General features: G+C 68.2%; 60 protein-coding genes and 3 pseudogenes (1 of these 63 only partly in view). 42 read left to right on the top strand and 21 right to left on the bottom strand.

What is annotated here, in order from left to right; translation table 11 throughout:
* A protein-coding gene (locus NS2_RS09510) for an amidase (protein WP_033087052.1) crosses the window boundary here: on the bottom strand, positions 1-508 show its 5' end (the start). 911 nt of this gene lie to the left of the window's left edge; the window shows 508 of its 1419 coding nt (coding positions 1-508); the start codon lies at positions 506-508; the stop codon falls past the left edge of the window.
* Positions 509-767: 259 nt separating this feature from the next.
* Between NS2_RS09510 and NS2_RS09505 the strand changes: the two genes are divergently transcribed.
* Together NS2_RS09505 and NS2_RS09500 are read left to right on the top strand one after the other, a co-directional pair.
* Positions 768-1175, top strand: a complete 408-nt coding sequence (locus NS2_RS09505) for a hypothetical protein (protein WP_033087053.1) — start codon at positions 768-770, stop codon at positions 1173-1175.
* Positions 1176-1375: 200 nt separating this feature from the next.
* Positions 1376-2407 carry an alpha/beta hydrolase gene (locus NS2_RS09500; protein ID WP_033087054.1) on the top strand — a complete coding sequence of 344 codons (1032 nt, stop codon included), beginning with the start codon at positions 1376-1378 and terminating at the stop codon, positions 2405-2407.
* A 39-nt stretch (positions 2408-2446) separates the two neighbouring features.
* On the opposite strand, the gene NS2_RS09495 is transcribed toward NS2_RS09500, so the two are convergent.
* Positions 2447-2971: a PadR family transcriptional regulator gene (locus NS2_RS09495; RefSeq protein ID WP_033087097.1), complete on the bottom strand. Its 525-nt coding sequence runs from the start codon at positions 2969-2971 to the stop codon at positions 2447-2449.
* Positions 2972-3085: 114 nt separating this feature from the next.
* On the opposite strand from NS2_RS09495, the gene NS2_RS09490 reads away from it, so the two are divergent.
* Positions 3086-4384, top strand: a complete 1299-nt coding sequence (locus NS2_RS09490) for a carotenoid oxygenase family protein (RefSeq protein ID WP_033087055.1) — start codon at positions 3086-3088, stop codon at positions 4382-4384.
* 152 nt (positions 4385-4536) lie between these two features.
* Complete coding sequence (locus tag NS2_RS09485; RefSeq protein ID WP_106852350.1) at positions 4537-4881, top strand: hypothetical protein; 345 nt, start codon at positions 4537-4539, stop codon at positions 4879-4881.
* 16 nt (positions 4882-4897) lie between these two features.
* On the opposite strand, the gene ftsH is transcribed toward NS2_RS09485, so the two are convergent.
* Positions 4898-6787: an ATP-dependent zinc metalloprotease FtsH gene (ftsH, locus tag NS2_RS09480; protein WP_045437631.1), complete on the bottom strand. Its 1890-nt coding sequence runs from the start codon at positions 6785-6787 to the stop codon at positions 4898-4900.
* Between the two features lie 222 nt (positions 6788-7009).
* Between ftsH and NS2_RS09475 the strand changes: the two genes are divergently transcribed.
* The 3 genes from NS2_RS09475 (at position 7010) to NS2_RS09465 (ending at position 10227) form a co-directional block, all read left to right on the top strand.
* Entirely contained in the window at positions 7010-7879 is an 870-nt protein-coding gene (locus NS2_RS09475; RefSeq protein WP_033087057.1) for a slipin family protein, read from the top strand.
* Between the two features lie 179 nt (positions 7880-8058).
* On the top strand, positions 8059-9690 hold the full coding sequence (locus NS2_RS09470; RefSeq protein WP_147207129.1) for an ABC-F family ATP-binding cassette domain-containing protein: 1632 nt from the start codon (positions 8059-8061) through the stop codon (positions 9688-9690).
* A 291-nt stretch (positions 9691-9981) separates the two neighbouring features.
* The gene (locus NS2_RS09465) at positions 9982-10227 is read left to right on the top strand and encodes a helix-turn-helix domain-containing protein (protein ID WP_033087059.1); all 246 of its coding nucleotides are present in this window, start codon (positions 9982-9984) and stop codon (positions 10225-10227) included.
* Between the two features lie 100 nt (positions 10228-10327).
* Here the strand turns inward: NS2_RS09465 and NS2_RS09460 are convergent, their stop codons facing one another.
* The 4 genes from NS2_RS09460 to NS2_RS09445 form a co-directional block, all read right to left on the bottom strand.
* Positions 10328-11287 (bottom strand): MvdC/MvdD family ATP grasp protein, encoded by a 960-nt coding sequence (locus tag NS2_RS09460; RefSeq protein ID WP_033087060.1) that lies wholly within the window; start codon positions 11285-11287, stop codon positions 10328-10330.
* Between the two features lie 10 nt (positions 11288-11297).
* Complete coding sequence (locus tag NS2_RS09455; protein ID WP_033087061.1) at positions 11298-11756, bottom strand: hypothetical protein; 459 nt, start codon at positions 11754-11756, stop codon at positions 11298-11300.
* 192 nt (positions 11757-11948) lie between these two features.
* Positions 11949-12365 carry an acyl-CoA thioesterase gene (locus NS2_RS09450; RefSeq protein ID WP_033087099.1) on the bottom strand — a complete coding sequence of 139 codons (417 nt, stop codon included), beginning with the start codon at positions 12363-12365 and terminating at the stop codon, positions 11949-11951.
* 304 nt (positions 12366-12669) lie between these two features.
* Positions 12670-13167, bottom strand: coding sequence for a cupin domain-containing protein (locus NS2_RS09445; RefSeq protein WP_033087062.1), 498 nt, complete (start codon positions 13165-13167; stop codon positions 12670-12672).
* A 70-nt stretch (positions 13168-13237) separates the two neighbouring features.
* Here NS2_RS09445 and NS2_RS09440 point away from each other — a divergent pair, with 70 nt between their 5' ends.
* Together NS2_RS09440 and NS2_RS37315 are read left to right on the top strand one after the other, a co-directional pair.
* Positions 13238-13744 carry a MarR family winged helix-turn-helix transcriptional regulator gene (locus NS2_RS09440; protein ID WP_033087100.1) on the top strand — a complete coding sequence of 169 codons (507 nt, stop codon included), beginning with the start codon at positions 13238-13240 and terminating at the stop codon, positions 13742-13744.
* 26 nt (positions 13745-13770) lie between these two features.
* Positions 13771-14406: pseudogene (locus NS2_RS37315) on the top strand (DUF4291 domain-containing protein).
* A gap of 58 nt (positions 14407-14464) precedes the next feature.
* Here NS2_RS37315 and aroQ read toward each other — a convergent pair.
* Positions 14465-15052 (bottom strand): gamma subclass chorismate mutase AroQ, encoded by a 588-nt coding sequence (aroQ, locus tag NS2_RS09430; RefSeq protein WP_071811850.1) that lies wholly within the window; start codon positions 15050-15052, stop codon positions 14465-14467.
* Positions 15053-15418: 366 nt separating this feature from the next.
* Between aroQ and NS2_RS09425 the strand changes: the two genes are divergently transcribed.
* A complete protein-coding gene (locus NS2_RS09425; RefSeq protein ID WP_033087063.1) occupies positions 15419-15880 on the top strand; it encodes a 6,7-dimethyl-8-ribityllumazine synthase in 462 nt (153 codons plus the stop codon).
* A 64-nt stretch (positions 15881-15944) separates the two neighbouring features.
* Here NS2_RS09425 and NS2_RS09420 read toward each other — a convergent pair whose 3' ends face one another.
* The gene (locus NS2_RS09420; protein WP_033087064.1) at positions 15945-16511 is read right to left on the bottom strand and encodes a TetR/AcrR family transcriptional regulator; all 567 of its coding nucleotides are present in this window, start codon (positions 16509-16511) and stop codon (positions 15945-15947) included.
* Positions 16512-16710: 199 nt separating this feature from the next.
* Positions 16711-19503: an aconitate hydratase gene (locus NS2_RS09415; RefSeq protein WP_276528769.1), complete on the bottom strand. Its 2793-nt coding sequence runs from the start codon at positions 19501-19503 to the stop codon at positions 16711-16713.
* Between the two features lie 179 nt (positions 19504-19682).
* Between NS2_RS09415 and NS2_RS09410 the strand changes: the two genes are divergently transcribed.
* The 7 genes and pseudogenes from NS2_RS09410 to NS2_RS37305 form a co-directional block, all read left to right on the top strand.
* A complete protein-coding gene (locus tag NS2_RS09410; RefSeq protein ID WP_033087065.1) occupies positions 19683-20228 on the top strand; it encodes an Rv1476 family membrane protein in 546 nt (181 codons plus the stop codon).
* 331 nt (positions 20229-20559) lie between these two features.
* On the top strand, positions 20560-21975 hold the full coding sequence (locus NS2_RS09405; protein WP_033087103.1) for an NlpC/P60 family protein: 1416 nt from the start codon (positions 20560-20562) through the stop codon (positions 21973-21975).
* A gap of 68 nt (positions 21976-22043) precedes the next feature.
* Positions 22044-22421 carry an ArsR/SmtB family transcription factor gene (locus NS2_RS09400; protein WP_033087066.1) on the top strand — a complete coding sequence of 126 codons (378 nt, stop codon included), beginning with the start codon at positions 22044-22046 and terminating at the stop codon, positions 22419-22421.
* Positions 22418-23158 carry an aquaporin gene (locus NS2_RS09395; RefSeq protein WP_033087067.1) on the top strand — a complete coding sequence of 247 codons (741 nt, stop codon included), beginning with the start codon at positions 22418-22420 and terminating at the stop codon, positions 23156-23158. Before NS2_RS09400 ends, NS2_RS09395 begins: the two co-directional genes overlap by 4 nt.
* A gap of 16 nt (positions 23159-23174) precedes the next feature.
* Positions 23175-23585: an arsenate reductase ArsC gene (locus tag NS2_RS09390; protein ID WP_033087068.1), complete on the top strand. Its 411-nt coding sequence runs from the start codon at positions 23175-23177 to the stop codon at positions 23583-23585.
* 15 nt (positions 23586-23600) lie between these two features.
* Positions 23601-23699 carry an arsenic metallochaperone ArsD family protein gene (locus NS2_RS37310; protein WP_081985795.1) on the top strand — a complete coding sequence of 33 codons (99 nt, stop codon included), beginning with the start codon at positions 23601-23603 and terminating at the stop codon, positions 23697-23699.
* Between the two features lie 27 nt (positions 23700-23726).
* A pseudogene (locus NS2_RS37305) lies at positions 23727-24162 on the top strand (hypothetical protein); the annotation flags it as partial.
* A 62-nt stretch (positions 24163-24224) separates the two neighbouring features.
* Here the strand turns inward: NS2_RS37305 and NS2_RS09375 are convergent.
* Positions 24225-24767 carry a DinB family protein gene (locus NS2_RS09375; protein ID WP_033087070.1) on the bottom strand — a complete coding sequence of 181 codons (543 nt, stop codon included), beginning with the start codon at positions 24765-24767 and terminating at the stop codon, positions 24225-24227.
* 53 nt (positions 24768-24820) lie between these two features.
* Between NS2_RS09375 and NS2_RS09370 the strand changes: the two are divergent.
* The 6 genes and pseudogenes from NS2_RS09370 to NS2_RS09345 all read left to right on the top strand — a co-directional run.
* Positions 24821-24967, top strand: a pseudogene (locus tag NS2_RS09370) (ArsR family transcriptional regulator); the annotation flags it as partial.
* 23 nt (positions 24968-24990) lie between these two features.
* A complete protein-coding gene (locus tag NS2_RS09365; protein ID WP_045437638.1) occupies positions 24991-25986 on the top strand; it encodes a TauD/TfdA family dioxygenase in 996 nt (331 codons plus the stop codon).
* The gene (locus NS2_RS09360) at positions 25961-26212 is read left to right on the top strand and encodes a hypothetical protein (protein ID WP_143161313.1); all 252 of its coding nucleotides are present in this window, start codon (positions 25961-25963) and stop codon (positions 26210-26212) included. Before NS2_RS09365 ends, NS2_RS09360 begins: the two co-directional genes overlap by 26 nt.
* A gap of 97 nt (positions 26213-26309) precedes the next feature.
* Entirely contained in the window at positions 26310-27221 is a 912-nt protein-coding gene (locus NS2_RS09355) for a universal stress protein (RefSeq protein WP_033087073.1), read from the top strand.
* A gap of 104 nt (positions 27222-27325) precedes the next feature.
* The gene (locus NS2_RS09350; RefSeq protein ID WP_230464463.1) at positions 27326-28210 is read left to right on the top strand and encodes an ABC transporter ATP-binding protein; all 885 of its coding nucleotides are present in this window, start codon (positions 27326-27328) and stop codon (positions 28208-28210) included.
* Entirely contained in the window at positions 28210-29004 is a 795-nt protein-coding gene (locus NS2_RS09345; RefSeq protein WP_033087075.1) for an ABC transporter permease, read from the top strand. Before NS2_RS09350 ends, NS2_RS09345 begins: the two co-directional genes overlap by 1 nt.
* A gap of 34 nt (positions 29005-29038) precedes the next feature.
* Here the strand turns inward: NS2_RS09345 and NS2_RS09340 are convergent, their stop codons facing one another.
* The 3 genes from NS2_RS09340 to NS2_RS09330 are packed head-to-tail and all read right to left on the bottom strand — an operon-like array spanning position 29039 to position 32335.
* On the bottom strand, positions 29039-30379 hold the full coding sequence (locus NS2_RS09340) for an amidase family protein (RefSeq protein WP_033087076.1): 1341 nt from the start codon (positions 30377-30379) through the stop codon (positions 29039-29041).
* Positions 30380-30437: 58 nt separating this feature from the next.
* On the bottom strand, positions 30438-31964 hold the full coding sequence (locus tag NS2_RS09335) for an HD domain-containing phosphohydrolase (protein WP_033087077.1): 1527 nt from the start codon (positions 31962-31964) through the stop codon (positions 30438-30440).
* A gap of 44 nt (positions 31965-32008) precedes the next feature.
* On the bottom strand, positions 32009-32335 hold the full coding sequence (locus NS2_RS09330) for a winged helix-turn-helix transcriptional regulator (RefSeq protein WP_045437623.1): 327 nt from the start codon (positions 32333-32335) through the stop codon (positions 32009-32011).
* A 109-nt stretch (positions 32336-32444) separates the two neighbouring features.
* On the opposite strand from NS2_RS09330, the gene NS2_RS09325 reads away from it, so the two are divergent.
* Positions 32445-33314 (top strand): alpha/beta hydrolase, encoded by an 870-nt coding sequence (locus tag NS2_RS09325; RefSeq protein WP_033087078.1) that lies wholly within the window; start codon positions 32445-32447, stop codon positions 33312-33314.
* 20 nt (positions 33315-33334) lie between these two features.
* Positions 33335-34345, top strand: a complete 1011-nt coding sequence (locus tag NS2_RS09320; protein WP_071344207.1) for a YncE family protein — start codon at positions 33335-33337, stop codon at positions 34343-34345.
* Positions 34346-34350: 5 nt separating this feature from the next.
* Here the strand turns inward: NS2_RS09320 and NS2_RS37300 are convergent, their stop codons facing one another.
* Positions 34351-35151 carry a malate:quinone oxidoreductase gene (locus NS2_RS37300; RefSeq protein ID WP_370737323.1) on the bottom strand — a complete coding sequence of 267 codons (801 nt, stop codon included), beginning with the start codon at positions 35149-35151 and terminating at the stop codon, positions 34351-34353.
* A gap of 133 nt (positions 35152-35284) precedes the next feature.
* On the opposite strand from NS2_RS37300, the gene NS2_RS37295 reads away from it, so the two are divergent.
* Positions 35285-36103, top strand: a complete 819-nt coding sequence (locus NS2_RS37295; RefSeq protein ID WP_231992899.1) for a LysR family transcriptional regulator — start codon at positions 35285-35287, stop codon at positions 36101-36103.
* Here NS2_RS37295 and NS2_RS09305 read toward each other — a convergent pair whose 3' ends face one another.
* The 3 genes from NS2_RS09305 to tnpA form a co-directional block, all read right to left on the bottom strand.
* Complete coding sequence (locus tag NS2_RS09305) at positions 36104-37462, bottom strand: FAD-binding oxidoreductase (RefSeq protein ID WP_033087080.1); 1359 nt, start codon at positions 37460-37462, stop codon at positions 36104-36106.
* The gene (locus NS2_RS09300) at positions 37462-37926 is read right to left on the bottom strand and encodes an NUDIX hydrolase (RefSeq protein ID WP_158660815.1); all 465 of its coding nucleotides are present in this window, start codon (positions 37924-37926) and stop codon (positions 37462-37464) included. Before NS2_RS09300 ends, NS2_RS09305 begins: the two co-directional genes overlap by 1 nt.
* 361 nt (positions 37927-38287) lie before the next feature.
* Positions 38288-38707, bottom strand: a complete 420-nt coding sequence (tnpA, locus tag NS2_RS09295; protein ID WP_033087081.1) for an IS200/IS605 family transposase — start codon at positions 38705-38707, stop codon at positions 38288-38290.
* A 24-nt stretch (positions 38708-38731) separates the two neighbouring features.
* Here tnpA and NS2_RS09290 point away from each other — a divergent pair, with 24 nt between their 5' ends.
* The 9 genes from NS2_RS09290 to NS2_RS09250 all read left to right on the top strand — a co-directional run bounded on the left by NS2_RS09290 (position 38732) and on the right by NS2_RS09250 (position 47397).
* The gene (locus NS2_RS09290; protein ID WP_071811851.1) at positions 38732-40042 is read left to right on the top strand and encodes an RNA-guided endonuclease InsQ/TnpB family protein; all 1311 of its coding nucleotides are present in this window, start codon (positions 38732-38734) and stop codon (positions 40040-40042) included.
* A gap of 258 nt (positions 40043-40300) precedes the next feature.
* Positions 40301-41518 carry an AAA family ATPase gene (locus NS2_RS09285; RefSeq protein WP_052086221.1) on the top strand — a complete coding sequence of 406 codons (1218 nt, stop codon included), beginning with the start codon at positions 40301-40303 and terminating at the stop codon, positions 41516-41518.
* Between the two features lie 24 nt (positions 41519-41542).
* A complete protein-coding gene (locus NS2_RS09280; protein WP_096490589.1) occupies positions 41543-42517 on the top strand; it encodes a DUF58 domain-containing protein in 975 nt (324 codons plus the stop codon).
* A gap of 11 nt (positions 42518-42528) precedes the next feature.
* Positions 42529-43539, top strand: coding sequence for a VWA domain-containing protein (locus NS2_RS09275; RefSeq protein WP_033087111.1), 1011 nt, complete (start codon positions 42529-42531; stop codon positions 43537-43539).
* Between the two features lie 49 nt (positions 43540-43588).
* Positions 43589-44308: a 3-oxoacyl-ACP reductase FabG1 gene (fabG1, locus tag NS2_RS09270; RefSeq protein WP_033087082.1), complete on the top strand. Its 720-nt coding sequence runs from the start codon at positions 43589-43591 to the stop codon at positions 44306-44308.
* A 72-nt stretch (positions 44309-44380) separates the two neighbouring features.
* Complete coding sequence (gene inhA, locus NS2_RS09265; RefSeq protein ID WP_033087083.1) at positions 44381-45220, top strand: NADH-dependent enoyl-ACP reductase InhA; 840 nt, start codon at positions 44381-44383, stop codon at positions 45218-45220.
* A gap of 115 nt (positions 45221-45335) precedes the next feature.
* A complete protein-coding gene (locus NS2_RS09260) occupies positions 45336-46343 on the top strand; it encodes a ferrochelatase (protein WP_230464464.1) in 1008 nt (335 codons plus the stop codon).
* A gap of 10 nt (positions 46344-46353) precedes the next feature.
* The gene (locus NS2_RS09255) at positions 46354-46578 is read left to right on the top strand and encodes a hypothetical protein (RefSeq protein WP_033087085.1); all 225 of its coding nucleotides are present in this window, start codon (positions 46354-46356) and stop codon (positions 46576-46578) included.
* An 84-nt stretch (positions 46579-46662) separates the two neighbouring features.
* Positions 46663-47397 (top strand): DUF3824 domain-containing protein, encoded by a 735-nt coding sequence (locus NS2_RS09250; RefSeq protein WP_033087086.1) that lies wholly within the window; start codon positions 46663-46665, stop codon positions 47395-47397.
* A gap of 7 nt (positions 47398-47404) precedes the next feature.
* Here the strand turns inward: NS2_RS09250 and NS2_RS09245 are convergent, their stop codons facing one another.
* Positions 47405-48097 (bottom strand): DUF1345 domain-containing protein, encoded by a 693-nt coding sequence (locus tag NS2_RS09245; RefSeq protein WP_033087087.1) that lies wholly within the window; start codon positions 48095-48097, stop codon positions 47405-47407.
* 158 nt (positions 48098-48255) lie between these two features.
* Here NS2_RS09245 and msrB point away from each other — a divergent pair, with 158 nt between their 5' ends.
* From msrB to NS2_RS09230, 3 genes are all read left to right on the top strand, one after another.
* Positions 48256-48711, top strand: a complete 456-nt coding sequence (gene msrB, locus NS2_RS09240) for a peptide-methionine (R)-S-oxide reductase MsrB (RefSeq protein WP_033087088.1) — start codon at positions 48256-48258, stop codon at positions 48709-48711.
* Positions 48708-49238, top strand: coding sequence for a peptide-methionine (S)-S-oxide reductase MsrA (msrA, locus tag NS2_RS09235; RefSeq protein WP_071811853.1), 531 nt, complete (start codon positions 48708-48710; stop codon positions 49236-49238). The genes msrB and msrA overlap by 4 nt, the downstream gene beginning before the upstream one ends.
* Before the next feature lie 92 nt (positions 49239-49330).
* Entirely contained in the window at positions 49331-49957 is a 627-nt protein-coding gene (locus NS2_RS09230; protein WP_033087089.1) for a class I SAM-dependent methyltransferase, read from the top strand.
* A gap of 9 nt (positions 49958-49966) precedes the next feature.
* Here the strand turns inward: NS2_RS09230 and NS2_RS09225 are convergent, their stop codons facing one another.
* A complete protein-coding gene (locus NS2_RS09225; RefSeq protein ID WP_033087090.1) occupies positions 49967-51109 on the bottom strand; it encodes an acyl-CoA dehydrogenase family protein in 1143 nt (380 codons plus the stop codon).
* Positions 51110-51176: 67 nt separating this feature from the next.
* Here NS2_RS09225 and NS2_RS09220 point away from each other — a divergent pair, with 67 nt between their 5' ends.
* A complete protein-coding gene (locus NS2_RS09220; protein WP_036549251.1) occupies positions 51177-51773 on the top strand; it encodes a TetR family transcriptional regulator in 597 nt (198 codons plus the stop codon).
* Positions 51774-51877: 104 nt separating this feature from the next.
* Entirely contained in the window at positions 51878-53377 is a 1500-nt protein-coding gene (locus NS2_RS09215; RefSeq protein ID WP_033087091.1) for an FAD-binding oxidoreductase, read from the top strand.
* 4 nt (positions 53378-53381) lie between these two features.
* Here NS2_RS09215 and NS2_RS09210 read toward each other — a convergent pair whose 3' ends face one another.
* The gene (locus NS2_RS09210; RefSeq protein WP_033087092.1) at positions 53382-54152 is read right to left on the bottom strand and encodes a S1 family peptidase; all 771 of its coding nucleotides are present in this window, start codon (positions 54150-54152) and stop codon (positions 53382-53384) included.
* A 72-nt stretch (positions 54153-54224) separates the two neighbouring features.
* On the opposite strand from NS2_RS09210, the gene NS2_RS09205 reads away from it, so the two are divergent.
* Together NS2_RS09205 and NS2_RS09200 are read left to right on the top strand one after the other, a co-directional pair.
* Complete coding sequence (locus NS2_RS09205; RefSeq protein WP_033087114.1) at positions 54225-54740, top strand: pyridoxamine 5'-phosphate oxidase family protein; 516 nt, start codon at positions 54225-54227, stop codon at positions 54738-54740.
* 103 nt (positions 54741-54843) lie between these two features.
* Positions 54844-55575, top strand: a complete 732-nt coding sequence (locus tag NS2_RS09200; RefSeq protein ID WP_033087093.1) for a helix-turn-helix transcriptional regulator — start codon at positions 54844-54846, stop codon at positions 55573-55575.
* The last annotated feature ends 75 nt before the right edge of the window (positions 55576-55650 follow it).

Here is a 55650-nt window from a genome sequence, read left to right as displayed (position 1 = left end):
GCTGCATGCCGCAGGCCAGCGCGGCCGCCGCGCCACCGCTGCTGCCGCCCGCCGACTTGCCCAGGTCGTACGGATTGCGCGTGGCCCCGAAGACCGGGTTGACCGTGTGCGAGCCCGCCGCGAACTCCGGCACATTGGTCTTGCCCAGGGTGATGACCCCGGCCGCCTTCAGCCGTTCGATCACCAGCTCGTCGCGCTCGGGGACGTTGTCGGCCAGCAGCGGGCTGCCGTAGGTGGTGCGGATTCCGGCGGTGTCGTGGGTGTCCTTGTGCGCCATCGGAATCCCGTGCAGGGGTCCGGGCTCCGCCCCGGCCGCGAGCCTCCGGTCCGCGGCGCGGGCGGCGGCCAGTGCCTGCTCGGCCACCAGCGTGACAATGGCGTTGACCTTGGGATTCAGTCGGTCGATCCGGTCCAGGTGGGCGCGCACCACCTCCACCGCGGACAGGTCTCCCGCGCGCAGCCACCCGGCCAGCTCCCGCGCCGAGGCATAACAGAGATCGGAATCCACAGGCGCTCCTCATCATTCGGACGCGGATCCATCGTCCTCCGTCACGCCTGCCGCCGCGAGCGCAATCGCCGGGCCGACACTCGCAATCGCCCGGGCGACGAGCGTGATCACCGGGGGCACGGGACTCGCCGCGCGGTGCGGTGGTCCCGCCGGACCCGGTCCGGGGCTGGACCATGGAGGGCAGCGGTGTGATCGGGGCCGCGTGTCTTTCTCGGTGTGTCCAGTGATTCACGACCGAAGCCCAGGAGGAGCGAAACCCATGGTCAGCATTCGATTACCGCGGCGCGCGACGGGCGTCGCCGCGATCTTCACGGTGGTGAGCGCGGCGGGGTTGCTCACCGCCGCACCGGCCTCGGCGGCCAATACGATCACCGTCGATTCGGCGGGACCCGCGGCCGTCGGCATCGACTACACCTGCGAGTCCGGCGCGGGCGTCGCCGGTATCGACGCCATGGTGGGCGATCCGAACGCCGAAGGCCCCGCCGCCACCGGCAGTCAGACCGCCGTCACCTGCGACGGTTCCCAGCACACCGCGACCATCGCGCTCACCGCCGTCGCGGGTCAACCGCCGCTGGCTTCGGGGGCGCCGGTGCAGGTCCGGGTCGCCCTGGTCGACAAGTCCGAGACCGTGGTCGCGGGCACCGCGAAGCTGCTCACGCTGAGCTGAACCCCGCCGTGCGCAAGCTGTTCGCTGTCCGACGGCATTCGGAAACCTCCCGTTAGAAGCCGGGTGCCAGACTGCCGCCGCGCCCGGCCGACAGCCGGCCGGGCCGCGGACGGCGGATGCCGCCCGACGATCAGCCGCCCGGGTCGTGTCACGGGCGGCACAGCAGAACCAGGACCCCGAACGTGCGATACCGCTCGATCATGTGCAGCGTGGCAGTACTGCCGGCGGCCGCACTCGTCGCCCTGTCCGCGACACCGTTCGACCTGCCCGCGGCCGCCGAACCAGATGTGATCACGTCCGGTTCGGCGACTTCGTTTGCCGCACCGGATGGTTCGGCCATTGTCGCGACCCGGGCCGTCGACGCGCGCCACCTCGAACTGACCGTCCACTCCGCCGCCATGAATATCGACTTTCCCGTCGAGGTGCAGCGCCCCGCCGACACCTCGGTCCCGCGCCCGGTCCTGTACCTGCTCAGCGGCGGCAGCGGCGGCAAGGGCGCGGCCTCCTGGGAACACCGCACCAACGCCTTCGACTTCCTGGCCGACAAGGACGTGAATGTGGTGCAGCCGATCGGCGGCGCGGCCTCCTACTACGCCGACTGGCGCACCCCGGACCCGCGGCTGGGCCTGGTGAAATGGACGACCTACCTGACCCGGGAGCTGCCGCCGCTCATCGACGCCGCGCTCGGGGCCAGCGGGGTGAACGGCCTTGTGGGCGTGTCGATGTCGGGGACCTCGGTGCTGCAATTGCCGATCGCCGCGCCGGGTCTGTACCGCTCGGTCGCGGCCTACAGCGGATGCGCGCGCATCGCCGATCCGATCGGTCAGGCGTTCGTGCGGATCACCGTCGGCTTCGGCGGCGGCGACGCGGGCAATATGTACGGTGCGCCCGCCGACCCGCAGTGGGCGGCCAACGATCCGTATCTGCACGCGGACGCGCTGCGCGGCCTGGACCTCTACCTGTCCAGCGGCAACGGCATGCCCGGCCCGCACGACGACGCCGGTGATCGCCACTTCGCCGGATCCACCGACAATCTCGCGAACCAGATCCTGGTGGGCGGCATCCTCGAGGCGGCCGTGGACCAGTGCACCCGCGAAATGGCTTCCCGCCTGGACGAACTCGGCATTCCGGTCACGGTCGCGCTGCATCCCTATGGCACCCACTCCTGGGGCTACTGGGACGACGAATTGCCCGCGTCGTGGCCCGTGCTGGCCCACGGACTCGGCGTGTAGCCGCCGTAGCGCGGTCGCGAGCGGCCCTGTGCCGGGCGGCTATTCGTCCTCGGGCGGCAATTGCTCGAGGGCCCAGCGCGCCCACTCCCGGTTCGTGGCGGTGATGCGTTCGCCGTATTCCAGTGCGATGCGGCCGTATCGGGACAGGTCGCTGTCGTTCCAGTCGATCGCCCGCTCGAGTTCGCGCAACTCCTCGTGCGCCTGATCGGAGCGCTCTTCCATGCCCGCGAGATAGGCGTGGGCCTGTTCACGGGGGATGACCCCGAGGAAGAAGATCCGCAGCAGCGCCTCGTTGCGCACCGCCTGCTTGGGCTCGGTGGTGGTCAGCCAGGTCCGCAGGTCGTCGAGGCCGGTATCGGTGAGCGTGTATTCCTTACGGCCGCGCGGCCCTTCGTCGCTGACCTCGATGAGCCCGGCATCGGCGAGCTTGGTGAGCTCGGTGTAGATCTGGCTCTGCGTGGCCGGCCAGACATTGGCCAGCGAGTGCTTGAAGGTCCGCAGCAGGTCGTACCCGCTGGCGGGACCATCGGACAGCAGTCCGAGCAGGGCGTACCGGAGACTCATGGCGACCACCCTACCTTCCAGTATTGACATGTCGTGACTGGAGGCTCAACCTTGGACATGTCAGAACTGGAATGTCATGTGCTTGACCGTCTCCACGTTGTTAGGGAATCGACCATGACCGTGCCGCACCTCACCGGCAATTACGCCCCCGGCACCGAGGAAGTCACCGCATCCGAATTGCCCTGCACCGGAACGATTCCCGAGGAGTTGACCGGTTGGTATCTGCGCAACGGCCCGAACCCGCACGCCGCGGCCTCCTCGCACTGGTTCCTCGGTGACGGAATGGTGCACGGGGTGCGGCTCGAGGGCGGGCGCGCGGTCGCGTACCGCAACCGCTGGGTGCGCACCACCACCTTCACCGACGGCACGCGCGGATTCGACGAGCACGGCAACCGGGATTACACGGCGGGCGTGGCCAATACCCACGTCATCCGCCACGCGGGGCGCACCCTCGCGCTGGTGGAATCCTCGTTCCCCTACGAATTGACCTGCGACCTGGACACTCTGGGCCCGCACGACTTCGACGGCAAGCTCACCACCGCCATGACGGCCCACCCGAAGACCTGCCCCACGACCGGCGAGCTGCACTTCTTCGGCTACAACTTCACCGAGCCGTACCTGACCTACCATCGCGCCGACGCCGCGGGCAATCTCGAACTCAGCCGCCCGATCGACGTCCCCGCCGCCACCATGCACCACGACTTCGCCCTCACCGCGAACCACGTCGTATTCATGGACCTCCCGGTGCTTTTCGACCTCCGCACCGCGATGACCGGCGGCGCCATGCCCTTCCGCTGGAGCGACACCTACCAGGCCCGCCTCGGCCTGCTGCGCCGCGACGACCCGCACGGCACGGTCCGCTGGTTCCCCATCGACCCCTGCTACATCTTCCACACCCTCAACGCCCACGACGAGGACGACCGAGTCGTGCTGCACGCCATGCGCTATCCGAGCATGTGGCGCAACGGCTCCCAGGGTTTCGACGAGGGCGCGACCCTGTGGCGCTGGACCCTCGACCTCACCACCGGTACCGTCCGCGAGGACCAGCTCGACGACCGCATCGCCGAATTCCCCCGCATCGACGACCGCCTGGCGGGCCTGGACTCCCGCTTCGGCCACGCCACCGTCTCCGAGGGCGGCGGCGCGCTGCTGCGCTACGACCTGCACACCGGCGCGAGCACCGCCCACGAGTTCGCTCCCGGCCGCATCCCGAACGAGGCGTCCTTCGCCCCCGCCGACGAAACCCCCGGCGGCACAGGCTACCTCATGTCCTACGTCTATGACGCCGCCACCGACCGCAGCGACCTGGCCATCCTCGACGTCTCCGACCTGGCATCGCCCGCACTCGCCACCATCCACCTACCCCGCCGCGTCCCCTTCGGCTTCCACGGCAACTGGCTCCCCGACGCCTGACCATTACTCGACGAATTCCGGCGCGTCGGCGGCCGGGCGACGGGAGGTGACTTTCGTCAATGCGGGGGTGGCCGGATTCCACTGTCCGCGAGCCCACCGGCGGCGCAGACTCGATTCATCCGAGCGGATTCGTCGCGAGGGAGAAGTGGGCCATGGTCCTGGTCATTGCGCTGGCCGTCGCGAGCGCGGTCCTGGTGGAAATCATGTGGTGGCGGGTCGTGGAACGGCCGCGCAAGCGGCGAGCCCGAGCGGGCGCCGAACGCCGAGCGGACCCGCGCGCCGTCGCCGCCGACCGGTTCGGGCCCCCGGATGAGGTCCGGGTGCCGCCCGAACTGACACCCGAGTGGGCCGATCGCACCCAGGTCTGGGCGGCCCTGACGATCGAGAACGCGCTGCTGGCCGATCGGGTGGCCGGGCGGCTCGACCGCCGGTCCTACCGTGAGCGCATGGTCGAGCTGGCGTGGCGGTGTGAACCCGCGCGCGGCGACCGCTGCTGAGCGCGTGCCGCGGGCACTAGTGTTTCCGGTCGGCCGCCGCATCCCCGACCAGCGCGTAAACGTCCGCGCCGTCGACGGTTTCGCGGTCCAGCAGCAGTTCGACCAGCTTTTGCAGGGCATCCCGGTGCGCCTGTAGCAGATCCACGGCCCGATGCTCGGCCTCGCGCAGCAGCCGGGCGACATCGGTGTCGATGGCGGCCTGGGTGGCCTCGGCGAACGGACGGCTCGACAGTTCCGATCCGCCGCCGCCCAGGAAGACCGAGCCGCCCCGCGGATAGCCGACCGGGCCCAGCGCCTTGGAAAGACCGAACTCGCGAACCATTTTGGTGGCCAGCTCGGTGGCCTGGGCCAGATCATTGGCCGCCCCGGTGGAGCCCTGGCCGAACACGACCAACTCCGCGGCCCGCCCGCCGAGCCGGACCGCCAGGGTGTCGGTGAGATAGTCCTGGCCGTAGAGGTGATGCTCGACCAGCGGCAGCTGTTCGGTGGTGCCGAGCGTCTGCCCGGCGGGCAGGATGGTGACCTTGGCGACCGGATCGGCGTGCGCGGACAGCGCGGCGACCAGGGCATGCCCGCTCTCGTGCACCGCCACCGCGTGCTTCTCCTCGGGCAGCAGCACATTCGAGCCTTCGCGGCGGCCGAGCAGGATGCGGTCGCGGGCGGACTCGAAGTCCGCCGCCCGGATCACCTCGCGGTCGTCGCGAACCGCGCAGATGGCGGCCTCGTTGGCGAGGTTGGCCAGATCCGCCCCGGAGAACCCGGGCGTGCCGCGTGCGATCACCTGCATGTCGACATCCGGGTCGAGATGCTTGCCGCGGCAGTGCACCGCCAGAATCGAGGCGCGTTCGTCGAGGGTGGGCAGCGGAATGGTGACCTGCCGGTCGAACCGTCCCGGCCGCAGCAGCGCCGGGTCCAGCACCTCGGGCCGATTGGTGGCAGCCAGCACCACGATGCCCACGGCCGGGTCGAATCCGTCCATCTCCGAGAGCAATTGGTTGAGGGTCTGCTCGCGTTCGTCATTGGCCACCAGCTGCGACGACCCGCCGCGGCGCGAGCCGATGGCGTCGATCTCGTCGACGAACACGATCGCCGGGGCGCGTTTGCGGGCCTCGGCGAACAGATCCCGTACCCGGGCCGCGCCGACACCGACGAACATCTCCACGAAACTCGACCCGGCCACCGACAGGAACGGGACATCGGCCTGCCCGGCGACCGCGCGCGCGAACAGGGTCTTGCCGGTGCCCGGCGGCCCGATCATCAGCACCCCGCGGGGCGCGACCGCACCCGCGCGGCGATACCGTTCGGGCGCGCGCAGGAAATCGATCACCTCGCTGATCTCGCTCTTGGCCCCGGTGTAGCCGGCGACGTCGTCGAACGTGGTACTCGGGCGCTCGGTGTCGAACACCTTCGCCTTGGACTTGCCCACCCCCATCGCGCCGCCCAACTGGCTCGCCGCGCCGCGGCCCATGCGCTGAAACCACCACAGCATCAACACGATCGGCCCGACGATCAACGCCAAGGTCAGCAACTGCGACCACCCCGAGGTGGTCGGCGGCGGCGACGCCGTGACGGCCACGCCCGCCTTCTCCAGCCGCTCCAGCAGCGCCGCACCGGCCTGCGCGGGAATGACGGTCTTGTAGTCGTGTCCATTGGTCAGCGCACCCGAGGCCTGGCCCGAGGACTCGATCGTGATCGTCTTGACCTGGTGTGCGTCGACATCGGAGAGGAACTCGCTGTAGCCGATGCTGGTCGAGGCGGACTCTGGCGTGCGCATCAGGATCGACACCAGCAGCAGCGCCACCAGCGCGGCGAACGGAATCAGCCAGATCCGCCATCCCGGGCGCTGCTGGGGTGGGGTCGCCGCCCCCCGGTTGCCCGACGGTGGTGTGCTGGCCCGTCTGCTCATCGTCTCCCGCCGTTTCCCGCGTCGTGTCACTGCCGAACATCCACCCTGTCCCGGCGGGGACCCGGCAGCTAGAGACAACTGTCGCCGGACCGGGGTCCGAAGTCCCTCGCACGGCGCGCGGTGGACCGGTCCTCTCGTCCCGAGCGCCTGCCGACCAACGCCGCTCGCGGGCGGGACCAAAGACCGCATCGGCGGCGGTCCGCGCGGCGGATCGTGAACCCCATGAACACACTTGCTGTCGTCGTCATCGTGGTCGCGGTCGTACTGGTGGTACTGGCCGGGCTGTCGATCCGAGTGGTCTTCCAGTACCAGCGGGGCGTGCTGTTCCGGCTGGGGCGGGTGGTCTCGGTGCGTGAGCCGGGGCTGAACTTCATCATTCCGGTCATCGATGATCTGAAGCGGGTCTCGATGCGCATCGTGACCATGCCGATCCAGTCCCAGGGCATCATCACCCGCGACAACGTGAGCGTGGATATCTCGGCGGTCGCCTACTTCCGGGTCGTCGACGCGCAGAAGTCGGTCGTCGTCATCGAGAACGTCTACGCCGCAATCGATCAGATCGCCCAGACCACGCTGCGCAAGGTGGTCGGCCAGCACACCCTCGACCAGACCCTGTCCGAGACCGACGCCATCAACGCCGATATCCGCACCATCCTCGACACCACCACCCTGGAATGGGGCGTCGAGGTCACCCTGGTGGAACTCAAGGACATCCAGCTGCCCGACGGCATGAAGCGGGCGATGGCCCGCCAGGCCGAGGCCGAACGCGAGAAGCGCGCGAAAATCATTGCCGCCGAAGGCGAATCGCTGGCCGCCGCGGCCCTCGGCGACGCCTCCGACACCATGATGGCCCACCCGCTGGCCCTGCAACTACGCAACCTGCAAACCCTGGTGGAACTGGGCGTGGACAAGAACACCACCGTCGTCTTCCCGGCCCCGCTGATGAGCGCCATCAGCGACATCGGCGGCTTCTTCGCCCGCGAGGCCGCCGCCGTCTCGACCACCACCCAACCGGCGGCCACACCGATCCACGCCCCCGCCGATATCCGCAACGGAATCCCCCTCACCGGCGCGATCGACGCCACAGCGTGAATCCGCAGCATCGGCCGAAGCTGGGCAAATCCGGGATGCGGGCCGGTCGTGGCCCACATCCCACGCCCTGACCTCGGGGTCTGCCGGACTTGCAGTAAAATCGGTGGTTCTTGTGCGTTCATGCGACGCACAATCGCTCAGTTACTGATCAGCCACCTGCTGCACCCGAGGAGACGCTTGTGATCACCGCGACCGACCTGGAGGTCCGGGCCGGAGTCCGCACCCTGCTGACGGCGCCGGGGTCGGCGCTGCGGGTGCAGTCCGGTGACCGGATCGGGCTGGTGGGCCGCAATGGCGCGGGCAAGACCACGACGCTGCGGATTCTGGCCGGTGAGGGGGAACCTTACGCGGGCAAGGTCATCCGTTCGGGTGAATTGGGTTATCTGCCGCAGGATCCGAAGGAGGGCAACCTCGACATCCTCGCCAAGGATCGGGTGCTCTCGGCGCGCGGGCTCGACACGCTGCTGCGCGAGATGGAGAAGCAGCAGGCGCTGATGGCCGAGGTCGCCGATGAGAACGAGCGCGACAAGGCCATTCGCAAGTACGGGCGGCTCGAGGAGCGGTTCTCGGCGCTGGGCGGCTATGTGGCCGAGAGCGAGGCCGCGCGGATCTGCAACAGCCTGGCCCTGCCCGATCGGGTGCTGAACCAGCAGCTGCGCACCCTCTCCGGTGGTCAGCGCCGCCGAATCGAGTTGGCGCGCATCCTGTTCAGCGCCTCCGACGGCAGCGGCGGCAAGTCCGACACCACCCTGCTGCTCGACGAGCCCACCAACCACCTCGACGCGGACTCCATCAACTGGCTGCGCGGGTTCCTGCAGAGCCACGACGGCGGGCTCATCGTCATCTCCCACGATGTGGAGCTGCTGGGCGACGTGGTCAACAAGGTGTGGTTCCTGGACGCGGTGCGCGGCGAGGCCGACATCTACAACATGGGCTGGAAGAAGTACCTCGACGCCCGCGCCACCGACGAGCAGCGCCGGGTGCGCGAGCGCGCCAATGCCGAGAAGAAGGCCTCCGCGCTCAAGCAGCAGGCCGCCAAGCTCGGCGCCAAGGCCACCAAAGCCGCTGCGGCACACCAGATGGTCAAGCGCGCCGAGCGCATGCTGGCCGAGGCCGACGACATCCGCGTGGCCGACAAGGTGGCGCGCATCAAGTTCCCCGAGCCCGCGCCCTGCGGCAAGACGCCGCTGATGGCCACCAATCTGACCAAGCTCTACGGGTCGCTCGAGATCTTCACCGGCGTGAACCTGGCCATCGACAAGGGCAGCCGGGTGGTGATCCTGGGCCTCAACGGTGCCGGTAAGACCACCATGCTGCGCCTGCTGGCCGGGGTGGAGACCCTGACCGCCGGGCAGATCGACCCGGGCCGCGGCCTGAAGATCGGCTACTTCGCCCAGGAACACGACACCCTCGACGACCAGGCGACGGTGTGGGAGAACATCCGCCACGCCGCCCCCGACGCGGGCGAGCAGGACCTGCGCGGTCTGCTCGGCGCGTTCATGTTCTCCGGCCCGCAGCTCGAACAGCCCGCGGGCACGCTCTCCGGCGGTGAGAAGACCCGTCTGGCCCTGGCCGGTCTGGTGTCCTCGGCCGCGAACGTGCTGTTGCTCGACGAGCCCACCAACAACCTCGACCCGGTCTCGCGCGAACAGGTGCTCGACGCCCTGCGCAGTTACGCGGGCGCGGTCGTGCTGGTCACCCACGACCCGGGCGCGGCCGAGGCGCTCAACCCGGAGCGGGTCATCATGTTGCCCGACGGCACCGAGGACCACTGGTCGCAGGACTACCTGGAACTCATTCAGCTGGCGTGAGATTCGTCCTCCCCCAGGGGAGCTGATCGCACCGCGTGTCAAACCCGAAGCGCTGGAGCGGGATCGGAACCGAGGACTCGGTTCGTGACCGCTGCCAGCGCTTTCGTGTCCGGTCCGGAGTCTCGACCCGGCCCCGGCAGCCCGCTCGGGACCGTCGGATCGGGCCGCCGAATCCCCCTCGCCGTACCCGATTCGCGAAAGTCGGTGATTCACATCACACCGTTTCGTTGATCACAGGCAGCGGAGTCTCTAACCTGGAATGAGGCGCCCACGGCGACTCGGAGGATAGCCATGAGTGACAGGCCCGCACAGGGTAAGGCCGTATTGGGTAAAGGCACGCGCGTCACCGGGAAATCCCGCGATCGCCTGCAATCCCAGCTCAAGAAGCAGTACGAGGCCGGAGCGAGTATCCGGTCGCTGGCCCGGGAGACCGGCAGGTCGTACGGCTTCATCCACAACGTGCTCGTGGAGTCGCATGTGCAACTCCGCAGCCGGGGTGGCGCGAACCGCCGCAAGGCCGCCAAGGCCGGCAAGTAGCGTCGCTTCCCGTCCGGGGGAGTGGATTGCGGGGTCTCGACCGGCGAAAGCCGGTCGACGACTTGCGATTTCGTACTGCTCGCGGTGACGCGCGGCCCTGCTACGGGATCACGGTCCCGTCGCCGAGTACCAGCAGGTTTGCGAGGCTCTGGAAGATCGGCAGACCGGTCTTGATTTCGAGATAGGCGAACTGCCCCTGGGGGTTCACCTCCAGGAAGTAGAACTCGCCGTCGAGGCCGACGCGCAGATCGAGCACGCCGAAAGCCAGACCCAGCGCGCCCATGAGGGTGGTGAGCGACTTGCTCACCGAGGCGGGCAGGCGATCGGCGGTGAAGGCCACCGAGGTGTCCAGCCGCGAATCCACCCGTCCCACACCGGCTTGCGAGTCGATGCGCACCACCCACTCGATGCCGTCCACCCAGACGATGCGCAGATCGCTCTCGGCGTGGATGTAGTCCTGGAAGATGGTGGGGGAGTTGCGGATCGTGGAGAGCCGGTCGAAATCGGCGGGGGCGAAGAGCCGGGTCTCGGTGAATGCTCCGCGGCCGGTGCCGATGCGCTTGTAAACCACTGGCCCGGGCCGGGATTGGATGAACGCCACGGCTTCGTCGGGATCATTGGTGACCAGGGTCTCGGGCACCGCGAAACCGGCCCGGTAGGCGGTCTCCAGCTGCACGATCTTGCGCCCGGCGGTGCGGTCGGCTCCCGGGTCGTTGACCCACAGGGCTGGAACCGACCACAGCAGCCCCTGTAGGAAGCCGTCGCATTCGGCGCGGCGGTAGATGTCGTCCTCTTCGGTCAGACCGGCCGGTACCGCGCAGGGGTGCGGGCGCCGCCACCACACCGAGGTGACATCTTCGAGGCCGAAGACGTGGGACAGGCTGCGGTAGGAGCCCTCCATGCCCAGCCGGAAAGTGCCGTTCTCGCGCGGGAAGTCGCGCATGTCGAGGCGAATCGGGTTGTGCCCGTGATATTTCCGCAGTGTGGCGGCGAGGGCGTCGCCGTGGAGGTCCTCGGCCTCGGTGACGATGAGCACCGAACCCATGGTGCGGGCGGACATACGCGCCCCGTCAGTCCAGGCTGTCGCAGGCGATGCCGTCGTCGCTGCCGTGGTGCGACCGGGTCTGGCAGCAGGTCATGGTGGCCCCGCCGACCCCGGTAGCAGTGGTGAGATCCAGCCCGCGAGCCCAGATTTCGGTGAGCCTGCCCAGTTCGTCGTCACCGCGGGCGGGACTGTGGTCCGGCGCCAGGGTGAGCGGGCGATCGGTGAGCTCCACGCGGCGGCGCTGCGTGAAATCGGCGGTGGCGCCGGACCGCACGCGCACCAGCACCGGGCGGCCCTCACAGCTGCCCGCGGCCGCGGCGTCCCACCGGGTGATGTCGAGAACATCGGTGCGGTGGAAGGTCCAGGTGCCGTCGCCGACCCGCACGCTGATACTTCGCTCGGTGGCTGCGACAAGATAGCCGGGTAGCGGTGGCGAGGTGCTCGCGAGGGCTGTCGATCCGGTTCGGTGCAGGGCACCGGTCATGCTGAACTCCGATCTGCTCGGGATTTGCTGCGGGGCCGAGCGTGACCTGAATCATATCCCGCGCCGCACCGGAATCGGTCCGCAACGAAAGATTTCAGCTACCCCGGCAAACTCCGCCGGGGTTTCGGAAACTGCTCCCGCCGAAAGATTTTCGCTGATAAAACGAGGCGGGGGCGGTTGGGTGACCGTTGTTCAGAGACCCAGCAGGTCCGGCGATTCGGCAATGGCACGCAGCGCCGCACCGGGATCCGCAATCAGTTTGCGGGCCCGGAGATCGAGAATGCCGGAGACGACATCGATCTGCGCCGACACCGTCCCGTCCAGTTTCAGCAGCTGCTGGTGCATTTTGAAGATCTTGCCCCCGGTCCACTCGAACTCGCAGGTCACGGTGATCTCGTCACCGAGATGCAGTTCCCGCTGGTACTTGATGGTCTGCTCCAGCACCACCGGCCCGATGCCCGCCGCCACCAGCTTCTCGCCCGGCAGGCCGCCCGCCCGCAGCAATTCCCACCGCGCGTGCTCGGCGTACTGCAGATAGACCGCTTGATTCAGATGCCCGTTGATATCGAGCTCGTAGCCGCGAACGGTGATGGGGACGGAGAAGGCCATGAAACTGCCAACCCGTCCGGCGCGGGGGATCATTCCGCATTTTCAGTGGTCTGCGGCACACCGGCCCGCGACTGCGGGGCTATCGGCGGGTCCAGGGCCGCGTGGTTGTCCGCGTGTCCGGTTGCCATGCCACCCTCGAGCCCGTGCCCAGCGGACGGCGAGACGATGCCCCCCGGGGTGAGATCGGCGGGGTGGGGTGCGCGGTTCTGGTGGGACGGCGCACGCGCGGGGGCGAAGGCGCAATCGGCGGTGAGCCAGCTCTTCGCCCCCGGGTCGCCTGATATTGCGGGTGTGTGCAGCCCGCTCAGGCGCGATTGGCGTTGCGCTCGGCCCACCACCGCGGCGCTTCGATGAAGTGATTGTCGTAGTCCTGCTGTGCCGCATCGAATTCGGCGGGTGTGGTCCGGCCGGTGGCCAGGCGCTCCAGGAACCGGAAGTAGCCGTGGCGTTCGACGCCGGGCATGAGGGCGATGAGGATGCGGGCCGGGCTGTCCGGGGCCGCGCCGAAGGCGTGCGGCATGAACTTGGGGACCACGATGGTCCCGCCCGCGCCGACGGTGACGATCTTCTCCCCGGCCATGACCTGCAGTTCGCCGTCGGCGACATAGAACAGCTCATCGGAGAGGGTGTGGTAGTGCGGGGTCGCGCCGTCCGCGCCGCGGGCCATGGTGACCTCGACGGTGCTGACCGAGCCGCCCGCCTCGTTGGAGTCGATGAGCAGCCGCACCGACACCGGGTCGCCGCCGATGATCTCGGCGTCCTGCGGCTGGCGGATCGCGGCGGTGCGGGTGGTGGTGTTCATGACTACTCCAAACTATTCGCTACTTGATAATTCGCTACCGAACTATATGGCATCGAATAGAGTGCTGTCCATGGGTGACGCGAAGATCGATCCGGTGGACCGGATCCGGGAGCAGTGGCAGCGCGAGCGGCCGGACCTGAACGGCGAGGCCATGGCCATTCTCGGCCGCCTCGGCAGGCTCACGATGGTGGCGACCGAACGGATCGAATCCGTCTTCACCGCACACGGTTTGCAGCGCGGCGAGTTCGATGTCCTGGCGGCGCTGCGCCGTTCGGGCGACCCCTACGAGCTCAACCCCTCGCACCTGGCCGACACCCTGATGATGTCCCGGGCGGGCATGACCGGCCGCCTGGACCGCCTCGAGAAAGCGGGCCTGGTCCGCCGCATGGCCGACGCGGGCGACCGCCGCGCCGTCAAGGTCGCCCTCACCGACCGCGGCCTGCACCTCATCGACATCGTCGTCACCGCCCACTTCGAGAACGAAACCCGCATCCTCTCCGCGCTTTCCGAGCAGGACCGCGCCCACCTCGACCGCATCGCCCGCCTGCTGCTGGCAGACCTCGAGCAGGCGGACTGACGGCGCGCGAACGCCGAAAATGGTTGGTGGCCGGGCCCGCCCGCGGGCTAACGTCCCGCGGTGTGACAGGGAAATTCGAGATCAGGGCAGATTATGACCGCGACACCATCGTGGTCTATCAGGCGTACGCACCCGCGATCGCCGAGGCGGCGGTGGCGGCACAGCGCTTCGTCCCGCCCTTCTCGACCAACCGGATGACCTGGATCAAGCCGTCGTTCCGCTGGCTCATGCAACGCAGCGGCTGGGGCCGCAAATCCGGCCAGGAGCGCATTCTCGCGGTGCGCATCACCCGCGCGGGCTGAAAGGAGGCCCTCGCCGACGCGGTCCTCACCAGCCCCGAACGCCGCGTCTATGCCGGAAACGAACAGTGGCGCAGCCTGTTCGCCCACGCGGTCGTGCACGTCCAATGGGACCCGGAGTACTCGCTGCGCGGAGCGAAACTCGACCACCGCAGCATTCAGGTGGGTCTGTCGCGACACATCATCGACCGCTATGTCGACGACTGGACCGTGGAAATCCGCGACCTCACGCCCAAGGTTCACGCCATGTCCGCGCATCTGCGGAGCGGGCACGCCGACCGCGCTCGCGCGCTGCTGCCGCCGGAGCGGCCGTATCCCCTCGGTGCCGACCTCGCGAAAAGGATCGGCGCCGTCGCGGGTTGACGGCCCGGGCCGAGCACGTGGTGTCGCCGCGCGGACGGCCCGGGCCATTGCTCGTGTCTCAGGACTCACACAGCGGAATCGAGGCCCGCACCAACGCCGCCTGGTGCAGCGGATCGCCGTGCCGCGTTCCGGTCGCCGCCAGTACGCTGCGCGTCAGCCGCACGGGGCAGGACGGGTCCGCCAATTCGGCCTGTTTGCTTGCCAATTCGTCGATGATCTCGCCGTTGACCCGGTCGATCACCGGGCGCACCGCGGCGAGTTCCATGCTGGGCGCGGGTGCGGGAACGCCGTGCTCCCACTGCGTCACCAGGCCGCGCTGCACGATCTTGTTGGCCTCGATCTGCCCTTCGAAGATCTGCCGCACCCAGGGGGCGGGCAGTCCGTGCTGGGCGCCCAGCCGGGTCATCGCGTCATAGATCGTGGCCTCGCGGGCGGGGTCGTCGATGACGGGGCGGTCGCCGTCGCGTTCGGCGGTGGCCCATTTCGCCGCGGCGACGGTGTCGGCGGTGTCGAGGCGTTCGGCCAGCAGCGTGACCAGCCGGTCCAGCGACCCCGGAGTGTCCGCGGAGGCCTGGCCGCCGCCGGTTACGAACTGCCCCGCCACCAGGGCCATCGTGGAAACGGCCGTCACAGCCAGAACTCGCATTCGTTCAACCTTTCATTCATTGTCGTCCTACATCGTAGATGCACATTCCGGGCTTCCTTCGAAATTTGTGCGGCTACGATTGTTAATCGATGCGCTGACAGATCGCTGACAATGTGCTGACCGGGTGTTCCGGGTTTCCGGTATTTTGAATCACATTTCTCTGCGTCGCGTTTGCGGTCACCTCATGAGCCGGGGTAGGGCGGTCAGTGGGCCGCCTTTCGGCAGTTCGATGGCTCAACGTGGTGGCCGAAAATCGGTAGCGTGCAGTCGTGATTCCGGCCTCGAATCCCGTGGATGGATTTGATCGCGGACGATCGCTCTGATAGCCGTGATTGATATTAATTCGCCTCGACCTCGGGACTCAGAATGCATTCCGATATTGCACGCAAGATTGCCGTCGTCGCCGCCCGTTGGCACGCGGATTTGGTCGACCAGGCGGTCGAAGCGTTCGTCGCCGATATGGCGGCAGCCGGATTCGACAATGTCGAAGTCTGGGAAGTGCCGGGCGCGTTCGAAATTCCGCTGCACGCCAAGCGGATCGCCGAGACGGGCGAATACGCGGCCGTCGCGGGCTGCGCGCTCGTCGTCGACGGCGGGATCTACCGGCATGATTTCGTCGCGTCGGCGGTGGTCGACGGCCTGATGCGGGTGCAGCTGGCGACCGATGTCCCGGTGTTCTCCGCGGTGCTCACGCCGCACCACTTCCACGACTCCGCCGAGCACCACGAGTTCTTCCATCGGCATCTGCGGACGAAGGGCGTGGAACTGTCGCAGGCGTGCCGCGCCACCCTGGCCGGACTGAACCGGCTCACCGTCCCGGCCGGGTAACCCCGAGCGGGATATCAAGGCCCGCAAGGCGATCTGCCGCTACCGGGCGGTCACGAACGATCGGCTACTGCCGGCGGCGGACCGAGGCTTCGACCAGATCGAGGACGGCCTCGAGGTTTTCGTTGGCGTGGCCGGAGGCGATGCGGGCGATGAGCCCGTCGAGAACCAGATCGAGATAGCCGAGGATGACCTCGGTGGGGACGTCGTCGCGCAGCGCGCCGGCGGCCTTTCGGCGTTCCAGACGGGCGACGGTCGCGGCGGTGAGCTCCTCGGAGCGATTTTCCCAGTTGGAGCGGAATTCCGGATCGTTGCGCAGTCGGCGGGCGATCTCGAGGCGGGTGCCGAGCCAGTCGAAATCCTCTGGGCGCGCGAGCATATCGCGCATGACCTGGATCAGGCCCTGATTGGCGGCGACCTCGGCCATACGACCGGCGTCCTCCTGGGCCAGCGCCAGGAACAACGCGTCCTTGTCGCGGAAGTGGTGGAAGATCGCGCCCCGTGACAGGCCGGTGGCTTCTTCGAGGCGACGCACGGTCGCGCCCTCGTAGCCGAACTCCGCGAAGCAGCGGCGCGCGCCGTCGAGGATCTGGCTGCGCCGGGCGGCGAGGTGGTCGTCACTGACCTTGGGCACTGGACTCCTCCGAAACGTGTTGTGCGGGTTCTCTTTATTGATCTTGCGACCAATTCGGAGAGCCCGCACGAGCGACGAGCGAAGCGACCCGAGCGGGCCGCGTGGCAGGCACCGGCCGCCTGTGCTTTTCACAAGCTTCCGGTGCCCGCCACCACGACTCGGCTTCGAAACAGCCCTTCGAAGACCGAGACGCGCGGTCTTAGCCGCGAATCATGTTGCGCAGCACGAACTGCAGGATGCCGCCGTTGCGGTAGTAGTCCGCCTCACCGGGGGTGTCGATGCGGACGACCGCGTCGAAGACGACCTTCTCGCCGTTCTCCTTGGTAGCGGTGACCTTCATGGTCTTCGGAGTCACACCCTCGTTCAGCTTGGTGATGCCCTCGATGTCGAAGGTCTCCGTGCCGTCCAGGCCCAGCGACGCGGCCGACTGACCCGCGGGGAACTGCAGCGGCACCACGCCCATGCCGATCAGGTTGGAGCGGTGGATGCGCTCGAACGACTCGGTGATGACGGCCTTGACGCCCAGCAGGCTGGTGCCCTTGGCGGCCCAGTCACGCGAGGAACCCGAGCCGTACTCCTTGCCGCCCAGCACGACCAGCGGGATGCCCGCGGCCTGGTAGTTCTGCGAGGCGTCGTAGATGAACGCCTGCGGGCCACCGTCCTGGGTGAAGTCGCGGGTGTAGCCACCCGAGACGTCGTCCAGCAGCTGGTTGCGGAGACGGATGTTGGCGAAGGTGCCGCGGATCATGACCTCGTGGTTACCACGACGCGAGCCCAGCGAGTTGTAGTCCTTGCGCGCAACGCCATTGGCGTCGAGGTACTGCGCGGCCGGGGTGCCCGGCTTGATCGGACCGGCGGGGGAGATGTGGTCGGTGGTGACCGAGTCGCCCAGCAGCGCCAGCACGCGCGCGCCCTTGAGGTCCTGGACCGGGGCCGGCTCCATCGACATGCCGTCGAAGTAGGGGGCCTTGCGGACGTAGGTGGACTTGTCGTCCCACGCGAAGGTGTCGCCCTCGGGGGTGTTCAGGCCCTGCCAGCGCTGGTCACCGTCGAACACGGTGGCGTAGGACTTGGTGAACATGTCCCGGCTGATCGCCGACTTGATGGTGTCGTCGATCTCCTGCGCGGACGGCCAGATGTCCTTCAGGAAGACGTCGTTGCCGTCGGAGTCCTTGCCCAGGGCGTCGGTCTCGAAGTCGAAGTCCATGGTGCCCGCGAGCGCGTACGCGATGACCAGCGGCGGGGAGGCCAGGTAGTTCATCTTGACGTCGGGGGAGATGCGGCCTTCGAAGTTGCGGTTGCCCGAGAGCACCGCGGTGACCGAGAGGTCGTTGTCGTTGATCGCGGCCGAGATCTGCTCCGGCAGCGGACCGGTGTTGCCGATGCAGGTGGTGCAGCCGAAGCCACCCACGTAGAAGCCCAGCTTCTCCAGGTACGGCCAGAGACCGGCCTTCTCGTAGTAGTCGGCGACGACCTGCGAGCCCGGGGCCATGTTGGTCTTGACCCACGGCTTGGACGCGAGGCCCTTCTCGACGGCATTGCGGGCCAGCAGGGCCGCGCCGATCATCACCGACGGGTTGGAGGTGTTGGTGCAGGAGGTGATGCCCGCGACCACGACCGCGCCGTGATCCAGCACGAAGTCGCCACGCTCCGGGTCGGAGACCTTGATCGGCTTCGAGGGACGGCCCGCATTGCCGTTGGCGGCGTTGGGAACCGGGGTCTCGTCGGAGGCGGTGCCGGACGCGACCGGGTCGCTGGCCGGGAAGGACTCCTCGATCGCCTCGTCCAGCGCGGTGTGCGGGACCGGGTCGTTGGTGTAGGTGCGGATGTCCTTGCGGAACGCGTTCTTGCTGTCCGACAGCAGGATCCGGTCCTGCGGGCGCTTCGGGCCGGCGATGGACGGCACCACGGTGCCCAGGTCCAGCTCCAGGTACTCCGAGTAGGCCGGCTCGTTGTCGGCGTCGTGCCACAGGCCCTGCTCCTTGGCGTACGCCTCGACGAGCGCGAGCTGCTCGTCGCTGCGGCCGGTCAGGCGCAGGTAGTTGATGGTCTCCTCGTCGATCGGGAAGATCGCGGCGGTGGAGCCGAACTCGGGGCTCATGTTGCCCAGGGTGGCGCGGTTGGCGAGGGGCACTTCGGCGACGCCCTTGCCGTAGAACTCGACGAACTTGCCGACCACACCGTGCTTGCGCAGCATGTCGGTGACGGTGAGCACGACGTCGGTGGCGGTCACGCCGGGCTTGATCTCACCGGTCAGCTTGAAGCCGACGACGCGCGGGATCAGCATGGAGACCGGCTGGCCCAGCATGGCGGCCTCGGCCTCGATGCCGCCGACGCCCCAGCCCAGCACGCCCAGGCCGTTGACCATGGTGGTGTGCGAGTCGGTGCCGACGCAGGTGTCTGGGTAGGCCTGGCCGTTGCGGACCATGACGGTGGGGGCCAGGTACTCGATGTTGACCTGGTGCACGATGCCGACGCCCGGCGGGACGACCTTGAAGTCGTCGAAGGCGCCCTGGCCCCAGCGCAGGAACTGGTAGCGCTCGCCGTTGCGCTCGTACTCGAGGTCTACGTTGCGCTCGAGGGCGTCGGCGGTGCCGAACACGTCGAGGATGACCGAGTGGTCGATGACCATGTCGGCGGGGGAGAGCGGGTTGACCTTGTTCGGGTCGCCGCCGAGGGTGGTGACGGCCTCACGCATGGTGGCCAGGTCGACGATGCAGGGCACGCCGGTGAAGTCCTGCATGATCACGCGGGCCGGGGTGAACTGGATCTCGGTGTCGGGCTCGGCCGACGGATCCCAGGCCGCGAGGGCGCGGATCTGGTCGGCGGTGATGTTCGCGCCGTCCTCGGTGCGAAGCAGGTTCTCCGCGAGGACCTTCAGGGCGTAGGGCAGCTTCTCGGTGCCGGGCACGGCCGCGAGACGGAAGATCTCATACGAGTTGCTTCCGACCTCGAGGGTGCCCTTGGCGCCGAAGGTATCGATACTCGTCACGTTCAGCTCCACTCGTCTGTGAATGGGAGGGCCACCGGCGGGGCTGTGCCGGTGACTCGTCGGGGCGCTCGGCCCCGTCCGTTTTCCGACTTTAACAGTACGCTTGTCCTGTGAGCGCATCGGGGGGATAAGTGTGGCGCAGTGAGGTGATGTGACAAGTTGTCCCGTACTCTGCGTTCGTGACCGTCTCGCGCGCCTCGGTTTTCACGCCTGTGAAGGCGGAACTACCGCCGAATACGAACCTGAACTCCATCATCGCCGATCTGGCCGATGATCATGTCGCCGCCCCCGCCGGACGCGACCAGGAGGCCCTGGCCGCCATCGCCGCCGACGCGCGCGAGCACGGCATCGCGCTCGACATCGTTGTGGTGCAGGGCAATCCGGGAATCGAGGCGAACCTGCGCGATCTGGCCAACGAGGTCGGCAAGATCGAGCACGGGACCGTGGTGGTGTTCAGCGACGACTGGGTCGGCACCTACAGCGAGCAGTTCACCCGTGGGCACCTGGAATGGGCCGAGGACAAGGCCAAATACCGCGGGCCCGACCACACCGTCGAAGCGGCGCGGGTGTTCGTGGATCGGCTCGAGCAGCCCGAGACGGTGTCGTGGACGGTGATCACGCTGGTGCTGCTGGGGGTGCTGATCGCGGTGATCGGCGGGTTGTACGTGGTGAAGACGCGGCGCGCGGTTCCGGGTGAGCGCTCGTCGCGGACGCCGGTGGCGTAGCGGATCGCGCCGAGAGGCGCTGTCTCCCTCAGGGGTTCGGGTTCCGCCCGGACCCCTTTCTGTTGTCCGGGTGTCGTAGTCCGGACCGAGTCTCGCGCGCGTGACCGCTTTGCCTGTCTGGCCCGGCTCGCCGCGACACGCCCGAAACGTACCGCAAGTCGTGTGTTGTGACTCGTGGTGATTATGGGATTTACCTGCAACTTCTTGGCTACTAACGAATTACACGCGTGTGATTGTGGCGTGCCTGAGCGGTAGGCTCCGCGACTTGCCGTACGGTTTCGCGATGGCACGGTTGGGGATGTTGTGCTGGATGGGACTCCAGGGAGGTGCGATGCGACAACCGGCGAAGGTGCGGGGGCGTTCGGTGCGGGTCGCTACGGAGTTGCTCGTAGCGCTGATCGTGCTGGCATTGGGTATGGCCAGCGGGCATGCCGTCCCACCGCCGCCCCCGAACCCCAGCGACAACGACCTCAATGCCGCGGGCGCCCAGGTGGACGCGAGCGTGGGCGAGGTCGGCGCGCTCATCAACCAGGTGGCCGTCGCCGAGCAGCAGTTACAGCAGCTCGACGACGCGGTCGCCGCCCGCCGCGAGGCTGTCAACAAGGCCCTCGTGGACCTCCAGATCGCCCGCGACGCCGCTGACGCCGCGGCCCACGCGGTGACCGTGTGCCAGCAGGACCTGACCGACGCCGGTACGAAAGTCGATACCGCGCACCGGGATTTCGACAAGTACGTCGCGCAGGTCTACATGCGACCCGGCTCCACCTCGCTGGTCAGTTACCTGGCCGCCCCCAGCCCAGAGGACGCCCTCAACCGCGCCCAGGTGCTGACCATCGCCTCCAAGAACCAGCAGGTGGTCGTCGCGGGCCTGCGCCGCGCCCAGGTCGATCAGGCCAACAAGACCTCCGCCGCCAAACTGGCCCAGCAGGCCGCCGACGCCGCCGCGGCCGACGCCGCCGCCAAGAAAACCCAGGCCCAGAACGCCGTCACCGCCGCCCAGGCCGAACTCGACCAGCAGAACGTCCGCCGCAACGGTCTTGTCTCCCAGCGTGATTCGGCGCAGCAGCGCCTCGATGCGGCCCGCGCCAACGTGGCGGGTCTGCAGGGCCAGCGCGATGCCTTCGTGGCCTGGGACCAGCAGCGCAAGGCCGAGGAGGCCGCTGCCCGCGCCGCCGCCGTGGCCGCCGCCGCCCGCGTGGCCGCCGACCGCGCCTCCGCCGACCGCGCCAACCAGGTCGGCCAGGGCCATCGCCCCCACGTCGTCCAGGACACCGCCCCGCCCCCGCGCCGCTCCATGCAGCCCAGCCGCCCCAACGGATCCGGGCCCCAACTCGTCGAAACCGTCATCGACCGTGCCATGTCCCAGATCGGCGTCGAATACGCCTGGGGCGGCGGCGACGAGGACGGCCCCACCCTCGGCATCCGCGACGGCGGCACCGCCGACCGCTACGGCGACTACAACAAAACCGGCTTCGACTGCTCGGGCCTCATGATCTACGCCTTCGCCGGCGTAGGCGTCTCCCTCCCGCACTACTCCGGCTACCAATACACCATGGGCACCCGAGTCCCCATCTCCGACCGAGCCCGCGGCGACATGCTCTTCTGGGGCCCCGGCGGCTCCCAACACGTAGCCCTCTACCTCGGCAACAACAAAATGGTCGAGGCCCCCCAATCCGGCGAGGTAGTCCGAGTAGCCTCCGTCCGCGAAGACGGCATCATGCCCTACGCCATCCGAATCATCTCCTAGCCGACAGCGTGCCTGGGTTCACCGGTTGTTCGCTTGTCTGCGGATTCAATGACTGTCAATATCGATGAGTGTCTAAGTCAGATCTGCCGATCGCCGCGGTCTCCGAACCGGGGTGCGAGGTCACGTCCATGGTGCGTGAGCCGTTGACGGCCGAAGCCGCGGCTCGGATGTCGGTCATGTTCAAAGCACTCTCGGACCCGGTCCGCTTGCGGTTGCTCAGCATGGTCGCCAGCCACGCCGGGCAGGAAGCGTGCGTGTGTGACCTGTCCAGCGGCTTCGACGTCAGCCAGCCCACCATCTCGCACCATCTGAAGGTGCTGCGCGAAGCGGGTCTACTGAGCAGTGAGCGCCGTGGATCATGGGTGTACTACCGCGTCGAACCGGCTGCTTTGCAGCAGCTTTCGCACCTGCTCGACGCACCCGAGTCTCGGGCGGTCGTGCGATGAACGGTCTTCCGCGCAAAGTGGTGGCCGAGTTCCTCGGTACCGCGCTGCTGGTCGCCGTGGTCGTCGGCTCCGGCATCGCCGCTGAGCAGTTGTCGCCGGGGAATATCGGATTGCAGCTGTTGGAGAACTCGACGGCGACGGTACTCGGGCTGGCAGTGCTGATCCTGCTGTTCGGCCCGGTCTCGGGTGCTCATTTCAATCCGGTGGTGTCGGCAGCGGACTGGCTGCTCGGTCGCCGCCGGGGCACCGGGCTCAGCGTGACCGACCTCGCCGCCTACATCCCGGCGCAGATCGCCGGTGGTGTGGTGGGCTCGGTGCTGGCCAACGCGATGTTCGACCTGCGCGCCATCCAGATCTCGACGCACGGTCGCGGCACCGGTGGGCATCTGCTGGGCGAGGTGGTGGCGACCGCAGGGCTCATCGCCGTGATCTTCGCGCTGGCGCGCAGTGGTCGCGCCGCCCTGTCGGCGGTGACGGTCGGCGCATACATCGGCGCCGCGTACTGGTTCACGAGTTCGACCTCGTTCGCGAACCCCGCGGTGACCATCGGCCGGATCTTCTCCGATACCTTCGCCGGTATCGCGCCAGGCTCGGTGCCCGGCTTCATCGCCGCGCAGGTTCTCGGAGCGGCACTGGGATTGGCGGTCGTCACCTGGCTGTACCCGGGGAGCGCCGCGGCCGCCGACAACGTGACCGTGCCGCACGAGACGGCCGAACATCTTCCCGCATCCTCCTGAAAGGGACTCTCTACCAATGGCTTCCAAGCCCAGCGTGCTCTTCGTCTGCGTGCACAACGCCGGACGATCTCAGATGGCTCAGGGATTCCTCGCGCATCTGGCCGGTGAGGATATCGAGGTCCGTTCCGCCGGCAGTGCGCCGGGTGAGAGCCTCAACCCGGCCGCCGTCGAGGCCATGGCCGAGCTCGGCATCGACATCACCGACCAGTCGCCGAAGATCCTCACTCCCGACGCCGTGGAAGCCTCCACGGTCGTCATCACCATGGGCTGCGGAGACGCGTGCCCGTACTTCCCGGGCGTGGACTACCGGGACTGGAAGCTGGAGGATCCCGCGGGCAAGGGCATCGAAGCCGTGCGACCCATCCGCGACGAAATCCGCACCCGTATCGAGGATCTGATCGCCGAACTACTGCCCGCCCGCAACTGAGAAAAGGGATCGCTCGTGAGCACCGTCGAAATTTTCGAACCCGCCCTGTGCTGCAAATCCGGCATCTGCGGACCGAGGTCGATCAGGCGCTGGTGGACGGGGTCACGGTGCTGACGGGCCGGTATCCGACCCGTGGATGCCACGATCTCCGAGACGCTGGGCAACCTCGAGGTCTCCCGCATCGACCCGGCCGAGGCCACTGCGGCCTACCCTGAGCGCGTTCTCGCCACCAAGGGCGGGAAGCTCGATGCTCGAGGACGTGCCGCGCTCCGACGAGACCAAGGTCGTGCTGGTCACGCTCGCGGAGACCACCCCCGTCCTCGAGGCCGCCGAGCTACAAGCCGACCTGGTGCGGGCCGGCATCACTCCGTGGGCGTGGGTCGTCAACAATTCCATCGCCGCGGCCGGTACCGAATCGCCGCTGCTGCGGCAGCGGGCGCACCGTGAGACCGTCGAAATCCGGAGAGTCGCATCGGAATTCGCCACCCGCTATGCCGTGGTACCCGCCCAAGCCGCCGCCCGGGTGGGCGTCGCCGCGCTGGCGGCGCTGTCCGGTGGGCGTCGGGCAGGTCGATGATGCCGAGCGCGTTCTCAACCCTGTACCCGGCTACCGGGTCAACCCCTTCGCAAACGGTCCGGTCACCGCTCTCGCGCACCGGTGGTGGTCAATTGCAGCCGGTGGTGGTCGTAGTGCCGTCCCGGGTATCGGTACATGTCGGCCAGGGTCATGGAGTCCTGGAAGTAGGGGTCCCAGCGATTCGGATAAGGCATGGCGAGAGCGAAGTTCGCTTCGCTCTCGCTGCGCAGGGACCGCTGTAACGATGCGATGACCCGATCCATCTTCGCGCCCATCCTGCGCCGGTTGTAGACGCGCGCCGCCACGCGGGAGCCGTGGAAATTGACCCAATCGAACGGCACGGTCGCCGTGTTGAGGAACCGCGCATTGGCGCGGCCTACTCCGGCGGGCAGTCGGGCGAGTACCCGCCGGAGGATCAGCAGCTTCTGAACGATCATGTAGCCGAACACCATGTGGAACAACAGCTCTTCGTTGGTCCAGCGCGTCCCGTTCGAAAGTGCCTTCCACTCGTCGCTACCGGTTGTATTCAGCAATTGGTGAAAGTCGGTTCGCGCCCGTTCCAAATCAGCCGCCAGTGCGTCGCGATCGACGCGCGGATGTGACATCGTGTCACCTCGATCCGAGCACTGGAATGCGCTCATATCAACGATGGTGGCGCGAAGTCGGCTTCGTCAACCTCCACAAGGACCGCACCAGCACGGTCGTCACCGTCGACCCTTCCTGCTGCACCGGTCTGCCGCACGCCGCCGACGCGGTTATGGGGGTACTGCCGCCGCCGTGCTGCCCCAGCGAGATCCCCACCGACGCCATCTCGACCAGGAGTACATGATGACGGCCTCCGCACGTTTCCAACCTGTCCAGTCGCCGGCGGTGTGGCGCGGCGGCGACCTCGCTGAATCCGCCGAATGGGCAACGGTGCTCACTGATGCCCAGCGCCAGGAGATCGCCGCCGCGGCCCGTACGGCCACCACGGCGGGCCTGACCGCCGCAACCCTGGCGCGCGAGGATTTCCCGCTTCCCGGATTGGTCGAATCACTGCGCCAGTGGGCCGAAACCCTTTCGCTCGGCCGGGCATTCGTGTTGATCCGCCGATTCCCGCACGACTTGCTCACGCCCGAAGAGACCGAACTCGCCTACGTCGGCCTCGGTCTGCATCTGGGCACCCCCGTCAGCCAGAACGCCGCCGGTGACCTGCTCGGGCACGTCCGCGACGAACGCCTTCCCCGCACCGGGCCCGCGGTGCGGCTCTACACCACCAACCAGCGCCAAGACTTCCACACCGACGGCTCCGACCTGGTCGGACTGCTCTGCCTACAGGCCGCGCGCACCGGCGGCGAAAGCCGCATAGCCAGCTCTCTGGCCGTCTACAACCACATCCTCGCCGCACGCCCCGACCTCATCGAGGTCCTGCGCCAGCCGTTCCATTGGGACCGCAATGACGAGCAATCACCCGGCGAGACACCGTATTTCACCCTGCCCGCGATCCACGACATCGACGGCACACCCCGGATCTTCTACATCGGCTGGTACATCCGCGATGCCCAACGCCACCCCGGCGTCCCACCGCTGACCGCCGAGCAACTCGAAGCCATGCGAATGCTCGAGGACACCGCCAACGATCCCCGCTTCTACCTGCCCATGGAATTCGCCCCCGGTGACGTCCAGATCCTCAACAACGCCAAAATCCTGCACAGTCGCGAGGCCTACACGGACCACGAAGACCCGGCACGACGACGCCACCTGCTGCGCCTCTGGCTGACCGCTCACAACTTCGCCACCGTCGAGGACCTCCTCCGCGATGGCATTCCACGACGTCAGGACTGATTGCGGAACCGCAAAGCCCGTGTGGGCCGAGATGGTCGATACGCTGACCGACGCCAAGGGCCTACCTCTGCTCGTCAACGAGATCGACGGACGCTCGCAGCAGCGATGGCTCGCCACCAGGGGGAGATTCGATCGGTGGGCGACGAACTTCGACGAGGTGAACCGGCAAAAAGCAGAGGCGCGGCGAGTTCAGGCCGCGGTGCGGTTTTCGGGTGTGCGGCGATAATCTGCGGTCGCATGGCGGTATCGGAGTGACATTGGCCTCTGGGACCTGAGCCGCGGCGGGGCGATCGTCGATACAACACCCGCGAGCTGGAGGAACCATGCCTGAAACCGTCGCTCCTCAACCGAATTCGAGTCCGCGACCCATCGTGGTCGCGGTGGACGGCTCCCCGACCTCCTACCGGGCGGTCGCCTGGGCGGCGGTCGAGGCCGAATTGCGCCGCCTGCCGCTGGAAATCGTCATCGCATACGGCGTCGAGCCGAGCCGTGAGCCGTGGACGGCCCTCGGCGTGGCCGAGCGTGCGGCCGTGCACGCGGAGGCCGCGAGCGTGCCCGCCGAGGCCACCCGCATCGCCCGTCACACCGTGCCGGGGGAGACCGTCTCGGTCACCGGTGCGGCGGTCGACGAGCCGGTCTTGTCGGCGCTCGTCGCGCGCTCCGCGACGGCGCGGATGATGGTGGTGGGCGATCGCGGCCGCGGCGCGATACGCCGGGCCGTACTCGGCTCGGTGAGCAGCGGATTGGCGCGACGCGCCGAATGCCCGGTGGCCGTCGTGCACGGCGAGCCGGATGTCGAGCGCGGTGCCGACGGACCGGTGGTGGTCGGGGTGGACGGCACCGCGAACAGCCTGCCCGCCGTGCGCATGGCGTTCGAGGAGGCGTCGCGGCGCAAGGTGCCGCTGATCGCCGTGCACGCCTGGAGCGACAGCAGCGGGTTCGATCTCGAGGTGCTCGGCTGGGACGCGATCCGCGAGCGCGCGGATCTGCAGTTGTCGGAGTGGCTTGCCGATTGCGGTGACGAGTTCCCGGACGTGACCGTCGAACGGCGTGTCTCTGGAGACACCCCGGTCCGCGCGCTGCTCGAATACGCCGACGCCGCACAGCTTCTCGTGGTCGGCACGCACGGGCGCGGTGGCCTGGGGCGGCTGGCCCTCGGGTCGGTCAGCACCGCGCTGCTGCACGCGGCCGCCTGCCCGGTGCTCGTGGTCGGTTCCCGGGAAACGCCGCGCTGAGGCCACGGTCGCGGGCCGCGTGAGATGACCTTCGTCCGCTCGAATCGGCCCGCAGGTCTCTGCCGGTTCCGGTCGCGGCCGCGCAGGCTGGCACCATGCAGCCGATGATCGCCATGCGAGACCTGACCAAGCTCTACGGTCGCTCGCCGGCCCTGGCCGATGTCAACCTGGAGGTGCCGCCGGGGGTGGTCTTCGGGTATCTGGGCCCCAACGGCGCGGGCAAGACCACGACCATTCGCATCCTGGTGGGCCTCATGCGCCCGAGCCGCGGCTCGGTGAGCGTGGCCGGGATCGACATCGTGCGCGAGCGATCGGCGGCACAGCGCCACATCGGTTATCTCCCAGGACAGTTCGTGGCCTACCCGGACCTGACGGGCGAACAGTATCTGAGCTATCTCGCCGCATTGCGCGGCGGTGTCGAACCCGCGGTGCTGCGTCGGCTCGTCGAGCGCATGGACCTCGACGTCGGCGTGCGGATCGGCGCCATGTCGCACGGCAATCGGCAGAAGGTCGGCATCGTGCAGGCCTTCATGACCGAGCCGGACCTGCTGGTCCTCGACGAACCGACCCAGGGTCTGGATCCGCTGGTCCAGCGGGAATTCCTGGCCATGCTGCGGGAAACGCGCGACGCGGGGCGCACGGTCTTTCTGTCCTCGCACGTGCTGTCGGAGGTGCAGGCGGTCGCCGACACGGTCGCGATCCTGCGCCGCGGTCGGTTGGTCGAGGTGCGATCGGTGGCCGAGCTGACGGCACGGTCGATGCGGCGGCTCGACCTCACCTTCGCCGCGACACCACCGGACGTGGGGCTGTTGCGCGCGGTCGGCGGCGTCCGGTCGGCCGAGCGCGACGATCACGTGCTGCACGTGGAGGTGGACGGGTCGACGGCCGAGCTGCTGAAGTTCGTCGCACCCTACGGGGTGGCCGACATCGTCAGTGACGAACCCGATCTCGAGGACGTCTTCCTCACCTACTACGGACAGGATCGCTGATGTTCTCCACCGTGTACCTGAGGTGCCTGCGCGATCAACGCCGCGGGCTCATCGGCTGGAGTATCGGCCTGGTTGCGCTCGTGCTGCTGGAATCGGCGCTGTGGCCGTCGATTTCGCGCATCTCCGGTTTGAAACAGCTGCTCGACAGCTATCCGGAGTCCTTGCGCAAGCTCTTCGCGATCGACGAATTCACGAGCGGCACCGGATTTCTCAACACCGAGCTGTACAGCATGATGCTGCCGATCCTGTTCCTGGTGTTCGCGATCTCGCGCGGCGCCCGCGCCATCGCCGGTGAGGAGGAGAGCGGCACCCTCGAGGTCCTGCTGATCACTCGCGTGACACCGGTGCGCTTGCTCCTGGAGCAGAGCGCGGTCCTGCTCACCGGCCTGACGGCGCTCGGAACGGTCCTGTTCGTGGCCGTGATCGCCTGTTCGGCGGTGTTCGGCATGCACGTCGGCCTCGCTGCCGCGGCGACCGGCTCGGTGGCGATGATCGTGCTGGCCGCGCCGTTCGGAGCCCTGGCGCTGGCGGTGGGTTCGGCCACCGGACGCAGACTCGTGGCCTTGGCGATCGCCAGTGTCGCCGCGGTGGGCGCGTACGTGCTCTACGCCGCCTCGAAGATCGTCGAGTCCGTCCGGCCCTGGGGCCCTTGGTCGCCGTTCCAGCAGGCCCTGGCCGACGGCCCGATGGGCGGCGGCCTGCGGTTGGGCCACCTCTGGCTCATCGTGCTCGCCGTCGCGTTCGTGGCGGCGGCATTGCCGGTGTTCGACCGCCGGGACGTCCGCGCCGTGTGACCGCCCGGCACCGTGAGCCGGGCCGGTCGCGTTCTCACGCCGCGTTTTTCATGTGGGTCTCCAGTTGTGTTGCGGTGGTGAGGAGTTGGCGGTCGGTGCCGGGGAGTCCGACGAGTTGGACGGCGAGGGCGCGGCCGTCGGCGGTGCCGACTGGGACGCAGATGGCGGGGAAACCGGCGAGGTTCCAGGCCTGGGTGAACGGCACGGTGCGCGCGGAGGCGAGGTAGGTGCCGAGATAGCCCCGGTGCTGGAGCGCGCCCGCCGCGAGAGGGCCGCGGGCGATGACCGGGGTGAGCAGAATGTCGGTGTCGGCGAACCACTCTCGGGCACGGGCGGGCCAGGTCGAGGGGCGCGGGCCGCCGGAGCGGCGGGTCCGGTTGCCGCGGCGCAGCATGGCGCGAGTGCGGGGTTCGAGAGCGGCGGGATCCAGGCCCAGCTGTTCGGCCTCCTCGGCGACCCCGGCCAGCCAGCGCGCGCCCCAATCCTGGAGCAGCGAAACCGGATACGACCGGTCGGCCCGGCCGACGGTGTGGCCCGCGGCGCGCAGGGCGGTGGCGGCGAGGTCGATCGCCCGGCGTTGCCGATGGTCGGCGCGGCCCAGCGGCGACGGGGTGCGGGTCGAAACCGCCATGCGCAGCGGCTGATCCGGGACGGGCTCGGCGAGATCGGGGTCGGCGGCCAGGACGGCGACGGCCACGGCGGCATCGGCGGTGGTGCGGGCGATCGGGCCCGTGACTGTCAGCCCGAACCAGTGCTCGTTCCGTCCGCCGGGGAGCGGGCACAGACCGGCGGTCGGCTTGAATCCGACCAAGCCACAGGAGGCGGCGGGTACCCGGATCGATCCGCCGCCGTCGGTGCCGATGGCGATTGCGGCCATCCCGGCCGCGACCGCCGCCGCGCCGCCTCCGGTCGAACCACCGGGATCGAGCGCGGGATTCAGCGGATTGCGGGTCGGCCCGAAGGCCCGGGACGCGGTGAACGCCCAGGCCGCCAGCTCCGGCATCCGCGTGGTGCCGACGATGATCCCGCCCGCGGCGCGCAGCCGGGACACGATCGGGTCGTCGTGATCCTGCGGCCGGTCGGATGTGGCGGTCGAGCCGTGCCGCAGCGGGCAGTCGGCCACCGCTATATTGTCCTTGATCGCGATGGGCACGCCCGCCAGCGGCAGGGTGGCGAGGTCGGTGCGGGCGTCGAGCGCGACGGCCTCGGCGAGGGCGCCGGCGCGCCGGATCGATTGGAAGGCATTGAGTTCCGCGTCGAGCCGCTCGATCCGATCGAGGTGCGCGCGTACGACGTCGACGGCCGCGATGCTGCCGCCACGGACGGCGGCGGCGATCTCGAGGGCGGTCGGCGAAGCGGAGGTCGAGGTGGTCATGCTTCGAGCGTCGTCGTCCCGGCGCGCCCGCGGTATCGGGCGAATTCCCGATACCGGTTCAACTCGACAGCGGGTCGAGCCAGCCCAGTCGCGTGGCGTGCACGACGGCCGAGGCGCGGGTGGAGACGCCGAGCTTGGTGTAGATGTGCTCGAGGTGGGTGCCGACGGTCTTGGCGGAGATACCCAGCCGCCGTGCCGCCGCCTGATTGGTCAACCCGTGCGCGATCAGTTGCAGGACAGCCGTTTCCCGAGCGGTGAGCGCGCCCGGCGACCGGGCCGAGCGTTGCGTCGAGTGCCCGGCGGCGGTGAGCACCGCCCGCACGGCAGGTTCGGGTAACCGGCCTTCGGCTGCCAGCCCGCGTAGCAGTGCGGCACAGTCGGCCGGATCGCGCGTCGCCCGGTGTGGCCGCGGTTCACCGGCGGTGACATAGCAGTCGGCGGCGGCGAGCAGCGCGGCGGCGGGGGACAGGGCGGGACCGCTGATTCTGCGGTGATACCCGCTGCCATCGGACTTCTCGTGATGCGAGCACGCGAGGTCCATGAGATCGGCCAGCGCCGGGACCCGCGCCAGCACGCGCTGCGTGTAGTAGGGGTGCAGCTCGACCTGCTCGCGCTGCATATCCGACAGCGCCCCGCCGCAGTCCCAGATCCGCGACGACACCGCGACCTTCCCGATGTCGTGAACCAGACCGGCGCGCCGCACTCGATTCACCTCGGCCTCCGGCAGCCCGGCGACCGTCGCGGCGCGTGCCGCCAACTCGGCGACGCGTGGACTGTGCCCGTAGAAGTGCGCGGATTTGAGGTCGGCGAGCAGCCCGAATACCCCGAGCACGGCATCGAGCCGGTCGGGCTCGACGAACTGCCGCGGAACCGGTTCCGCGGCAAGCACATCGGCGAGCGATCCGGTCGGCGGCGGATCGAACAGCGTCGCGCAGTGGGCCGCGACGGCCACCGCGATGTCCGGGTCGAGGGCCGTGCCTGCCCGGTCCCGCAGCCGCGCGGCCGCGATCTCCGGCCCGAAGTGCTCGACCAGCAGATCGGCGGTGTGCGCGACCTGCCAGACCCGCACCGCCAGCGGCAATTCCGAGCCCTTGCCGCGCCCCGGATTGCCCTTGCCGTCGTACCGCTCGAACACGTCCCCGAGCGCCTCGATCACCGAGCCGGGCAATCCCAGCTGGATCGCGACCGATCGGGCCACCTCACAACTGGCCGTCTCGTGCGCCTCGATCACCGTGGGCGCCTTGGCCAGGAACCCGAGCACCCGGTCCGGGCGCGGCCCGGTGACAGCGACCGCCCGCCGCAGCACGTCCCGCAGATCCCGCACATCGGCGTCGGCGAAAGCGGCGCTCACCGCGAGCTCGTCGCCGAGCGCGGCCGCCATCTCCGAGGCAGTGGCGGTGCAGCCGACGAACCGTAGAAGCGCCACCCAGTACAGCGTCTCCCGGTCGGCGGCGGGCAGTTCCAGTAGCTCCGCGACCCGCGCCGATACCGTGCACACGCGTAGCGCCTGCCCGTCCGACAATCCCTTGCCGAGGTCGCTGACCAGCGACAATCCCGCCACCAGCTCGGCCAGGCGAACCGCCATCGTTCCTCCGGGATGATCGTCGATTCCGTGCATCGGACCGTGGCTCAAGGGTGTTCGGTGGCCCAGGCGCAGATGGCGGCCAGCGGGGCTTGCAGGGATTTGCCGAGTTCGGTGAGGGAGTACTCGATGTGCTGTGGTGCGGTCTCCTTGTAGATGTGGCGTTCGACCAGGCCGTCGGACTCCATGCCGCGCAGGGTTTCGGTGAGCATCTTCTGGGTGATGCCGGGCAGGCGTTCGCGCAGGCGGGCGGGGCGGTGGGGGCCGTCGAGAAGGGAGTAGACCAGGAGGATTCGCCATTTGGCGGACAGGCGTTCGAGGGCCTGGCGGGTGGTGCAGGATTCCTCGAGGACGTCGGGGATCACCAGGGTCATGTCGCCTCCGTTGGGAAGGGCACCCGGAAGTGCCTTCTAGTGGTGGCGGGGGTTCGCGCCTACCGTCTGCTCTACCGTAATCCGACGACTTCGAGGACGAGAGAACCAGATGACAATCAATGCGGTGCCGTTCACCTTCACCCGCGAGGGGGATCGGCTGGTAGGAAACCTGTATCTGCCGGAGGGGGAGCCGACCGGCGTCGTCGTCACGACCGGGCCGCTGACCTCGGTCAAGGAGCAGGCGGCGGGCGTGTATGCCGAGGCGCTGGCGCGGCGCGGGTTCGCGGCGCTGGCCTTCGACCATCGCACCTTCGGCGAGAGCGAAGGCGCGCCGCGGCAATTGGAGGATCCGCTGGGCAAGGCCGCGGATATCAGTGCGGCGGTGACCGCACTGCTGGCCGACGAGCGATTCACCGGGAAGACCGTTGTGGCGGTGGGCGTGTGCGCGGGTGGTGGCTACATGGCGCGGGCCGTCGCCGACGATCCGCGGATCCGCGCCTTCACCGGGGTGGCGGGCGTCTACCCGGACGCGGCGGCCAATCCGGCGGATCCGGCGGTGGTGGAGCGCGGCCGTCTGGCCCGGGAACGCCGGCTGGCCACCGGCGAGGCGGAACACATCCCCGCGGTGTCGGCCGACCTCGGCGACGTGGCGATGCCGCTGCTCGAGGCCTACGAGTACTACGGCACCCCGCGCGGCGCGGTCCCCAACTACACCAATGCCTTCGCGGTCGAATCCTTCGAGCACACGGCTGGTTTCGACGCCCAGGAGGCGGCGACCCGGCTCGCCGTCCCGTTCCTGCTGGTGCATTCGGAGAACGCTCTGGTGCCGCCGTGGGCCCGGAAGTTCTATGCTGCGGTGACATCCCCGAAATCGGAGTTGTGGCTGGATTCGGTCGGTCAGATCGACTGCTACGACGATCCCCGGCTGATCGAGCCCGCCGCCGACGCGGCCGCCGCGCTGTTCCGCGACGTCTGCTGAATTCCCGTGAGGTGAGCCGAATGTGGTCGGGACGGGTCGTGGCGGTGCTGGCCGGAATCGCGCTGGCGGCCGGATGCTCCGCCGCACCGACCACGACCGGCGGGGCGCTGCCGCTGCACCGGGTCGCCGAGGTCGCGCTCACCGGCGGCTCGTCCCGATTCGATTACGCGAGCCTGGATTCCGCACGAGGTCTGCTGTTCCTCGCGCACATGGGTGCCGATGAGATCGTCGAGGTCGATGTCCGGGCGCACACGGTGGTGCGAACCATCACCGATACGCCCGATGTGCACGGGGTATTGGTGGTCCCCGAGCAGCATCGCGTGTACGCCACGGTGACCGGCCGTGATCAGGTCGTGGCTCTGGACGAGGACACCGGCGCGGTGCAATTCAGCACCGCGACCGGCAACTACCCCGACGGCCTGGCCTACGACCCGCTGCGAAAAGCGGTGTGGACGACCAACGAGCGGGCGGGAACCGAGACCGTCGTCGACGCCGTATCCGGAACTCTCAGGGGCACCGTGTCTTTGGGCGGCGAAGTCGGCAATGTCGTCTACGAGCCCGCCGCCGACCGGATGATCGTGGCGGTCCAGGGCAAGGATGAACTCGCCGTCATCGCACCCGATTCGCTGACGGTCGAATCGCGCATGCAGACACCCGGTTGCGCCGGTCCGCACGGCCAGGTCCTAGACCCGGCCGCGTCGGTGATGTTCGTCGGCTGCGAGGACAACGCGGTCCTGCTCACCGTGGACCTCGCGAGCCGCTCGATCACCGACCGCAGCAGCGTCGGCAAAACGCCCGACGTCCTCGCCTACGACGCTGGCACACACCGCGTCTACGTCGCCGCCGAGAGCGGCTGGGTCAGCACCTTCGACCGCAAGGACGGCCACACCGCGGCCGCCGGATCCGAACGCCTGGCCGACGGCGCGCACGTGGTCGCGGTCGATCCGGCAACCCATCACACCTACTTTCCGGTCCCGGCGGGCGGCAGCGGTGGCGGCCCGGTGCTGTGGGAGTTCGAGCCGACCGGCTAGCACGGCTATTTTCCGATCGAGACCGGGACATCGGGCATGAGCTGCCGCAAGGTGGCCTCCCAGGTCGAACGGTGTTGGGGGAAGCAGCGGTTCAGGAGATCGGTCATGATCGCCGGGGCGGTCGAGGCTCCCGGCGACGCACCCAGGAGTCCCGCGATGGTGCCCTCGGCGCCGGTGACGAGTTCGGTGCCCATGGTGAGGACGCCGAGACGGTTCAGGTCGGGTTTGACCAGTTGAGCGCGCTGGCCCGCTTGGACCAGGTACCAATCGGCGGGGTCGGCCTCGGGGAAGAAGTGTTGCAGCTGCGCGAATTTGCGGCGGCGGGAGGAGAGGAGCTGGCCGATCAGGTAGGCCACCAGGGGGAGGTTCGTGAGTCCGGCGGCCAGCAGCGCCACGATATTGGTGAGCCGGAGCGTGGTGAACAGATCGGTGAGCCTGCCGTGTTTGAGCAGCCGCGTGCTGAAGGTGGCGTAGGGGCCGAACAGCAGCGAGGATTCGCCCTCGACGAGGCGCTTGTCCAAGTGCGGCACGGACATCGGGGGCGCGCCGACGGGTGCCTGGCTGTAGACCTTGGCCTGGTGGCGGGCCACGACCTCGGGGTTGTCGGTGCGCAGGAATTGCGCGCCGACGGGGAAGACGCCGTAGCCGCGGACCTCGTGGATGCGGGCCTTCTGGAGCAGTTTCAGAGCGTATCCACCCGCGCCGACGAAGACGAATCTGGCACGAAGAGTGAAGCGCCGCTTGGTGTTCCGGTCGCGGCCGGTGACCGTCCAGATGCCGTCGTCGCCACGGCGCAGACCGGTCACCTCGTGGCCGGTGCGCAGTTCGGCACCCCGAGTGCCCGGTGCCGGCGTTGTTCCACGGATCCGAGCTCTCGGCCGCGACCCGGTCCAGGCGCTCGAGCAGGGTGATCGACCAATCCGGTTGCAGCGTCTCGGCGTGCCGCAGTCGTCGCTGAGCCGCAGGTTGAAGGCGGTCGAGCAGGCGGTCGGGGTGAAGTTGTTCCAACCGGTCGGTCGCCGCGTGGCGCTCACCGCCGCCGGGCAGGAACTGCACGACCGCACCAGAGGATTGGTGCAGGCACTCGGTGACGCGGTGGATGTCGTGCGCAGCGATGCCGATCCCGATACCGGCCTGGTCCGCTTCGGCTTCCCCTTCACCCTCGGCCCGGTCAGCATCCCGTCCCTGCTGGCCGACTTCCACACCGGCGCACCGCGCATCCGCCTGCACCTGGTGCAGGCGCACGGCACCGCCCTGGTCGACATGGTCCGCGACGGCCGCCTCGACCTGGCCGTCACCATCCCCGCCCCCGACGACCTGCCCACGATCATCCTGGGCTTCCAGCGGATCCACCTCTACGTCGCGAACGGCCACCCCCTCGCCACCCGCGCCCACGTGGACCTCGCCGAACTGGCCGACGAACCGTTCATCGCCAACCCGCCCTCCTACCACCTGCGCAGGCTGCTCGATTCCTGGTGCGCCACCGCCGGTTTCACCCCGCAGGTCGGTTTCGAGATCACCGAATTCGAAACCCTGCGTGCCCTCGTCGCCCAGAACCTGGGCATCGCCGTCCTGCCCGCCCCCGAACTCCCGCACCCCGGCCTGACCCGAGTCCCCCTGACCGGCGACCACGACCGCAGCATCGGCCTGATCTCGGGCAACCACCGCCCCACCCCGGCCGTGCAACGCCTGCGCGATCACGTTGCCGCCCACGCCATGTCGTATCTCGACCAGGCTCGCCGGGCCGAGGTGGAATAGTCAGTCGGGCTCGACGTCGAGGACCTTGCCGGGGTTGAACAGGCCGAGCGGATCGAGGGCGCGTTTGACGGCGACCATGAGGTCGACGCCGGAGCCGTGTTCCTCGCGCAGGTACTTCTTTTTGGTCAGGCCGATGCCGTGCTCGCCGGTGGCGGTGCCGCCGACCTCGAGGGCGTGGCGCACCACGAGGTCGGAGAAGACCTGTGCGCCGGGGTATTCGTCCTCGTTGTAGGGGACGATGGTGTGCACATTGCCGTCTCCGATGTGCCCGGCCACGGTGATGTTCAGGCCCAGTTCGTGGCCCAGCCGGGTGGCGGTGTCGACGGCTCCGGCGATACGCGAGTAGGGGACCGCGGTGTCGGTGATCAGGAACCGGCGGCCGGGATTGCTCGCCTTGACGGCGAAGTAGAGGTTGTGGCGGTCCTCCCACAGGGCATACCGGTCGCCGTGGGTGCGGGCCGTAGCCACTTCGATCGCGTTGTGCGCGTGCGCGATCCGCTGGATCTCGCCCTCGTTGGCGGTGACAGCGGCCGCCGAGCTGGATTCGATGTCCACGAACAGCGCGGGTGCCTCGGCATAGCAGGTGCCGCGGAAGGCGTTGATGGCCGCCATGCTGGGCGCGTCCACCAGTTCCAGGCGGCTCACCGGCAGCGCCAGCCCCAGCATCTCGACCGCGGTGTCCACCGCGTCGGGCACCGTCGGGAACGAAATGCGCAGGGAGTGAATCCATTCCGGAATCGGATGCAGCCGCACCGTCAGCTCGGTTATCAGGCCCAGCGTGCCCGCCGACCCGATGAGCAGATCCTTGAGGTCGTACCCGCTCGAGGATTTGCGCACCGCGCGCCCGAGCCGGGTCACCGTGCCGTCTGCGAAGACGGCCTGTAGCACCAGCACATTGGCGCGCATGCCGCCGTAACGCACCGTGGTGGTGCCGCTGGCATTGGTGGCGGCCATGCCGCCCAGCGACGCGTCCGCGCCGGGATCGACGGTGAACTGCAGCCCGTATTCGGCGGCGGCCGTATTGAGCTGGGTCCGCGTGACCCCCGGCTGCACCGTGGCGGTGAAGTCCTCGGCCGCGACGTCGAGAATCTTGTTCGACTGCGACAGGTCGACGATCAGCTCGTCGCCGCGCGCCAGCAGATGCCCCTCGAGGCTGGTGCCGGCCCCGCGCGCGATGAGCGGGGTCGCGTGCTCGCGCGCCCACTCGACCACGGCCACCACGTCATCGACACCGGTCGGGTACACCAAACCGCGTGGCCGCTGCCCAGACCGACCGGTCTCGTCAACCGTGTACTGATCGAGGACCACCGGGCGAGTATCGATCTCGAGCATGCGGTCCTCCGCGGTCGCGACTGGCATTACTCCTGATAGACCCCGAGGATACGGCGGATCGACGGGGTGACGGGCAGCTCGCCACGCAGCGGAACCCACCTGTAGTCGGCGTAGTTGGTGAGCCGCACCGGCCCGGCGCTCGCCACCTCGGCGGCGAAATGCTCTCTGCGAACCGGCTTTCCGGCCGCCGACAGGTACTCGAAGCTGCCGAGGTGGCGCACGATGTCGACCACCGCGAGCCCGGTCTCCTCGCGCACGGCCCGCACCACCGCACTGGCCAGCGACTCGCCCGGCCGGACGACCGTGCCGGGCAGATGCAGCGGGCTGCGCCCTTCGACATGCTCCTCGTGCTCGAGCATCAGTACCGAGTCATTGCTCTCGATCACCACTCCGACCCGTAGCGCCACCCCGTCAGCGGCTGCCCGATCCCGGAGTTCTTCCAACACCGCCTCGCCGATCGATTGCCTGGGCGAAACCTCGAAATCCCACACTTCACACCACATCCCGTATTACCGGACACCGTCGACCGATACCGACAACGCTACCGGCGCAGAAACCCTTGGCGGCAGAGACATTCGCAAGAATAGGCGCATCTTCAGCCAACCGATCCACAGCCCGGAAACTTTCTGGGGGTCGATCCCGCCAGGGGGCTCGACCACGACCATCGCAGGGCCGCGGCACGCAGGGTGAAGGCGGTGAGGACGGTGGCGGCGGCCGGGGTGAGGCCGGTGCGCGGTTGGCAGAGCAGAAGTACGCCCGCCGCGCCCAGCGCCGCCGTGACGACGCGGACCCGCCCGACCGGATCGCGACGTATGCCGTGATCGAAGATCGGCCGTCGGCACGGGCTGGCTTTCAGGTGCCGGGTTGGGTCTCTTGGCGGATGTACTGGTGCGCAAGCGAAATCGGTGCTCCACCGACTGAGCCTGCGAAATACGAGCCAGACCATAGGCGCGTATCGTTCCAGTACGCGAATCGCAGGTCTTCGAACTCCTTGCGTATCAGTCGGCTGGATACGCCCTTGAGAGAGTTGACCAGCTTGGAGACCGCGACTTTCGGCGGGTAGGTCACCAGCAGGTGCACGTGGTTGGCGGCTCCGCTGAATTCGACCAGCTCGGCTTCGAAGTCCTTGCTGACCCCTCGCATGATTTCTTCCATCCGCGTCAGATGCGGTGCGGCGAACACCGGGCCCTGATATTTAGTGGTGAAAACCAAATGGACATGCATTATGTAAACCACGTGCCTACCTGTGCGAAAGCTGGTATCGATGCCCATGAAACCAAGTGTAGAGTGTGCTGGGTGAAGGCGAACACGGCACACAAGTTCCGCCTGTACCCGACTCAGGATCAGGCGGACCGATTGACCGGGTGGTCTGACACTTGCCGGGCTGTGTCGAACACCGCCCTCGCGCAACGCGTCTGGGCCTACCATTCTGCGCAGCGCGTCACCTTGCGGGCTGTGGATCAGTGTCCGGAGTTGACCCAGGCGCGGCGCGAATACGATTGGCTGGCTGATCTTCCCGCGCAGTGCGCGCAACAAGTTCTGCGTCGGCTGGACACCGCCTACGACAATTTCTGGAACCGTGACCATCCCGCCGGGTTACCGCAGTTCAAGAAGAAGCGGGACCGGCAGAGTATCTGCTTCCCCGGCCAAGCCATCGAGGTTCGGAAGGTGTCGCGGCGCAGCGCGCAAGTGAAGCTGCCGAAGATCGGGTGGGTACGATTTCGGCTGTCCCGTCCGATCGACGGCATCGTGCGTAATGCCACCATCAGCCGGGACGGGTTCGGCTGGCACATCTCCTTCGGAGTCCACCAACCGGCACCGGTCGCCCCGCCGGTCAACACCGGACCGCCGATCGGTATCGATGTCGGGATCGCATGCTCGGTGTTCTGCTCCGCCGACGACACCGCACGACAGCGACCCGCCACCGCCACCGTCGGCGAGCAACGTCGGCTGCGCGGGCTGGAGCGGCGTCGGGCCCGCCAGCTCACCTACGCGAAAAGACATGCCGGGGGGAAGTATTCGAACAGACTCCGCCGCACGAACGCGGCAATCGCCGCATTGAAGGCGCGGCAAGCCCGACGTCGACTGGACTGGAACCACAAGCTCACGACCGACCTGGCCCAAAGCCACGGCCTGATCGGTATCGAAGACTTGAAGGTTTCCAGCATGGTCCGGTCGGCGAAAGGCACTGCCACGCAACCAGGCTCGAAGGTACGCCAAAAGGCCGGTCTCAACCGATCCATCGCCGATCAGGGGTGGTTTGAGATCCGCCGACAGCTCGAATACAAAACGAGACGCCACGGTGGACAGCTCGTCGCGGTACCCGCGCCGGGTAGCAGTCAGACCTGCTCCCGCTGCGGTGCCCGCGACCCCGACTCGCGGCGGGGTTGCGGGCGATTGTTCGCGTGCACGCAATGCGGGCATACCGAACACGCCGACAAGAACGCGTCCGTCATCATCCGCGATCGAGCGATTCGCACCGCCGGACGGGCGGGAACCAGTACCGGCGGCGGTGCTGGTTCACAGAGCACGCGCAGTCCGAAAGGGCGAGGCGGCCGCCGGGCCAGCCGGATGCGTGAACCTTCCTCCCGAGGAACCGCAGCATGACCGGGAAGAATCTCCACCTTCATGGCCGGAGGGGACGTCAATCCAGGTATCTCGCGCAAGACCTTTTTCCGAATGCGGTGGCGACCCGCGTGCGAATCTCGGTCCTGAAATCAGGGTTTCATCTATTTCGCGGCCGGATCGGTGTCGAGGCGAGCGTGTTCGCGCGGGGCCGCCACCTTCGAGTGTATGGAAGTATCGGTACCGGGCTCGGCGCATATAGTTGGGACCGAACGCACAGAGACCGAGGCGAAAGCGGGGATGTTGGTGACTTCGACTGACGGTGTGAGCGGGGTAAGTACGGTGAAGGATGCGCCGGCCTCGCCTTCGAACACCCTCGAGCGCGATGTCCAGACCCTTGAGAAGGCGATCTACGAAGTCAAACGGGTGATCGTCGGTCAGGATCGTCTGGTCGAGCGGCTGTTGGTCGGGGTTCTCGCCAAGGGGCATGTACTGCTGGAAGGTGTGCCGGGCATCGCCAAGACCCTGGCCGTCGAGACCTTCGCGAAGGTGGTGGGCGGCAGCTTCTCCCGCGTCCAGTTCACCCCGGACCTGGTGCCCACCGACCTCGTCGGTACCCGCATCTACCGCCAGGGCCGCGAGGAGTTCGACACCGAGCTGGGCCCGGTGGTCGCGAACTTCGTGCTCGCCGACGAGATCAACCGCGCGCCCGCCAAGGTGCAGTCCGCGCTGCTCGAGGTGATGGCCGAGCGGCACGTGTCCATCGGCGGCAAGACCTACCCGATGCCGAATCCGTTCCTGGTCATGGCGACCCAGAACCCGATCGAGTCCGAGGGCGTGTACCCGCTGCCCGAGGCGCAGCGTGACCGCTTCCTGTTCAAGGTCATGGTGGACTACCCCTCGGTCGAGGAGGAGCGCGAGATCATCTACCGGATGGGTGTCACCCCGCCGGAGGCCAAGCGCATCCTGGACCCGGAGGAACTGGTCCGCCTGCAGAACGTGGCCGCCAATACCTTCGTGCACCACGCCCTGGTCGACTACGTGGTCCGGGTGATCGCCGCGACCCGCAAGCCCGCCGACTTCGGCATGCGGGACGTGGCCGGCTGGATCTCCTACGGTGCCTCCCCGCGTGCCTCGCTCGGCATCATCGCCGCCGCCCGCGCGGTCGCGCTGATCCGCGGTCGCGACTACGTGGTCCCGCAGGACGTGGTCGAGGTGATCCCGGATGTGCTGCGCCACCGCCTGGTGCTGTCCTACGACGCCCTGGCCGACGAGGTCAGCCCCGACGACGTGATCAAGCGCGTGCTCCAGACCGTGGGCCTGCCGCAGGTCGCCGCCCAGGCCAACGCGCCCGCCGGTGCCGCCGCGCCGATCCCCGCCCCGGCCCAGCCGCCGGTGATGGGCCCGCACGGCGGCCAGCCGAATATGGCCCCGGTGGGCGGAGTTCCGCAGCCCGGTGTCCCGCAGCCGCCCAACGGCCAGCTGCCCGGCGTCCCCGGTCAGCCCCAGACCAAGTAGGCGGCCACGGAATCGATTGCGCCCGTGACCATCTCACCCCCCAGCGGCTCCACGCAGTCCCCGCCCTCGTTCCGGCAGGGGCAGCTGACCGACCCGCGGTTGTCGGCGGCGTTGAAGACGCTCGAACTCACCGTGCGCCGACGCCTGGACGGCGTGCTGCACGGTGACCACCTGGGCCTGATCCCCGGCCCCGGCTCCGAACCCGGCGACGCCCGCATGTACCAGCCGGGCGACGATGTGCGCCAGATGGATTGGTCGGTCACCGCCCGCACCACCCACCCGCATGTCCGGCAGATGATCGCCTATCGGGAACTCGAGACCTGGCTGGTCATCGACCTGTCGGCGAGCCTGGACTTCGGAACCGCGCTGTGCGAGAAGCGGGATCTGGTGGTCGCCGCGGCGGCCGCGGTCACGCATCTGACCAGCGGCGGCGGCAACCGGATCGGCGCGGTGGTGGCCAATGGCCAGCAGCTCATCCGCATTCCGGCCCGCAGCGGCCGCGTGCACGAGCAGTCCATGCTGCGCAAGATCGCGACCACCCCGCACGCGCCCGACGGGGTGCGCGGAGATCTGCGCGAGGCCATCGAGGCCCTGCGCCGCCCGCAGCGCAAACGCGGTCTGGCCGTGGTCATTTCCGACTTCCTCGGCGATATCGACTGGCAGCGTTCGCTGCGCGCCATCTCCGGCCGCCACGATCTGCTCGGCATCGAGATCCTGGATCCGCGCGATCTGGAACTGCCCGATGTCGGCGATGTGGTCCTGCACGATCCCGAGACGGGCCGGACCCGTGAGTTCAGTGTGACCCCCACGCTCCGCGCCGATTTCGCGCGTGCGGCGCAGCACCATCGCGATCAGGTCGAGGGTGCGTTGCGCAGCTGCGGTGCGCCGGTGATGACCCTGCGCACCGATCGGGACTGGATCGCGGACGTGGTCCGATTCGTGTCCACCCGGCGCCACACCTTCGGTGCCCCGAATGCCGGACGGGTGCCGCGGCAGTGACAATTGGCGATTTGACCTTCAGCCTTTCGAATTTCACGCACGAAGCGTGGCTGGCCTTCCTGGCCGTGATAGCCCTGGCGGCGCTGATCTACATCCTCATGCAGCAGCGGCGGCGCAGGCATGTGCTGCGCTTCTCCAATATGGAGCTGCTGGAGAAGGTGGCCCCGCGCCGGCCCCGCGCCTGGCGGCATGTGCCGGTGGCGATCACGCTGGTGGGCCTGATCTTCCTGACCTTCGCCGCCGCGGGCCCGACCGCGGCCAAGAAGGTGCCCCGCAACCGGGCCACGGTGATCCTGGTGATCGACGTGTCGCTGTCGATGAAGGCCACCGACGTGCCGCCCAGCCGAATCGAGGTGGCGCAGAAGGCCGCCAAGGAGTTCGCGGACAATCTGACGCCCGGTATCAACCTGGGTCTGGTCACCTTCGCGGGCACCGCGGCGGTGCAGGTCTCGCCGACCACCAACCGGGAAGCGGTGAAGGCGGCCATCGACCACATGAACCTGGCCGAGCGCACCGCCACCGGTGAGGGCATTCTGACCGCGCTGCAATCCATCGACACCCTGGCCTCGGTGCTGGGCGGCGCGGAGAAGCCGCCGCCGGCCCAGATCGTGCTCATGTCCGACGGCAAGCAGACCGTGCCCGACGACAAGGACACCGAGAATCCGCGCCACGGCTTCACCGCCGCCCGCCTGGCGAAGGAGAAAGGCATTCCGGTGTCGACGATTTCGTTCGGCACCACCTGGGGCACCGTCGAGATCCCGGACACCGAGGGCAAGGGCGCCCAGCGCGTGCGCGTCCCCGTCGACGACGACTCGCTGCGCGAGATCGCGAAACTGTCCGGCGGCGAGTTCTTCACCGCTTCCACGCTGGAGGAACTCAAGAACGTCTACGGCCACCTGGAAGAGCAGATCGGCTACGAGCGCACCATTGCCGACGCGAGCCGGCCGTGGGTGCTGGTGGGTTTGCTGGTGACCGCCGCGGGTTTGATCGCCGCGCTGCTCTATCGTCAGCGACTGCCGTAATTCGGTACCGCGCGCCGACTCCCGAACACGAACAGATAGGTTTGCCCTTATGTCGAACATCACATCCCGGTCGGTATTGGTAACCGGCGGTAACCGCGGCATCGGTCTCGCGGTCGCCCAGCGCCTGCTCGCCGACGGACACAAGGTCGCCGTGACCCATCGCGGCTCGGGGGTGCCGGAGGGTCTCTTCGGCGTGAAATGCGATGTGACCGACAGCGAGTCGGTCGATCGCGCGTTCACCGAGGTGGAGGCGCACCAGGGTCCGGTCGAGGTGGTCGTGGCCAATGCGGGCATCGTGGACAACGTCCTGTTCATGCGCATGAGCGAGGAATCGTTCACGAAGGTCATCGACGCCAACCTGACCGGTGCGTGGCGGGTCGCCCAGCGCGCCAATCGGAACATGCTCAAGAACCGCTTCGGCCGCATCGTCTTCCTCGGCTCGGTGGTCGGTCAGATGGGTTCGCCGGCGCAGGTCAGCTACGCGGCGTCCAAGTCCGGTCTGATCGGTATGGCGCGCGCCATCACCCGCGAGGTCGGCAAGCGCAACATCACCGCGAACGTGGTCGCGCCCGGCCTCATCGACACCGACATGACCCGCGAGGACATGACCGAGGAGATGCGCAAGAACGTGCTCGACTTCATCCCGGCCGGCCGTATGGGCCAGGTCGAGGATGTCGCGGCCGCGATCAGCTTCCTCGTCTCCGACGACGCTTCCTACATCTCCGGCGCGATCATCCCGGTCGACGGCGGTATGGGCATGGGCCACTGAGCATCTCGCTCAGGTCCGACCCGTACCCTCAGCCCCCAAGCACCTAATCGAACGAGGAGAACCGACCACCCCATGGCTGGATTGCTCGACGGCAAAACCGTCCTCATCACCGGCATCATCACCGACTCGTCCATCGCCTTCCACGCGGCCGCGGTCGCGCAGGAGCAGGGCGCGAAGGTCATCATCACCGGTATCCCGGAGCGCCTGCGGCTCATCGACCGCATCGCCAAGCGCCTGCCGCAGGAGGTCCCCCCGGCCATCGGCCTGGACGTGACCAATGAGGAGAACCTGGCCGAGCTGGCCGACAAGGTCCGCGAGCTGGCGCCCGAGGGCGTCGACGGCGTGCTGCACTCCATCGCGTTCGCGCCGCGCACCCTGATGGGCCCGGAGGCCATGCCGTTCCTGGACGGCCCGGGTCCCGACGCCGCCAAGGCCTTCGAGATCTCGGCGTGGTCCTACGCCTCGCTGGCCCGCGCGGTGCTGCCGGTCATGAACGAGGGCGGCTCCATCGTGGGCATGGACTTCGACCCGCGCACCGCCATGCCGTACTACAACTGGATGGGTGTGGCCAAGGCCGCGCTCGAGTCGGTGAACCGGTACGTGGCGCGGGAGGTGGGCGAGGCCAAGAAGATTCGCTCCAACCTGATCGCGGCGGGTCCGATCAAGACCCTGGCCGCCAAGGCCATCGCGGGCACCGCCACCGATGACGCCAAGCAGCTGAACATGCTCAACACCTACTGGGACGGCGCGTCCCCGATCGGCTGGGACGTCGACGACCCGACCGTGGTCGCCAAGTCCGTGGTGACGCTGCTCTCGGATTGGCTGCCGGGCACCACCGGTTCGATCATCTACGTCGACGGCGGCGCCTCGCACAACACCTGGTTCCCCGCGGACGGCTTCGGCGCCAACTGATCCGGGTAGTTTTCGAGTTCTGAGGAGGAGAGCGGTGGCAGCGGAGCCCGCGGCTCATCGAGTGGACGCCCTGCTACTGCTGTCCTTCGGCGGTCCCGAACGCCCCGAGGACGTGATGCCGTTCCTGGAGAACGTCACTCGCGGCCGGGGCATCCCGCCCGAGCGGCTCGCCGAGGTCGCGCAGCACTATCTGCACTTCGGCGGGGTGTCGCCGATCAATGCGCTCAATCTCGACATCATCAAGGCCGTCGAGGCCGAATTCGCCGCGCGCGGAATCGAGCTGCCGGTGTACTTCGGCAACCGCAATTGGCATCCGATGGTCGAGGACACCGTCGAACGCATGCGGGCCGACGGCATCGGGTCCGCGCTGGTGTTCCCGACCTCGGCGTGGGGCGGGTACTCCGGGTGCCTGCAGTATCACGAGGACATCGTGCGCGCGCGGGCCGCGGTCGCCGACGCGCCCGAATTGGTGAAGCTGCGCCAGTATTTCGACCATCCGCTGTTCATCGGGGCGTTCGCGGACAATATTCGCGCCGCGGTCGCCGAACTGCCCGCCGACAAACGGGATTCCGCGCGGCTGGTCTTCACCGCCCACTCCATCCCGGTCTCGGCCGACGTGGCCTCGGGCCCGCCCACCGAACAGCACCTCTACAGTCGTCAGGTGGCCGAGGCGGCCCGCTTGTGCGCCGCCGCAACCGGATTCGACGACTACGACCTGGTCTGGCAGTCGCGTTCGGGCCCGCCGCAGATCCCGTGGCTGGATCCCGACATCGTCGATCACCTCGACGCCCTCGCCGAGCGGGGTGTCGAGTCGGTCGTGGTGTGCCCCGTCGGCTTCGTCTCCGACCACCTCGAGGTCATCTGGGACCTGGACAACGAGGCGAAAGATCGTGCCGCCGAACTGGGTATGGCCTTCGCCCGCGCCGCCACCCCCGGTCCCGACCCGAGGTTCGCGCAGCTGGTAGCCGACCTGGTCGACGAATACCGTTATGCCGCAACCCCGGTGCGCCTGAGCGACATGACCCCCCTCGGCTGCACCGTCAACGGCGCGCCGTGCGCGGTCGGCTGCTGTGCCCTGCCGCCGCGCCGCCCCGAAATGGCGCGATCGACGAGCGAATTGTAGTCTCGCCCAGGTGACTACCCCCGGACGCGCCACCCAGCAACGCCGCCAGCCCGCCGCCACCGCGGCCCGCAAGCGCACCTTCGGCCCCCCGGACATGTTCGTCTGGGCTCCGGTCCTGACGCTGTTCCTCACCGCCGGAATCGTCGGCACCATCGGCCAATCGCTGCTTTTCGCCGCGATCTTCGTCGCGGTCGCGGTGGTCATGGTCGTCGCCGACATGTGGTTCAACCGCTGACTGTTTCGCAGGGTCGGGGTGCAATCCGGGCGGTCGGAACCACCGGATAGCATCGCGGGACACGTTCGATAGAGGGGAGAGTTCGTGTCCGAACCCACGCCCGGCCGGCAGCCGAATCCCATTGATTCGCAGCAGGTCGCGCCCGCGTCCCAGCCGATTCCACCGGAGGCGAAACCGATTCCGAACGGTGCGTCTCCGGTGCCCGCGGGGTCGCCGTATCACCCGCAGCCCGGCTCGGCGCCCTATCAATCGCCGCAGCCGAGCGCATCCGGACGATCGATCGTTCCACTGGTGATCGCGTGTGTCCTCGCGATCCTCGGCATCGCCGGGACCGTGACCGGTTTCGTTCTCGACTCGGGCGAACACAGCAGCCTCGCCGATGAGCGCGCGACCACCGACCAACTGCGCCAACAGGTTTCGAACGCGGGGGCCACCGCGGACGCCCGGCGGGCGGCGGCGCAGCAGGCCGTGTGTGATTTCGTGACGCTGGTGACCACCTACACTCCCTCGACGATCGATCAGTACGTCGGGAACGTGCTGAACGCGTCGACCGGCGGGTTCCACAAGGAGTGGGCGGACAGCAGTGACGGGTTGCGCGACGTCATGAAGGCGAATCACGCCACCAGCAAGGCGGCCCAGATCCATTGTGGCCTGGCATCACTGCAGGGACTCGTCGCGACCGTCGTGGTCGCCGTCAAGCAGGAGCAGTCGAACGACCTCAAGCCGGGCGGATCCACGGTGGTCCTGCCCATGATGGTCACCGCCGAGCAGCAGAGCGACGGTCGCTGGCTGGTCAGCGAAATGACGGCGGTGTCGTGATCGGCCCTCACTTGAGGACGTTCACCGCGCGGGCGATGACCAGGCTGACCGTGATGAGCGAGACCGCCGATTGCACCATCATCAGCGTCTTGGCCCAGCGGGACATGGGCATGACGTCGGTGGGGCTGAATGCCGTTGCGTTGGTGAAGGACAAATAGAGGTAGTCGGGGAACTCCGGTTCCCATTCGGGGTCGGTGAGGCCCGGGTTCTGCATCTGCACCCAGAGGAAATCCGGGTAGGGCTTGCGGGCGTGGGCTCGGGCGGCCGGGCCGCCGCGGTCGAATTCCCAGTACCAGAGCGCGAATACCAGCACATTGGACAGCCAGATCGCGCCGCCGGAACTGAGCAGGCCCGCCGCGTTATTGCTGACCTGACCGTCCACCAGGCCCACGACCAGGTGGTACACCGACCACACCAGCGCGAACCCGAGCACCGCCATGAGCAGCAGGCTGAACCGGCGCAGCCAGATCTCCTCGCGGTCGAGCCGGACCGGGCTGGCGGCCACCATCATGACCAGCAGCAGCAAGCCGATTCCGGGGACCAGCCAGCGCGGTCCGGCGATGTACTGCTGGGGCAGGTAGAACTGCACGATCAGAATTCCGATGATCGCCGCCGTGGCCGCCCACCGTGATTCCCCGGCGGTGCGCCGCGCCCAGGCGGGGACCTGATCGTCGCTGGTGTCGTTGTCGGCCGCGCTCACGCAGGTGAGTATGCTCGGCTCGGCGCGTCCGGCCGGGGAACGACGCAGCGCGGGCCATGGTGCCCGGGGCCAATGGTGACGGAAGTATGACGCGGGGTTGAGACCGGACTTTCCGACGGGCAGGGTGGGTTGTAGCTGAGGCCGATAAAGGAGGTCAAGTGACACGGGAGTACAACCGGAATCCGGCGGCCGTGGCCGCACTGTCGCCTGAGCAGTACCACGTCACCCAGGAGAACGGGACCGAGCGCGCGTTCACGGGCGAGTACTGGGACAACCACGAGCCCGGTATCTACGTGGACGTGGTGTCGGGGGAGCCGTTGTTCGCTTCGGTGGACAAGTTCGAGAGCGGATCGGGGTGGCCGAGCTTCACCAAGCCGATCGACAGCTCGAACGTGACCGAGAAGCGGGACATGAGCCACTTCATGATCCGCACCGAGGTGCGCTCGTTCCACGGCAACAGCCATCTGGGGCACGTGTTCACCGACGGTCCGCGCGATGCGGGCGGGCTGCGCTACTGCATCAATTCGGCGTCGCTGCGGTTCATTCACCTCGATGATCTCGAGGCACAGGGTTACGGACAGTACAGGTCTCTGTTCACGAAGGAGGAAGCGTGACCGACACAAGCGCGGGGAGGCGGAGCGGGAAGGCGATTCTGGCCGGCGGGTGTTTCTGGGGCATGCAGGATCTGATCCGGCGGCAGCCGGGCGTCCTGTCGACCCGGGTGGGCTACACGGGCGGGCGCAACGACCACCCGACCTACCGCAATCACCCCGGACATGCCGAGGCCGTCGAGATCGTCTACGACCCGGCGCAGACGGATTACCGTGCGCTGCTGGAGTTCTTCTTCCAGATCCACGATCCGAGCACCAAGGACCGGCAGGGCAACGACGTCGGGACCAGCTACCGCTCGGCCATCTTCTACCTGGATGACGAGCAGAAGCGGGTCGCCGAGGACACCATCGCCGACGTCGACGCGTCGGGCCTGTGGCCGGGCAAGGTGGTCACCGAGGTGACCCCGGCGAGCGCGTTCTGGGATGCCCAGCCGGAGCATCAGGACTACCTGCTGCGCTACCCGGAGGGCTACACCTGCCACTTCCCGCGCCCGGGCTGGAAGCTGCCCAAGCGTCAGGCCACGGCGTAGCTCGAGTGGGCCTCATCGGGGTGGATCCCCGGTGAGGCCCTGCTGCGCCGGTTCGGTCGCAGCGGTTGCACTGCTCGATTACCGTTGGGGCCATGGGACTTTCGGCGGCCGAAGTGTTCGATGGCCTGGGCAAGGACTACGAGCAGGCGTTCGCGGGCCTGGCCGCGCAGCGGGAGGAGGTCGAATGGCTGCTCACCGAGTTGCCGGACGCGGCGAACGTGCTCGATGTCGGTTGCGGGACCGGTCGGCCGACCGCGGAAATGCTGGTGGCCGCCGGGCACGACGTGACCGGCTGTGATGTCTCGCCGCGAATGATCGAGATCGCCCGCGCCCAGGTGCCGGGAGCGCGATTCGAGGTCGCGGACCTGCGAACGCTGACCTATCCGCCCGGAACCTGGGACGCGGTGGTGGCGTTCTTCCCCCTGCTGCAGCTCACGCGCGCCGAAATCGTTGCCGCACTGGAAAAATTCGCGCGGTGGCTGAAGCCGGACGGCATCTTCCTGTTCGCCACCGTGCCCGCCGACATCGAGGGCCTCGACATCGAATTCATGGGCAAGGCGGTCACCGTCAGCAGCTACCCGGCGGAAGAATTCCCACGTCTGCTGGGCGGTGCGGGCTTGGCTGTCGTGCGCGAACGGGTGGTGGAATTCCTTCCCGACCACCCGTCGGCGATCCCGGAACACGACCTGTTCCTCGCCGCCCGGCGCTCCCGCGGCTAGCGGCGCCAGTCAGCTGCTCACGAGGCCACGCGCGATGACCAGCCGCTGAATCTGGTTGGTGCCCTCGAAGATCTGGGTGATCTTGGCTTCGCGCATGTAGCGCTCGACGGGGAAGTCCTGGGTGTAGCCGTAGCCGCCGAAGACCTGGACGGCGTCGGTGGTGACCTTCATGGCGGCGTCGGTGGCGACGAGCTTGGCGACGCTGGCCTGGCGGGAGTAAGGGAGGCCGGCGTCGCGGCGGCGGGCGGCGTCGAGGTAGGTGGCGCGGGCGGAGTCGACGGCGGCGGCCATGTCGGCGAGGACGAAGCCCAGGCCCTGATGGTCGATGATGGCGCGGCCGAAGGCCTGGCGTTCCTTGGCATAGGCCACGGCGTCGTCGAGGGCGCGCTGGGCGATGCCGGTGGCCACGGCGGCGATGCCGAGGCGGCCGGAATCCAAGGCGCTGAAGGCGATCGGAAGGCCCTGCCCGGGCGCGCCGAGGAGGCGCTCGGCGGGCAGGAAGGCGTCGTCGTAGGCGGCGGAGGTGGTGGGGACCGCGCGCAGGCCCATCTTCTCCTCGGGCTTGCCGAACGACAGGCCCGCGGTGTCGGCGGGCACCAGGAAGCAGGAGATGCCGCGTGAGCCCTCGCCGGTGCGGGCGAACAGCGTGTAGTAATCGGCCTTGCCGCCGTTGGTGATCCACGCCTTGGTGCCGGTGATCCGGTACCCGCCCTCGGCCTCGACCGCGCGGCAGCGCAGCGCGGCGGCATCGGACCCGGCATGCGACTCCGACAGGCTGTAGGCTCCGATCAGATTGCCGGACAACATCTCCGGCAGCCACCGCTGCTTCTGCTCCTCGGTACCGTAGGCGAACAGCGGATGGCACGACAGGCTGTGCACGCTGACCGCCACCGCGACCGCCGCCCATCGCGCGCCGAGCTCCTCGAGCACCTGCAGATACACCTCGTAGGGCTGCCCGCCGCCGCCGAACTCTTCCGGATACGGCAGGCTCAGCAGCCCCGCCGCTCCCAGCGCCCGGAACGCCTCGGCCGGATAGCGCTCCTGCTTCTCGTACTCGACGACATTGGGCTCGAGCACCTTGTCCGCGATATCGCGGGTGAGCTCGAGCAGGTCGCGGGCTTCGACGGTGGGCAGCAGACGATCCACGGGCATGGCCGACACATTACGACCGACACCCAATTGCGTGCAAGGGTGCACGCAATATTGCTATAGTGACCAGGTGGTATCCGATCTGCCCCCGAACAAGCACCAGGAGAAGAGCCTCCGAACTCGGGCGCTGCTGCTGGACGCGGCCATCGACAGCCTGGCCGAGGTCGGATACGCGAGCGCGTCGATCGCCGACATCACCGCGCGGGCCGGAGTCACCCGCGGCGCGCAGCTGCATCACTTCCATACGCGGCAGGAGTTGTTCGCGCAGACCATCGAGCACCTGACGTTGCGGCAGCGCGAGGCGTTGCAGCGGCGGGAGCGGACGTTGCCGGGGGAGGCGTCGGCGGGGGAGGTGCTCGTCGAATTGGTGACCGCGCCGTTCGCGGGGAAGCTGGGCAAGGCCGCGGTCGAGTTGTACGTCGGCATCGCCAACGACCGGGCGCTGCGCCGGAATATGCTTCGCGTGCAACACGATCTGACCGTGGAGCTGCTCGATGCGTGCGGACGCCGCCTCGAGGTGCCCGCCGACCGCCTGGAATCCGCGTTCTGGCTCACCATCAACCTGGTGCGCGGCGCGACCCTCGACGAAATGGTGGGGCGGGATCGGTTGCGGCGCAGGCAGGTTCTCGCCGATTGGGCGCGGCTGGCCGACGGCCTGCTGACCTGAGTGAAACGCGAGCATTCAAGGTCGCGATAACGGACCGTTGAATGGTTCGTGCGTGCCCGGCAAGCTGGAGGAGGCCGGGCACACTCTCGGGGAGGGGCGCCGCAATGGCGATCAATCGGCGAAATCTGCTGCGCGCGGCCGGAGTCGGCGTCGGCCTGGCCGCCTTGGGTTCGGCGACCGGCTGTCTGCCGGACAAGCCCGCGGCGATACTGCCGGTGCAACAGCCTGCGGGACAGGTGGATTGGGCAGCGCTGCGTCAGCGCCTGGCCGGAACGCTGAACCTACCGTCCGATTCCGGATACCCGACGGCCAAACTGGCCTACAACCCGCTCTTCGACGGCAGGCAGCCCGCCGCGGTCGCGCAGTGCGCCAACGCTTCCGACGTGCAGGCATGCGTGAGCGCGGCCGCGAACGCGCGGATCCCGGTGGCGGCGCGCAGCGGCGGGCACAGCTATGGCGGGTACTCGACACCCGACAGCGGGCTGGTGGTGGATCTGGGCGGCATGACCGGCGTGGAGGTGAAACCGGACGGCACCGCGGTGATCGGCGCGGGCACCCGGCTCATGGACGTGTACACGGGTCTGGCCGCGGCAGGCCGCTGCCTCCCGGCCGGTTCGTGCCCGACCGTCGGCATCTCGGGCCTCACCCTGGGCGGAGGCATCGGCGTGCTGACCGGAAAGTACGGATTGACCTGTGACAACCTGATTTCGGCCCAGGTGGTCACCGCGGACGGGACGCTGCGCACGGCCTCCGCGACCTCCGAACCCGAGCTGTTCTGGGCACTGCGCGGCGGCGGTGGCGGCAACTTCGGCATCGTCACCTCGTTCACCTTCCGCACCGTCGCCGCACCCCAGTTGGCCGTCTTCCAGGTCCGCTTCCCGGCCGGGTCGCTGACCGAGGTGCTGGCCGCGTGGCAGACCTTCACCAAGTCGGCCCCCGACGAATTCTGGTCCACCCTCGGCATTTCCGCGGGCAGCCCGCCGACGTGCCGAATCAACGGCTGCTATGTCGGAACCGAGTCCGCCATGAACACTCTCCTCGACAAATTGGTCACAGCCACCAAGACCCAACCGGTCAACAGGTATTCGCTATCCAAGGATTACCTATCGGCGATGATGTATTTCGGCGGCTGCGCGAATTACTCGGTGCAGCAGTGCCGCCCGAATTGGAATGGCGGAGGAGTGCTCGGCGGGGAGTCGTTCACGGCGTCATCGCGAGTATTGACCAAGCCGCTGTCGGACCCGAGCAGATTGACCGCCCTGCTGACCGGTCGCGAAGGCATGGATATTCTGCTGGACAGTCTGTCCGGCGCGCCCGCTCGAATCGGCGCGAAGGACACGGCTTTTCCCTATCGCGGCGCACTGGCGACAGCGCAGATCTACGTGGGCGCCACCACGTCGGAGGCGCGCAACGCCGTGAACGAAGTGCGCGACGGGCTCGGGGAATTGACCGGAAACACGGCCTTCGTCAACTACATCGATCCCGGGCTGTCGAATTGGGCGAGCGCGTACTACGGCGACAATGCTGTGCGTCTGCGCGGTGTCGCCAAGCATTACGACCCCAACGGCGTATTCACCTTCGACCAGTCGGCGGTGAAGGTGTGAGCACTCAGAAGGAAGCGGGCATGCGGGCGTAGACGCCCGGATAACCTGCCTGGGCCGTCCCGCGCGCCCACGAAGTGATGCCGACCAGTTTCCCGTCGACGAGCAATGGCCCGCCACTGTCGAATTCGCCGGTATCGGCCGTGGTGGAGCCTGCGCACGCCATCTCGGAGGCGTCGAAGGTCCCCGGATAGGCGGCGGCACAGTCGGCGTCGGAGACCATCGGGACGGTGGCGCGGCGCAGGACGGTGTTGGCGGAGTCGCCGTCGGCGGTGCCGCCCCAGCCGAGCACGACACCACTGCCGTCCGCGGGCACCGTGAAACTGCGGTTCGGCCGCGCGGCGAGCTGCACGGTCGGGCGCTGTTGCGGGTGCGCGAGGGTCAGGATGGCGAGGTCGTGGTGGTAGACGTCGACGCCGTCGACCGTGTCGGTGCGGAAGTCCGGGTGCAGGCGAACATTGGTGACCGCCACGGTGGTTCCGTCGTGCGCGGTGAGGTCGCCGCGGTCGAAGATGACGGTGAGCGCCTGCGGCAGCAGTTGCGCCAGTTGCACGCAGTGCGCGGCGGTCAGCACCTGGTCGGGTGCGATGAGCTCGCCGCCGCAGAACTGCCCGGAAGCCCGGGGGAAGAACAGTGGGGTGCCGACCGTGGCCAGCCACGGATAGTCGCCGGTGGTGGTTTCGGTGCCGCCGACCACGGCATGGGCGGGGACGGAGGCCGGGACAGTGCAGCCGATGAGCGCCGCGGCGAGCACCGCGACCCGGCGGGAGAACGACATCGGGCCCTTCAAACAGAGACCGCCGGCTTTCGATGCCCGGATGTGTCGTACCCCGCGGGTACGGTCGCGGTCATGACGTCCTGGACCGAGTTCGCCACCGCCGCACCCCGTATCTCGACCATCTTCACCCGCCGTCATGCCGCCACCGGCAACCTGTGCATGCTGGCCACCCTGCGCAAGGATGGCTTTCCGCGCATCAGCCCGCTCGAACCGCGCCTTTTCGAGGGTGAGCTGTGGCTGGTCGGCATGCCCGGCACCACGAAGTTCGCCGATCTGGCCCGCGACCCGCGTTTCTGCCTGCACACCGCGACCGTGGACACCCAGGTCAGCGATGGCGACGTGAAACTGTTCGGAACCGTGCGCGATGTGCAGGATCTCGAGGTGCAGCGCCGTTTCGCCGAAGATCTGTTCGCCGAGAGCGGTTTCGACCTACGCGGCCGCAAGTTCGAACCGTTCTACGCGGCCGAGCTGACCGGCGCGTCCTCGGTCGAAATCGTGGACGGGCGTTTGGAAGTGACGATCTGGAAGCCCGGCCAGGCCGAGCGCGTGGTCGAGGTGTCGGATTCATCGGAGCCCGCGACGACATAACGTGCAAACATGCATTGAGTGCAAACAGGCGGACCATGCCTGTGTGCACGACATGCCGAACAAGGCGGTGTTTCAACAGTTTTCGAGGTGAGGTGGGATTTCGATGACGGATATCCACCCGCCGCAAGGCTATCGGGAGCGGCCTTCGGCCATCGGTGACGCAGTGCTCTGGACGCGGAAGGGCGTGTCGGACACCGACCTCCCGGTACTGCCGGACGGCAGCATGGACCTGCTGTGGATGAACGGCCGCCTCTCGATCGCCGGACCCGACACCCGCGCCTACCGCCCACCGTCCGGATTCGCCACCCGCATAACGGGCATCCGCTTCTATCCCGGCACCGCCCCGAGTCTCCTCGGCATACCCGCTCACGAACTGCGCGACACCAGGATCGATCTCGCCGACCTGTGGCGAACGGCAGAACTCCGCCGCGCGAACGAACTGATCGCGACAGCGCCAACCCCGGCCATGGGTCTCGAAGCAATCGCACGCTGGCGTGCAACCGAATCCACCCCACCCGACCCGAAGTTGCGTTTCATCGTGGCGTCCCTCCAATCCGGTGCACCGGTGTCCTTCGCCGCCGCCGAATTGGGAACAGGCCCTCGGCAACTCCACCGAATGTCGCTGACCGCATTCGGTTACGGGCCGAAAACCCTGGGCCGCATCCTGCGCATGCAACGAGCACTCGCATTGGCCCGCGAGGGCACCGCACTGGCTGACGCCGCAGCCACTGTCGGCTATTCCGACCAGTCCCATTTGACTCGAGACATCCGAGAACTCTCTGGAATGTCACCAAGGCAATTGCTAACAAATGGAAATGCCGCCAAGTCTGAATAGCTTTGTATCACATGCCATTTCGGCTTCCATGTCAGTGTGATCGGCGGTAGAATTAGTGCATGGGTTCGAAGGCAA

It is taken from the genome of Nocardia seriolae NBRC 15557 (assembly GCF_007990715.1).
In the GTDB taxonomy this organism is placed as follows: domain Bacteria; phylum Actinomycetota; class Actinomycetes; order Mycobacteriales; family Mycobacteriaceae; genus Nocardia; species Nocardia seriolae.
The sequence above is the reverse complement of the archived record's forward strand: the minus strand, read 5'-3'. Positions and strand labels throughout refer to the sequence as shown.

What these genes read in the sequence shown, in the direction of transcription:
- NS2_RS09485 (WP_106852350.1), top strand. Translation starts at nt 4,537, where the DNA reads ATGGTCCTGGTCATTGCGCTGGCCGTCGCGAGCGCGGTCCTGGTGGAA.
- NS2_RS09365 (WP_045437638.1), top strand. Translation starts at nt 24,991, where the DNA reads ATGACGGCCTCCGCACGTTTCCAACCTGTCCAGTCGCCGGCGGTGTGG.
- NS2_RS09425 (WP_033087063.1), top strand. Translation starts at nt 15,419, where the DNA reads ATGCATTCCGATATTGCACGCAAGATTGCCGTCGTCGCCGCCCGTTGG.
- NS2_RS09505 (WP_033087053.1), top strand. Translation starts at nt 768, where the DNA reads ATGGTCAGCATTCGATTACCGCGGCGCGCGACGGGCGTCGCCGCGATC.
- fabG1 (WP_033087082.1), top strand. Translation starts at nt 43,589, where the DNA reads ATGTCGAACATCACATCCCGGTCGGTATTGGTAACCGGCGGTAACCGC.
- NS2_RS09495 (WP_033087097.1), bottom strand. Translation starts at nt 2,971, where the DNA reads ATGAGTCTCCGGTACGCCCTGCTCGGACTGCTGTCCGATGGTCCCGCC.
- NS2_RS09440 (WP_033087100.1), top strand. Translation starts at nt 13,238, where the DNA reads ATGGGTGACGCGAAGATCGATCCGGTGGACCGGATCCGGGAGCAGTGG.
- NS2_RS09210 (WP_033087092.1), bottom strand. Translation starts at nt 54,152, where the DNA reads ATGTCGTTCTCCCGCCGGGTCGCGGTGCTCGCCGCGGCGCTCATCGGC.
- NS2_RS09350 (WP_230464463.1), top strand. Translation starts at nt 27,326, where the DNA reads ATGATCGCCATGCGAGACCTGACCAAGCTCTACGGTCGCTCGCCGGCC.
- NS2_RS09330 (WP_045437623.1), bottom strand. Translation starts at nt 32,335, where the DNA reads ATGACCCTGGTGATCCCCGACGTCCTCGAGGAATCCTGCACCACCCGC.
- ftsH (WP_045437631.1), bottom strand. Translation starts at nt 6,787, where the DNA reads ATGAGCAGACGGGCCAGCACACCACCGTCGGGCAACCGGGGGGCGGCG.
- NS2_RS09445 (WP_033087062.1), bottom strand. Translation starts at nt 13,167, where the DNA reads ATGAACACCACCACCCGCACCGCCGCGATCCGCCAGCCGCAGGACGCC.
- NS2_RS09450 (WP_033087099.1), bottom strand. Translation starts at nt 12,365, where the DNA reads ATGGCCTTCTCCGTCCCCATCACCGTTCGCGGCTACGAGCTCGATATC.
- NS2_RS09225 (WP_033087090.1), bottom strand. Translation starts at nt 51,109, where the DNA reads ATGCCCGTGGATCGTCTGCTGCCCACCGTCGAAGCCCGCGACCTGCTC.
- NS2_RS09360 (WP_143161313.1), top strand. Translation starts at nt 25,961, where the DNA reads ATGGCATTCCACGACGTCAGGACTGATTGCGGAACCGCAAAGCCCGTG.
- NS2_RS09390 (WP_033087068.1), top strand. Translation starts at nt 23,175, where the DNA reads ATGGCTTCCAAGCCCAGCGTGCTCTTCGTCTGCGTGCACAACGCCGGA.
- NS2_RS09200 (WP_033087093.1), top strand. Translation starts at nt 54,844, where the DNA reads ATGACGGATATCCACCCGCCGCAAGGCTATCGGGAGCGGCCTTCGGCC.
- NS2_RS09465 (WP_033087059.1), top strand. Translation starts at nt 9,982, where the DNA reads ATGAGTGACAGGCCCGCACAGGGTAAGGCCGTATTGGGTAAAGGCACG.
- NS2_RS09205 (WP_033087114.1), top strand. Translation starts at nt 54,225, where the DNA reads ATGACGTCCTGGACCGAGTTCGCCACCGCCGCACCCCGTATCTCGACC.
- NS2_RS09490 (WP_033087055.1), top strand. Translation starts at nt 3,086, where the DNA reads ATGACCGTGCCGCACCTCACCGGCAATTACGCCCCCGGCACCGAGGAA.
- NS2_RS09305 (WP_033087080.1), bottom strand. Translation starts at nt 37,462, where the DNA reads ATGCCAGTCGCGACCGCGGAGGACCGCATGCTCGAGATCGATACTCGC.
- inhA (WP_033087083.1), top strand. Translation starts at nt 44,381, where the DNA reads ATGGCTGGATTGCTCGACGGCAAAACCGTCCTCATCACCGGCATCATC.
- NS2_RS09460 (WP_033087060.1), bottom strand. Translation starts at nt 11,287, where the DNA reads ATGTCCGCCCGCACCATGGGTTCGGTGCTCATCGTCACCGAGGCCGAG.
- NS2_RS09355 (WP_033087073.1), top strand. Translation starts at nt 26,310, where the DNA reads ATGCCTGAAACCGTCGCTCCTCAACCGAATTCGAGTCCGCGACCCATC.
- NS2_RS09335 (WP_033087077.1), bottom strand. Translation starts at nt 31,964, where the DNA reads ATGGCGGTTCGCCTGGCCGAGCTGGTGGCGGGATTGTCGCTGGTCAGC.
- NS2_RS09285 (WP_052086221.1), top strand. Translation starts at nt 40,301, where the DNA reads ATGTTGGTGACTTCGACTGACGGTGTGAGCGGGGTAAGTACGGTGAAG.
- aroQ (WP_071811850.1), bottom strand. Translation starts at nt 15,052, where the DNA reads ATGCGAGTTCTGGCTGTGACGGCCGTTTCCACGATGGCCCTGGTGGCG.
- NS2_RS09325 (WP_033087078.1), top strand. Translation starts at nt 32,445, where the DNA reads ATGACAATCAATGCGGTGCCGTTCACCTTCACCCGCGAGGGGGATCGG.
- NS2_RS09375 (WP_033087070.1), bottom strand. Translation starts at nt 24,767, where the DNA reads ATGTCACATCCGCGCGTCGATCGCGACGCACTGGCGGCTGATTTGGAA.
- NS2_RS09215 (WP_033087091.1), top strand. Translation starts at nt 51,878, where the DNA reads ATGGCGATCAATCGGCGAAATCTGCTGCGCGCGGCCGGAGTCGGCGTC.
- NS2_RS09405 (WP_033087103.1), top strand. Translation starts at nt 20,560, where the DNA reads ATGCGACAACCGGCGAAGGTGCGGGGGCGTTCGGTGCGGGTCGCTACG.
- tnpA (WP_033087081.1), bottom strand. Translation starts at nt 38,707, where the DNA reads ATGGGCATCGATACCAGCTTTCGCACAGGTAGGCACGTGGTTTACATA.
- NS2_RS09395 (WP_033087067.1), top strand. Translation starts at nt 22,418, where the DNA reads ATGAACGGTCTTCCGCGCAAAGTGGTGGCCGAGTTCCTCGGTACCGCG.
- NS2_RS09475 (WP_033087057.1), top strand. Translation starts at nt 7,010, where the DNA reads ATGAACACACTTGCTGTCGTCGTCATCGTGGTCGCGGTCGTACTGGTG.
- NS2_RS09455 (WP_033087061.1), bottom strand. Translation starts at nt 11,756, where the DNA reads ATGACCGGTGCCCTGCACCGAACCGGATCGACAGCCCTCGCGAGCACC.
- NS2_RS09260 (WP_230464464.1), top strand. Translation starts at nt 45,336, where the DNA reads ATGCCGTTCCTGGAGAACGTCACTCGCGGCCGGGGCATCCCGCCCGAG.
- NS2_RS09230 (WP_033087089.1), top strand. Translation starts at nt 49,331, where the DNA reads ATGGGACTTTCGGCGGCCGAAGTGTTCGATGGCCTGGGCAAGGACTAC.
- NS2_RS09345 (WP_033087075.1), top strand. Translation starts at nt 28,210, where the DNA reads ATGTTCTCCACCGTGTACCTGAGGTGCCTGCGCGATCAACGCCGCGGG.
- NS2_RS09340 (WP_033087076.1), bottom strand. Translation starts at nt 30,379, where the DNA reads ATGACCACCTCGACCTCCGCTTCGCCGACCGCCCTCGAGATCGCCGCC.
- NS2_RS09500 (WP_033087054.1), top strand. Translation starts at nt 1,376, where the DNA reads ATGTGCAGCGTGGCAGTACTGCCGGCGGCCGCACTCGTCGCCCTGTCC.
- NS2_RS09320 (WP_071344207.1), top strand. Translation starts at nt 33,335, where the DNA reads ATGTGGTCGGGACGGGTCGTGGCGGTGCTGGCCGGAATCGCGCTGGCG.